The following is a 54,591-nucleotide window of genomic DNA, read 5'->3' on the forward strand; positions in this document are numbered from 1 at the left end:
TTGAGCGCATCGATTGTCTGACGGGCCGTGGCGAGTTCCTGTTCCAGCAGCCCGACCTTATGGCGCTCCTCATCCAGTGCCCGCTTCGCGGCATCATCGGCCTGTTGCCGGTCCTTCACCGCTTTGGCCTGCTCCGCGGCGGCCAGATTTTCGCCTGCCTTGAGCGCATCGATGGTCTGACGGGCCGTGGCGAGTTCCTGTTCCAGCAGCCCGACCTTATGGCGCTCCTCATCCAGCGCCTGCGTCGCGGCAGCCCGGGAGGGATCCACGGAGGGCGGCGCTTCAGGCATCGCGCCTTTCTTGCTGTCCCAGAGACTGGCTTCCGCCCTGAAATTCTCGATGGCACGCTGCGCCGTCTCCAGATTGAGCGTGAGCGCTTCGTCCGTCTGCTGCTGCGCTTTCAGGGCCTGCGCTTGCCTGGCCAATTCAGCCCGTGCCGCGGCCAGTTCGCGGCGCAACGCCGCCTGCTCATCATCGCCTTTCGCGATATCGGTGCGCTCCGAAACCGCGACCGGCGAACGGCCATTGGCTGCGGCGGTCGCGGACGCATCGGGCGCCAGCTGGCTATTTGCCGGAGATATCAACAGCAGAATGAGGATTGACGAAACGGCCGGCAGCATGGCGCTGCACCCGCTGCCAAATATCCCGTGAAGTGAAATCGACGGCCGTCGTTTGGTGAAGGTGAAGTCAAAGCGCAGACATTTGGACCTGGTACCCTGCAAATGATTCATCACTTGACCTCACTTGGCGCGACCCTCACCGCGATCGTATTCTCCACTAATTCGAGCTACGGCTGGATGCCGCGTCACCTGGACGCTACCTCCTATTGCCTTGCTTGTTGTCATTCGAACGAACGAAACCTTTCCCTCGCTCCTTGCCGGAGACGGCTCCGTTCGAAGCGTCGAGCGTGCTCCGGCAGGCGCGCGGTCAGATTTCCGCGGGCAACGGTGCGGCCTGGACGGGGGTAGAGTGCCAAAACCTTGACTGATCGCGCGCGCCAGCCTCCTGTGCCCGCAGGTTCGGCCGGCAAGGGAGGTTGCCCATCGTGGAAAAGATCATCCTGGACTGCGACCCTGGGCATGACGACGCCATCGCCATTCTGCTGGCAGCCGGCAATCCCAAGATCGATCTCCTCGGCATCACCACCGTGTCGGGCAACCACAATGTCGACAACACCACGCGCAATGCGCTTTCCGTATGCACCGCCTATGGCATCAAGGTGCCAGTGGCTAAGGGCTCTCCAGGCCCGCTGATCATCGATCAGGTGCTGGCCGTCGAGATCCACGGGGAAACCGGGCTCGACGGCCCCGTGCTGCCGCCCGCCTCGTTCGAGCTCGACAGGCGCCATGCCGTCGACTTCATCATCGACACGGTCATGGCGCATGAGCCAAAGACGGTGACGCTGGTGCCGGTCGGTCCCTACACCAACATCGCGCTCGCCGTGCGCAAGGACCCGCGTATCGTCGAGCGGGTGAAGCGGGTCGTCGCGATGGGCGGAAGTTTTACACGGGGCAACATCACGCCGGCGGCGGAGTTCAACGTCTATGCCGACCCGGAAGCCGCCGACGTGGTGTTCCGCGCCAATTGGGACGTGACCATGGTCGGGCTCGACCTCACCCACCAGGCACTGGCCACCCCGGACCTGCAGGACAGGGTGCGCGCCATAGGCGGCCCGATGGCCAGGTTCATCCTCGATATCTGGGAGTTCATAGCGACCACGCATGGCGGCCTGCTGCAGATCGAGTATCCCGCCATCCATGACGCATGCTGCGTCGCGGCCATGATCGACGGAAGCGTCTTCACCACCGAGAAGGCCGACATCCGCGTCGAAATTGCCGGCCGCTGGACCAAGGGCATGACCGTCTGCAATTTCGAGAAGATGGGCGGCATGCGCCATTTCGGCGGCACGGCGAGCGAGCAGACCGGGTTCCGCCACACCGTGGCGATGAAGCTCGACCATGCGAAGTTTTGTGACCTGATCGTGGACGCGCTGGGGCGGCTGACCAGGCAGAAGGCGTGATTGAAGCGACGTCCGGCTCGTGGTCTCTATCTCACCAAACGCGCCCATCCCGCGCAGCGGGTTCGTTCCCCGACCCACAATCGGTCGTCGCACTTGTCAAAGCCGCATTCCGTTGGAGTGCCGACCTCATCGTTGGCGAGTAGCTCAGTGTCAGATCTTCACAAACCGATAGGCGAAGCGATCGGTCTCGCCCTTGATCGAGGGATCGAATACCTTGATCGAGTGCGCATCGTCCTTGTTCGCGAGTATGGTGCTTTCCGCGTCCAGTACGAAGCCGGCCGCCTCCACCTCCTCGCGGACGGATGCAGGCTCAATCCGATGCAGCGACTGGGCGTCGCTCGTGCCCGCTCCTGCGGCAGCGGCGTGGTCGATGATGACGTACGACCCACCGGGCTTCAGCCGCTCATAGACGGCTCGATTGAAGTCGGCCGCCGTCGCGCCCTTCTTCCGAATCAGCGCGGTGTGGAGATCGTGGTAGAACAGGTGCAGCCACAGGACATCTGCGGGTTGCGTAGCCAGCGGCATCGCAACGAGGTACGCCGAGACGGCTTCGACATTCTCTCGGCCCGGCTCCTTCGCAAGCGTCCGCATGCGGCCGACCGGATCGTTCTTGAAGTCGGCGACTTCGGCGGGCACGAAGCTGTAAACCCGTCCTTCGGGTCCCACGACGTCGGAGAACAAGCGCGTCCAGTCGCCGTCGCCTGGGTAAACATCAATGACAGTGGAGCCCACATCAACTCGTGCGAACCGGATCAATTCGGATAGCTTGGATTGGTCGTACATTGGAGTCTCCTTTAGGTTGAGCGTGCGGGGGCGATCCACGGCTGATCCACCGTCAACCCCGATGGCTGCAGCGGGCTTCTCAATGCTCATGGGAATTTCTCCATTCCGCACGGATCGTGCCCGATCCGTGCATCGCGGCCCTGCCGGTTGGCAGGTCCGTGTTCATCGGTCGAACTTGACCAGGTCCTTGAAGATCAGTTGACCCCAGCTAGTTCCGCGCGCCTGGACCAGCAGCCCACCTTCCGACAGCCTGCCAAGTTTGATCGGCGAGAAACCGAGATTTTCCGCAAGCGCACCAATCTCCGCTGCGGCGTCGTCATCGTCGCTTGCCAGGAACACGACCCTCCTGCCACCATGCACGGCCGGATCCTGATCAAGGACGGCAGCGGCCAGATGATTGAAGCCCTTGACCAGTTTTGCACCGGTGAAGGCCTGTGCGATGAACTTGGAAGAAGGCTGTCCCCCCAGTTTTTCAGGAGGCACGCCGTAGGCATTGGTCACATCGACGATGGTCTTCCCCTGCCAGGTGGCGAGCGCCTTCGCGACCTCTGAGTGCGACTCGAAACGGACAGCCAGAAAGATGATGTCTGCCTTGACCGCGTCGGCCAGCTTCTTGGGAATGATCGTGGGTCCGATCGCGGCCGCATCGGCTGCAAAGCTTTCCGGGTCGCGCGTGGTTGCAACGGACACGTCGATGCCCTTGCGGGCAAACGCCTTGGCCAATGCCTGGCCGATATTGCCGAAGCCTATAATTGAATAGCTCATAATGCTTCTCCGATCTTGTTTTAACGCGGGGTCAGACCTGCGCCATGCCTCCGTCGACGGCGAGATCCACGCCGGTGATGAAAGAACTTTCATCGGAGGCGAGGAACGTGACGGCAGCCGCGATTTCCTCTGGTTTGCCCCTGCGACCCATTGGTATCTGTGACGCAAACTGGGCGGCCGCTTGCTCGGCTTGCTCAGGGGTAAGGCCAGTCGTTGTCTCCAACGCGGGCGTCTCGATTGCTCCGGGGCTCATCGTATTCACTCGGATTTTGCGGTCTTTCAGCTCCAGTGTCCAAGCGCGCGCGAAGTTGCGCACTGCCGCCTTACTCGCGGCGTATGTGCTAAACCCCGGCAATCCCAACACGTTGGAAACCGAAGAATTCAGGATAATCGAACCGCCGTCTTTGAACAGGGGAAGGGCCTTCTGCACCGTGAAGAACAGCCCCTTCACGTTCACGTCGAAGGTCTGATCGAAGTGGGCCTCGGTGGCTACCGCGAGCGGTGCGATTGTCCCCGCGCCCGCGTTCGCGAAGAGTACGTCGATGTGACCATGTTTCTCTTTCACGAGGGCATAGAGCCGGTCCAGGTCTTCCAAGCGAGACACGTCGCCCGCGACCGTCGTAATATTACTCTTGATGAAGGCTGCGGCCTCCTTCAGCTCTTTCTCTCGTCGCCCGGTGATTACGACGTGTGCACCTTCTTCCACGAAGCGCTTGGCCGTCGCCAAGCCAATCCCGCTGCTTCCGCCTGTGACGACTGCGACCTTACCTTCGAGTTTTTTCATAATCTTCACCTTTGGTCGTGTGTTTGGTTTTTCGTAAAGTTTGAGAAACGTGGTCCCGCATCGGGTCAGAGTTGTGCCAGGCCGCCGTCGACGGCGACTTCGCTGGCAGTCATGAAGCTGCTGTCCGACGACGCGAGAAAGGCGGCCACGGCCCCGATCTCCGCCGGATCGGCCATGCGCTGGAGCGGAGTCATCGCGCCGTAAGCCTTCTGGCCTTCCTCGCCCAGCGCCTCCTTCGCGAGTTCGGTCGCCGTCGCTCCTGGCGACAGCACGTTGACCCGGATGCCGGTGCCCTTCAGGTCTTCCGCCCAGGTCCGCGCGAGGTTGCGCACCGCCGCCTTGCTCGCGCTGTAGGCGGTGAACCCCGGAGCGCCCGTGGTGCCGGCGCTCGATCCGGTCAGGATGATCGACCCGCCCCGGCCCATCAGCGGCAACGCCTTCTGGACCGTGAAGATCGTACCCTTCACATTGGTGTCGAAGGTTTCGTCGATGTGCTCGGCGGTGATCTGGCCGAGCGGGAGCGGGCCGCCGGCCCCGGCATTGGCGAAGACGATATCGAGGCTTCCGCGCTCGGCCTTCACCGCCGCGTAGAGCCGCTCGAGGTCGGCCTCATTCGAGACCGAGCCCTTCACCGCGCGAGCACTGGGCCCGAGGTCGGCCACGGCGGCATCGAGCGCTTCCCGCCGGCGGCCGAAGATGAAGACGTAGGCGCCCTCCTCGATGAAGCGCTTTGCCGCGGCGCGGCCGATGCCGGTGGCGCCGCCGGTGACGACGGCGGTCTTTCCATTCAGTCTGTTCATGTCATGCATCCTTTGTTTCGCCGTCTCGTGTCTTTGGCTGCACGGGGAAGTCCCGCGAGAGCCTTGAGATGGGTTCGCCGAGGTCGGGCGGTGAGTGTGCAATCGCGCACATCGGTGGTGCGAAAACGATCCAGCTAGATGATTGAACGCCGCGACGACCGCGCGAACCACGGCTGAGCGTGTTAAATGGGCTTTGCAAACCGCACTGCGCGGCGCAGGAATGCACCATGATCGACTGGGATGACGTTCGCTACTTTCTTGCCGCCGCGCGCGGAGGCTCGGTGCGGGCTGCCGCCGCGCACCTCGGGGTGAATCACTCAACCGTGCTGCGACGCATCGCCCAGCTCGAGGAACATCTCGGGGCGCAGATGTTCGAAAAGCTGCCTTCGGGCTACCGCCTGACGGCTGCGGGCGAGGAGGTCCTCGAGCTCGCGAACCAGATGGAAGCGTCGTCGCACCAGCTGGAGACGCGCGTCTTCGGTCGCGACCAGAGCGCGCGCGGGCTTTTGCGGGTGACGCTTCCACCGTTCCTCGCCACACACCTGCTCATGCCAGATCTCGCCGACTTCGCGCGTATGCATCGCGACATCGAGATGGAAATCTTGACCACTGGCGAGGTGGCGAATCTGACCAACCGAGAGGCCGACATCGCGATACGCATTGTCGCCGATCGCAAGACCCTGCCGCTCAATCTTCACGGCCTGAAGGGGCCGGAGTTGTTCAGCGGCGTCTACATGTCTCGCGATCGACTAGCCGCGCTGCGTGCGGGCCCGCCTGATCCCATCCGGTGGATCGTCATAGACAATCATGGAATTCCGGACTGGGCGCGCGAGGGAGAAGTTCACACCACGGGAGCTCCGTTCAGGACTCCGGATGCCGAGACGCAGATCATCGCGGCGCAGCAAGGAATCGGGATGACGAAACTGCCGTGCTTCGTCGGAGACACCGACCCCCTGCTGGTGAGGGTGCCGGGCATCAACCCGCCCATGCATGGGACACTCTGGCTTCTCACACAGGGCGAGACACGCAAGACGAAGCGCGTGCGGCTCTTCACCGAGTTCGTATCCCGCAGGCTCGCCGCGTACGCGCCGCTTCTCGCGGGACTGTCCGTATCGCGCGAGGCGACGGTGCAGCCGTCGCCGGCCAGATGACCAATGCCCCATGGCATCAAGGCAAGCTGCATCCGATGCGGGTTGGCAGAACACAGGACGGTGCGATTTCTTTCGATATGTTCCCGCTGGCCCGGCCTTCTTTTCTTAACTCTGGTCCAGCTTCGTCCGGATTGCGCTGATGGCATTCGCGATCGCCTCGGCGGCTTGGCGATCAATCGCGATCTCAACCATGCCCTCGGTCGTCTGGATCGAGAGGATACCGAGCGTACCCTTGTCATCCTCGACGGTGCTAACGTGGATTTCAGTTGGCACGAAAGGCCGTGCCTTGTCCTTACGCTTCATCGGATACCCACATCATCGAGCAACCGACAATCGTGCCATTTTTTGAAACATACAAGCTCGCTTAGGTTGAAATCCCGCCCGGGGTGAAGATCCCCCGTTTGACCCCTCGCGCGGCCGGTCGCTTCATGGCCTCAGTGCCGTCCACGCGTGGACCTGGACGTGTATCCAGAGCCGTTCGCGCAGTTCGCACATTACGGGGCGGTTGCGCCTGTCACAGCACGTTCATTGTTGACGGTTATTTTTGATGGGACGTCGTTTTCGGCTGCGATGCAGGAAGCGCCATGCTTGTTCATCCTCAGTATGATGGCGATTGCCCCAAAACCTCCGTGGAGTTGTCGGAGGGTTTTGGTGGTTGGTTTGCCCGCGTATGCGAGAACGACCAGGAAACTTTCTATCAATTCAGGCGTGAGCGCGATGCGATTGCCTTCGCGGACACCCAACGCATGCGCCTTGGGCTGCCCTGTCCGCCGTTGGAGCGGACAGCATCCAACGGCCTTAGGGCGACCGGAAAAATCAGCCGAGCAGCAGATATATTAAGAACCAGAGGGCTCGGTCGGTTCCTGCAGTTGTCGACGCTATCGTTGAGCGAGCCAATTAGGTCGCAATGGCTTCGGCGTCGCGTCTCCAGTGATGCAAGGCAGGCATTGTTCAAGCTCAAGGCGGCAAAGCGACATCGGGGATTGTTCATCGATTGCGGATCAAACATCGGCCAGGGGTATAAATTCTTTTCTCGGTACTACACGCCAGATTACTATGACTACGTTCTTGTAGAGCCCAACAAGAATTGTTTGGAGCACCTTCATAGTTTGCGCTCGGAAAACCTGGCTATTGAGGTTGTGGCCAAGGCTGCGAGCGTGAAAGATGGTTATGCCGAATTCCTTGGTCCCCCGGGGCGGTCGGACCCTACCTACGAAGGTTGCTCTATAGTTCCAGGCCACAACGGAGGCTTGTATCAGTCGCAGCGATTTACGCCGGAGCTTGTCGAAACGTTTTCGCTGTCACAGATGATCCAGGCCAAGCGTGGCCTGTATGACGTGGTTGTCCTCAAACTCGATGTCGAAGGGGCAGAGTACGAGATCCTGGACGACATAATCCGCTCGGGGCTCCATCGTGATCTCTATGCAATTTATGTCGAGTTCCATTCCCCCTACATGAAAAATTCAGAACAGCGAAAGACTGCTGTAGTGGAACGCAAGATTGTTCATGAGCTCCAGCAGGCTGGCACCCACGTAAGCAGATGGAAATAAAGTCTGTCATCGGAATGTAGTTGGTCTTCGGTGCTTCCGACGCCCGCCCGCCCGACGCAGAACAGGGCTCAGTGATCGATCAACGCATCATCGGCGCCGGAACTAAGCATGGGACGGAGCATGGACATCGGCGATGAGGTGGCACTGACAGCAACCATCTTGATGGTTCGTCGCAGTGGCCGGGCGTGTGTGAGCATTCCAAGCCACAGCTTCCCATTTGCCATTGAGCCCCCGCGGAAAGCGAAGCCCGGCGACAAGGTGGCGATAACGGGGCACGTAACGCGCGTCGATGATGAGGCCGGTAAGATAACTGTCAAGATTAGCGCTCGAGTCATCGTCGAGATCGACGCCCTAACGGCCCACCGAAAATTGCACCCATCCGAACGACAGAGGCCGCTTCGCGAGAGATGGTCATGAACTCCGCACAGGCCAGAAGCCGCAGGGATCTATTTTTAGCATTGGGTGTCACGAGACATCATTTTTCCGACGATCCTATTATCGCCGACGATATCGCTGAAAGGGTTTCAAAGGTGGCCTGGAGCCATACGATCCAGCAATTTCCTGGGAGGGATAGATCGCCACGGGTTGCTGAAAGAAGATGCCAAAGCGGGACGGTTCCCAGCTCAATCTATCAAAGCCGTGATCGACCTGGCCAGCGACGCACTTTCCGCCCTTCTGCTCCTTGGATTTCACGCGCTCGCCATGGAACGTCGAGCAGGCCTCCTATTCGGACCTTGGCAAGACACGCCATCCTCACGACGCTGATAGGGAGCGGCAGGCATCCGCAACTTGCCTTGGGATTTTCACACGTCCTGAAACAGCTTCTATCCCACATCCGGCGGGAGCCGACTTGATTAATCCCCCATTGGCGATACGGACGATCAGAGCTCGATCGAGGCCCGACTGACTGAGGTCAGTGCGCCACGCCATCAGACGCGTGCAGTAGCCTCCAGGTCGAGCCGAGACGGCCGTGGAACTGCGCGGCAAAATGTTCCGCGGCCCCATCCTCCAGGCCGTCATCGACCAGCGCCTCGATGCTTCGCAGCATCAGGGCGAGTTGCATCTGCCTGGCGTGTTCCTGGTCCGCCTCTCGCATGATTTCCGTCACGTGGTAGGCGACGACGGGTTGGCCGAGGCATGAGAGCAGCGCGTTGGCCTCGGCTGTTACAGCGGTCACTGCGTCTTCGATCTTCATTCTGGCGATCCTCATCAAGAATGATGCTGACGCCTCCCCGCAAGGCGACGGTAGTCCGCCGCTTCTTCTGTGATTTCAACCGGCCGCGCGAACGAAAGCGGCGCGCCAGGCTTGCAATTACTGTCTTGTCCGGCCCCTCGATCAGCCTCGTTTGGCCTGGAAACAGTATCCATCAAATTTGATTCAAAGGCGACCGGATAGTTAATCGATGGTTAATGGCAGCGCCTGGCATGCCTCCCCGATCAGGATGTTTCGCCTCGGCGCTTTCTGCCGCGCAATAGCCGCAAAGCTGCCCGATGGCTGCCTGGCCTGTTGATCCGCCACGAAGAAAGGTTCTGTCATGCGGTTGGTCTGGACGGTCATGTTTGCCCTGGCGAGCAGCGCTGCCTTCGCCGCCTCGCCCGAGGACGATTATATCGCCGCGCGCGACAAGGCGATTGCCGACATCGCCGCGATGGAGAGCACGAACGCACCGGTGGAGACGCTCGATGCGGCCAATGAAAAGGCCCGCGCCGATCTTGAAAAACGGCTTTCCGCCCTGCTCGGCCCTTTCACGGTCAAGGATTTTCCGGCGGCCGGCACGATCAACATCGAAAGCCTGAGTTCCTCCGATGTCGGCTTCGGCATGCTGGACGGGCTGCGCCACGGCACCGAGGACGGCCCCAGCATCGTGGCCTCGACACGCGGGCTGGTCGAGCGCTGGCTGCAGTCGCGCGCCGCCGAGACGGACGCCGATCTCAAACTGCCCACCAGCTTCGACGCGGCGCTCAAGCTCGATGCCTTCTACACCCAGGCCATCGGCAGCGACGCCGCCTTCACCAGCACGCTCGACTTCGCGCTGAAGAAGCCTGACGGCGCCGACATGACGATCGCCCGCCTCGGCGGCTGGGCACAGGATATCGGACCGAACGCCGACCAGGAGGTTGTCGTCACGGTCGTCAAGGGCAACAGCATCCTGATCGCCGAAGCGCCCGCGACACCGCCAGTCCCGAAGATCGCGGCCTGCGACGCCGCGTGGACCGCCGCCGACGCCGCCGCCCAGAAACTCGCCAAGCAGGCCACCGACGACAGCGACGAAAACACATCAGATGCCGCCAACGCCGCCTGGACGAAAGGCGACAACGACTTCCGCGCCTGCATGGGCAAGAGCCTGCCGGACACCCCGGCCTACCCCGCCCTGCTCGCCCAGGCGCAGGCGCTGGCGGATCACATGGCGGCGAATTAGGCGCGCAAGAGAGTGGCGCGATGCCGACGCTGCCAATCTCCCCACCTGTGGGGGAGATGGCCGGCAGGCCAGAGGGGGGCGCTGGCCCGCCGACGTCTGATAGCGTTGGATTACCCGTAACCTTGAGAAGAACGCGCCTCGCTGGGCCAATCGACAAGGCCGAGTTCCTTCACGCCCCCTCTGCCCTGCCGGGCATCTCCCCCACGAGGGGGGAGATTGGCAGTTTCGCCGCCGGCGCGCTCTTGTCGCCTTCGCACCCCACCACCATATCGTCGGCGCGCTGGCACACTGAACGCAGTTGCCAGCACCGCAAAAAATGGTTGAAAGGAAAGTCCCGAACGCGCCCGGCGCGGCGGGCCGATGAACAGCGTGGGGAAATCTGCATGACGACGGATACGAAAGCGACGGAAACCAGGGCATTCGAGGCGGATGTTTCGCGGCTGCTGCACATGATGGTGCACTCGGTCTATTCCGATAAGGACGTCTTCCTGCGCGAACTGATTTCCAACGCCGCCGATGCTTGCGAGAAGCTGCGCTTCGAGGCCGTCAGCCGCCCCGAATTGCTGGGCGACGACCCCAAGCCGCGCATCTCGATTTCGGCTGACGCCGACAACAAAGAGATCACCGTCGAGGACAATGGCATCGGCATGAGCCGCGACGACATGGCCGAGGCCCTGGGCACGATCGCCCGCTCGGGCACGCGCGCCTTCATCGAGCGCGTCGGCGCGGGCACGGAGGACACGCAGCTCATCGGCCAGTTCGGCGTCGGCTTCTACTCCGCCTTCATGGTCGCCGACCGCGTCGACGTCATCAGCCGCCTCGCCGGAAGCGAGGAGGCCTGGCGCTGGTCCTCCGACGGCAAGGGCTCCTACGAAATCGCCCCTGCCCCGCTGGAAGCCGCGCCGAAGCGCGGCACCCGCGTCGTGCTGCACCTGATGGATGACGCCGTCTCCTACACCGGCTCCTACCGGCTCGAACAGCTGGCCAAGTCGCAGTCCGGCCATGTGCCGGTGCCGATCACGCTCATCGAAAAGCCCGGCGCCGAGGCGCGCGACGTAGCCGATGGCACGGCACTCTGGGTGCGGCCGAAGAGCGAGATCAAGCCCGAGGAATACACCGACTTCTACCGCGGCGTCGCCGGCCAGTATGACGAGCCGGCCGCCACCATCCATTTCCGCGCCGAGGGCCGGCAGGAATACTCCGTGCTCGCCTTCGTGCCCGGCTCGCGGCCGTTCGACCTGTTCGACCAGGACCGCAAGGGCCGCATGAAGCTTTATGTGCGCCGCGTCTTCATCACCGACGATGCCGACCTTCTGCCGCGCTATCTGCGCTTCGTGCGCGGGCTGGTCGATTCCGCCGACCTGCCGCTCAACGTCTCGCGCGAAATGATCCAGGAAAGCCAGCTGCTGGCCTCGATCCGCAAGGGGCTGACCAACCGCGTGCTCGGCGACCTCGCCAAGCTGGCCGAGAACGAGGCCGACGCCTATGCCAGGATCTGGGAGAATTTCGGCGTTGTGCTGAAGGAAGGGCTCTACGAGGATTACGAGCGGCGCGAGCAGTTGCTGAAGCTCGCCCGCTTCCACTCGACCGCCTCCGGCGAAGGCTGGCGCGGCCTTGCCGACTATGCCGCGGCGATGAAGGAAGGCCAGAAAGCGATCTTCTTCATGGCCGGCGACGACCGCGCCCGGCTCGAAGCCTCGCCGCAGCTCGAAGGGTTCAAGGCGCGCGGCATCGAGGTGCTGCTCTTGACCGACCCGGTCGACAGTTTCTGGGTGACGATGGCGCCGGACTTCGACGGCAAGCCGTTCAAGTCGGTGACGCAAGGCGTGGCCGAACTGTCCGACATCCCGCTGCTCGACGATGCCAAGAAGCCGGACGCGGCGGCAACCCCGGAGGTCGACGGCTTCCTGGCCTTCGTCAAATCAGCGCTTGGCGATGCCGTCTCGGATGTAAAGGCCTCCGACCGCCTGACCGAGAGCGCCGTCTGCCTGGTCGCTCCGGAGCATGGTCCCGACCGGCAGTTCGAGCGGCTGATGAACGCCGCCGGCCGTCTCGACAAGGCGGCCAAGCCTATCCTCGAAATCAACCCGCGCCACGAGCGCGTGCTGGCGCTCGCAGGACTCGGCGACGAGGACCAGGCCTTCAAGGACGACGCGGCCCACCTTCTCTACGACGAGGCGCGCGTGCTCGACGGCGACAAACCGGCGGACGCCAGGGCATTCTCGCAGCGCCTGGCGCGGCTGATCGCACGCGGCATTTCGAAGGGCTGAGGCAGCCCTTCGGAGCTTCTAACCGGATAACCGCCCGGAGGGTATGCCTTCTCAGTTCTTGCCGACGCTCGTGGCCGCCTGTTCGATGAGCTTGGCGACCGCAGCCGGATCGGAAACGTAGACAGCGTGGCTGCCGGGCACTTCCACCGTCGTCGCGCCAGCCCGGCTCGCCATCTGGCGCTGTGCCGGCGGCGGTATCATATGATCGTCGGTGGCGACGAGATACCAGCTCGGCTTCACCCTCCAGGCCGGCTTGGTGACCTTGCCTTCGAGTGCGGCCACGCCCCACGGCACCTGCGAGTCCGCCATGAAGGAGGCAAGCGAGGGGCGCACATCGGCGGCGAACGAGGCGGCGAACTTGGCCTTGTCGAGCATCAGGAAGCCGTCGACCGGCGGCAGGATCGGCGGAACCGGGGCGCCGGGAGGCGGGTTGGCAATGATAGTCGAGACCGACTCGCCGGCATCCGCCGCGAACGCCGCGACATAGACGACACCAGCCACCTTGGGATCGGTGCCGGCTTCCGACACCACGACGCCGCCATAGGAATGGCCGACCAGGATGACATTGCCCGGAGCGGCTGCGATGGCGCGCCTGGTGACAGCGACATCGTCGACGAGCGAGGTGGTCGGGTTCTGAACGATGGTGACGTCGTAGCCATCCTTCTTGAGCTGGTGGTAGACGCCTTCCCAGCCGGAGCCATCGACGAAGCCGCCATGAACGAGGACGACGGAATTTGCTGCATTCTTGGACATTTGAGTTCTCCTTTTCAAAGTGTTGTTTGCCTTGGTTGCAGGAGAACTATGCGACGCAGCCGCCGCGCTCGCTTTGAGGCGGCCTTCAGGACCTCTTGATTTTCCCTTGAGATGGCTTTGATTTTGCGGTCACCACGCGGCTACAGTGTCCAGAATCGCTACTAGCCGGGTTCCGGAGCCAGCAATTTGCCGTATCTTTTCGAGGATTTCGCCCTGGACGGCGACCGGCGCGAACTGCGTCGCGGCAACAGCGTGATCGCCATCGAGCCACAGGTGTTCGATTTGCTTCAATATCTTATCCGCAATCGCGAACGGGTGGTGAGCAAGGACGATCTGGTCGATGCGGTCTGGCAGGGACGCATCGTTTCCGACGCCACGCTGGCCAGCCGCGTCAACGCCGCGCGCAACGCGCTGCACGACAATGGCGAGCAACAGCGCCTTGTCCGCACCTTTCCACGCCGGGGATTTCGGTTCGTCGGCACCGTGCGCGAGGAGGCCGGCGCCGAGGCGGCAGCACCGGTGGAGCAGCTGAAGCCCGGTCCCGGCATTCCCGCCCGTCCTTCCATTGCCGTGCTGCCTTTCGTGAACCTGAGCGGCGATCCGGATCAGGACTATTTCGCCGACGGCATGGTCGAGGACATCATCACCGGCCTGTCGCGGATCCGCTGGCTGTTCGTCATCGCGCGGAACTCCTCCTTCATCTACAAGGGCCGGGCGGTGGATATGAAGCAGGTCGGACAAGAGCTTGGCGTGCGCTATGTTCTGGAAGGCAGCGTGCGCAAGGTGGGAAGCCGCGTGCGCATCACCGGCCAGTTGATCGACACCGAGGATGGCGGCCATCTCTGGGCCGAACGCTACGACCGCGAGCTGACCGACATCTTCGCGCTGCAGGACGAGATCACCATCAGCGTGGTCGCGGCCATCGAGCCCAATCTGCGCCGGGCCGAGATCGAGCGCGTCAAGCGCCAGCGGCCTGACAGTCTCGACGCCTACGATCTTTTCCTGCGCGCGCTGCCCGACGTCTACACCTTCATGCCTCAGGGCGCCGCCAAGGGCCTGCCGCTGCTCGACCAGGCGCTGGCCATCGAGCCGAGCTATGCTCTCGTCCATGGCTTTGCCGCCTGGGCGCATCAAACCCTTTTCATCCGTGGCGGCATGCAGGCCGAGCATAGCGGGAAAGCGTCCCGCCATGCCCATGCGGCGATCGAGCACGGCTCGGGCGACGCCATGGCGCTGGCGCTGGCCGGCTTCACCATCGGCCTGGTCGAGCATGACCGCAAGCTCGCCGACGAGGCGTTTTCGCAGGCGCTTTCGCTCAGCGCATCCTGTGCCTTTGTCTATGCCTTCGGCTGCGTGCCGGTGGCCTATGGCGGCGATGCGACACGCGCCATCGACTGGGGCGAGCAGGCGTTGCGGCTGAACCCGCTGGACGCCATGAACTGCGTGCCGCAAGGCATGATCGGCTTCGGCAACTTTCTCGCCGGTAGGCACGAACAGGCCATTGCCGCCGGACGGCGGGCGGTGGAGATGAACCCCGGCTTCAGCATCCTGCACGGGTGGCTGGCCGCACCCCTTGCCCGGCTGGGACGGATCGAGGAAGCAAAGGCTGCGGGATCACGGTTGATGGCGCTCGACCCGCATTTCACCATTGGCCGCTGGTCCGCCGCCGTCGGGCTTGCGCCTGCTATCATCGATGACGTCACCGAAGCCATGCGGCTGGCAGGCCTGCCGGCATAGTAGGTGCCGGCAAAACCGGACCAACCCGATCGAACGGCCATGCCGGAGCCGCCGCGATGCCGTCCGCCGATACGATTTCGGCGTCCATCGCGGCCGGCGACACGCCCGATGTCCGCTGGCTCAATCGCCTGGTGTAGACATCGGGCTTCCAATCACCCAATCTTGGCCCGGGAACAAAACAGGCGCTTCAAAGAAAAGCGCACCGGGTGCTCATGAAACGACGATGGACATTGTATGATCCACGGCTGGCATGGCTGCTGGTCGCGCCGGTGCTCCTGCTGCTGATCTTCTTCCTGGTGTTGCCGATCGCCGTGATGGCCGCCTACACCTTCTTCACCTTCGTCACCGCCGGCGTGGAAACCAGCGCGCTGACGACGGCGAACTGGCACGAATTCCTGACCGACAGCTATTATGCCGGCTTCCTTTTGAAGACGCTGCGGGTCGGCGCCATCACCGCGCTGCTTTGCGGGGTGCTGGGTTATTTCCCGGCCTATTTCATCTGGGCGACGACCTTCAAGCACAAATGGCTGCTGCTTCTCCTGCTGATCGTGCCGTTCTGGATCAGCTTCACCATCCGCACCTTTTCCTGGATCAACATCCTGGGCGAACAGGGCGTGATCAATGTCGCGCTGCTGAAGATGGGCATCATCAGCGAGCCGCTGCCGATGCTCTACAATGAGGGTGCGGTCATCCTGGGCATGCTGCACTTCCTGCTGCCCTACATGATCCTCAACGTCTACGTCAGCCTCGAGGGCATCGACCGCACGCTGATTTCGGCCGCGCGCTCGATGGGCTGCACCAGCGCGCAGGCGTTCCGCGAGGTCACGCTTCCGCTTTCGCTGCCCGGGCTGGCGGCAGGCCTGCTGCTCTGCTTCGTGCTCGCCGCCGGCAGCTATGTGACGCCGCAGCTGCTCGGCTCCGGCCGCGACGCGCTGTTCGGCAATCTGATCTACGACACCATCATGGGCGAGTTGAACTGGCCGATGGGCGCCACGCTTTCGATCGTGCTGTTCCTCGTGCTCGGCTCCTTCGCCGCCATCTACACACGCTTCATGGGCATGTCGCAGATCGTCAAGGGACTGGGCGGATGAAGGCGCGGCGCAAAGAGGAAGGCAGATGGGCCTGGCGGTTGACCGGCTTCGTCACGATCTGCGTCTACATCTTCATGTTCGCGCCGATCGTGGCGACGGTGATCCTGTCGTTCAACGCCTCGATGTTCGGCGGCTTCCCGATGACCGGCTTCAGCCTGCAATGGTACGTCAAGCTGATGGCCAACGAACAGGTGCTGGCCGCCTTCCGCACGTCGCTGTGGGTCGCGCTGGTCACCGCCGCGGTCACCACCGCCATAGGCGTCGTCACATCGTTTGCGCTGGTGCGCTTCGAGTTCCGCGGCAAGCACGCGCTGAGCACGCTGGTGATCCTGCCGGCGCTGGTGCCCGAGACCATCCTCGGCGTCGGCCTTCTGGTGCTGATCAAGGCGGTCGACCAGCCGCGCACCATGCTTCTGCTGGTGCTCGGCCACATCCTGCTCGCGGTGCCCTATGTGGTGCTGATCACCCAAGCGCGCATGGTCGGCATCCGCCGCGTCTATGAGGAGGCGGCGCTCTCGCTCGGCGCCTCGCGCTTTTCATCCTTCCGCGAGATCACGCTGCCGCTGCTCATCCCTGCCGTCGTCGGCGGCGCGCTGCTCGCCTTCACCATCTCGTTCGACAACACCTCGGCCAGCCTGTTCTGGCGGCCGGCGGGCGTCGAGACCATGCCCACCCAGATCCTTTCGATGCTCAAGATCTCGATCAGCCCGGAGATCAACGCGCTCGGCACCGTGATGATCCTGGTGACCGTCGGCATCCCGCTGCTCGGCGGCCTGATCCTGCAAAGCCTGACCAGATTGAAACGACGCGACGAACCAAAGGAGGAAGCACGATGAAACTGTCCAACGGCAAGCGGCTTGAACGGCTGCATGATAGATATCAAAACGGCGATCTCAGCCGCCGCACTTTCCTGACGCTGACCGCCGCCGCGGCGGCCGCGGTCGGCCTCGACATGCCCTGGATGCGGCAGGCGCTCGCCGCGGTCGAGGAGGTTCGCTTCGACGGCTGGGGCGGCACGGTGCAGGACGCGATCGACAAATACGCCTTCAAGCCCTACACGGCAAAGACCAAGATCAAGGTGGTCCAGGGCACGTTCGGCGACGAGGACGAGATCATCACCAAGATCAAGACCGCCAAGGCCGGCGACTACCAAGTCATCCATTCCTCCGGCGTCAACTACTACATCAAATACGTGAATGGCGGCCTGATCTCGGAGATCAACGAGGCCAACATCCCCAACATGGCCAATGTGCTGCAGCCGATGATCGATCCGTTCCGCAAGCTGACGCCGAAACTCTCGGCCGTGCCTTACGACTACGGCACGACCGGCATCGCCTACAACACCAAGGTGATCTCGCCCGAGGAAGCCAAGGAAAAGGGCGCGGCCCTCCTGCTCGACAAGAAATATGCCGGCAAGGTCGGCGGCTATTCCGACATGACCACGCGCGTCTGGTACGCCGCGCTCGCCACCGGACAGGATCCCAACAACCTCAAGGACATGGACGCGATCTGGGCCAAGGTGCGCGAAACGCGCGACCTCGCCAAGAAGTTCTGGAGCTCCGGCGCGGAGCTGATGGACCTGCTTTCCAAGGGCGAGATCGTGGTGACCGACGCCTGGTCGGGCCGCGTCGCCGCCTTGCAGGACCAGGGCCATCCGATCGGCTATCTCGATCCGGCCGGCTCCTATGCCTGGATGGAGGACATGCTGATCCTGAAAGGCTCGCCGATGGCCGAGTGCGAGGAACTCGTCAACTTCATGCTCGATCCGGCGACCGCCATCGCGGTGGCCGAGGGCCAGAGTTATCCGCCGTCGCTCGACCCGACAAAGGTCAAGCTCACCGAGAAGATCGAGAAGCTGCCTGCCTTCGACAAGACCGGCACGATGAAGTCGCTGACCTTCGCCGACCCGGTCTACTGGGCGACCAACGAGGATGCCTGGACCAAGCAGTGGAACAGGATCTCGAAAGGTGCCTGACAGAAACGACCTTTCGGAAGTGCCCCGGCCGGAAGCGGCCGGGGCGGCAAATAGCGCAGCCGCTCCGGGCGGCGGCATCGGGGCCGGCCAGCCGGCGGTCGAGTTCCGCGACATCGACATCGCCTATGGCAAGTTCGTCGCCGTGCGCGATTTCTCGCTGTCCATCGCCAAGGGCAGCTTCGTCACGCTGCTCGGCCCTTCGGGCTGCGGCAAGACGACGATCCTGCGCTCCATCGCCGGCCTCGTAGACATTTCGGGCGGCCAGATCATGATCGACGGACGCCGGGTCGACGACGTGCCGATCTACAGGCGCAATATAGGGCTGGTCTTCCAGAGCTATGCATTGTTCCCGCACAAGAACGTCTTCGACAATGTCGCCTTCGGCCTGAAGTACCGCAACGTGCCGAAACCCGAGATCGCCCGCAGGGTCGGCCAGGCGCTCGAAATGGTGCGGCTGCCGGGCAGCGAGAAGAAGCTGCCGTCGCAGCTGTCGGGCGGCCAGCAGCAGCGCATCGCGCTCGCCCGCGCCATCGTCTTCGAGCCGCAGGTGCTGCTGCTCGACGAGCCGCTGTCGGCGCTGGACGCCAACATGCGCGAGGAGATGCGCGTCGAGATCAAGAAGATCCAGAAGGAGACCGGCATCACCGCCATCTTCGTCACCCACGACCAGGAGGAAGCGCTCTCCATGTCGGATCGCATCGTGGTGATGAACGCCGGCGCGGTCGAGCAGATCGGAACCCCGCAGGAGGTCTATGAGACGCCCGCCACGGCCTTCGTCGCCGACTTCCTCGGCAAGGCCAACATGCTGGCAGGCACCGTGAGCCGGTCCGGCCAGGCAATAGCGGTGACGCTTGCCACCGGCCAGACGGTCGAGGTGGCCTGTCCAAGGCCGCTTGCGCAGGGCAGCAAGGTCACTGTCGTGCTGCGGCCGCAGAAACTGTCGGTCGGCACGGCGGCAAGCACCAACAGGCTGTCCGGCCGTGTCGTCTCGGCCTCGTATCTGGGCGGCAGCGCGATCTACGAGATCGACATTGGCGGCAAGACCAGCATCCGCGCCAACGCGCCGATCACCGGCCGCGTCCTTCGCGAAGGCGAGGCGATCGACATCGGATTCGACCCCGAAGGCTGCGTTCTGCTCGACGAGGATGGTCAGCGGATTTCGTGATGCATGTCGCCGGGGAGCCGGCCCGGCTTGGGGGCCGGTCAGCGACCGGCTTCATTGCCCCGCCGCGACGCTCGCCAGGCGGTTGGGATGCCTCAGATGGGTCGGCGTGATGCCGGTCTGCTGGCGGAACACGCGGCTGAAATGGCCGGCATTGGTGAAGCCGCAGCGGTAAGCGATGTCGCCGATCTGCAGGTCGCTGCCTTCGAGCAGCGACTTCGCATGATGGACTCTCAGCGCCAGATAGGCCGCCATCGGGCCGATGCCCAGCTCCGTCCCGAAAAGCCGTTCGAGCTGGCGCCGCGAGCAGTTCAGCCGGGTTGCGATCTCGCCGACCGACAGCGTCTCCTGCAGGTTGCTCTCCATCAACAGCAAAGCGCGCTTGACCGCCCGGCTCGACGCCGCCGGAAACAGGTCGCCGACGGGCTGCACGTCCCGGCTGCTCCTGATGCGGTCGAGCACCAGGATCTTGGCGGCCTTTTCCGCCGCCTTCTGGCCGATGAACTGGGACACGAAATAGCCGGCGAGGTCGGCCGCGCCCGTGCCGCCGGCGCAGGTCGAGCGGCCACGGTCGACGGAATACAGGCTGTCGGCATGGGCGTTGACATCGGGGAACTGGCTGCGGAAATCCTTGATGTGGAACCAGCTGACGGCGGCGGCGTAGCCGTCGAGCAGCCCGTAGCGCGCCAGCACGAAGCTTCCCGTGCAGAGCGCCGTCAGCGGCACGCCCTTCTCGGCGGCCCGCAACAGGAAGGCCTCCTTGTCGGAACTCAGGCTGCGGTTGGTGTCGAGCAGGCCGCCGACCACCACGATATTGTCGAAATCCTCCGGATTGCCGATCCCCTTGGTGGGCAGCAATTCGACGCCGCAGCTGGCCCGGATCGGCAGGCCGCGTTCGCCGACGATCTCCCAGTCGAACTCGATCCTGCGGCTGCGGTCGCCCTCATCGCCCGCCAGCCGCAGCGTGTCGATGAACAGCGACAGCGGCGAGAGCGTGAAGTCGCGAACCAAAAGAAACGCAAAACGCCTTGCCATTGTGTTTCCGGAACCGTCCCTCGCCCGTGCTGGAACCTGTTATCGCCGATACGCATGGTTTGGCACAGGTGCCAAGCCCCGTGCTCTTCAGGAGCGGCCGCTGGATGTCGGAAATGAGATCGAAGACCTCGGGAAAGGTCCTGCTCGTGTGAGCCAACGCTCTAGACTTGGGGTTGCGCTTGCGATCCCGGGCTGCTTTGCCCAAGGCGCGGCTCCGTCCCGGCCACCAGCCGGTAGGGCAGAGGCTCCAGGGCACGACAGTCAAGTTGATGCGCACGCTCTAAAGTCAGTGATGATGCGCGAGAAGTGGATCTTCGAACATTGCGTCGCATGCCGCCCGCCCCGTTGCGGATAAGTCGCCACATCGCTATATAGCCGCCGTCGGAAAAGGCAGGGTTGGTCTGGTGAGCCCAACTCCTTTCACTGCGAAATCCTTTCGCAGGCGGAAGCTCTGGTCTTTGGCTTCGTGCACGAGATCCCCACGACGAACATCGGACGCTGATCCAGCGCCCTGTCGTTCGTCCGTGTGGTTCTTATTTCGAGGAACGCTCCGGTCGAACATCGACCAAGGAGTAGTTTCATGCACAGCCACCACCCAATTTCCTATGACGTCATCATCTCGGGCGCCGGCCCGGTCGGCTTGTTTCTCGCCTGCGAGCTGCGTTTGGCCGGCCTCTCGGTCCTGGTACTGGAAAAGACCGACAACCCCAGCTCGCCGCTGAAGCGGCTTCCCTTCGGCATGCGGGGCCTGTCAGCGCCGACCATCGAGGGCTTCCATCGGCGCGGCCTGCTGGACGCCATTGCGCCGCCGCCCGCGAAGGATGGCCCGGGCGACAACACATTGGCCGCCGCGCACTGGATGCCGCAGCCGCGCCGCCCGGGCGGCCATTTCGCCGGCATCCAGTTCCATCTCGACTGCTAACGGAACTGTTTGAGCCTGATTTCGGTTGTCTGCTGTGCGAAGTGCCGTTCCACGAAGGCACCTGATGAGCGAACATGAAACATGGCGGACAAGAAGCGCGATTCCCTGCGAAAGGTCCTGAGCGGCATCGTCGCGGCAATTGCCGGCGCGCCTGATCGCACATCCGAGCAAGGCGTGAGCACCGCCAAAGCGTCAGTAGTCGCCGAATGGCCGCTGCCGCCATCGGCAACGCTTGGCTCCGCCTTGCGCCTGAAGGGGATCGAACGCGAAATTCGAGCCCGCCTGCCGTGGGCTGTAAGGAAATTTGCCAAGGCTGAGACCGGCCGCATCGTCTTGCGCATGTTGAAAACCGACGCGGATGCCTTCCAGGCGGCCTCGGCAACCATCTCCAGGACACTGGAGGGGATCGAAACCCTGGCCGTGCTTCCGCGCGAGGCAGAAGACATTCTCACCATCTCCGCCCGCGAGCGCCACAAATGGCTGAAGGACGGCCGCCTGAAGAGCATCGGCACCCGCACCGTCAAGATGCGCGGGCGATCCAAGGCCGTGACCTTCCATGTCTTCGATCCACGCCACATCGAGGATGTTCTCGATCGCGACCTGGCGAGCGCATGGCGGGAGGAAGATGCGCACGAAGCGTCCGAAAACAGACGGCGCGGCGCCGGCAAGGCCGCCCTGACGCGCGCAGGAAAAAGAGAGCGAAAGGCGCGCAGCGCCAGGACTTCGGGAAAGGATGACGCTCCACCGCCGAAGCTGGAGGGCTGGGACACATTCGAGGCGGAAGGCCTGCTGCGCTAGAGCCGAGGACGCGTTCAACCAGCCCGAACCGTTAAATCCCGCGGTCCGGAAAAACCAGGCGGTTGTCGGGAACAGCCCCGGGCGTTCGTCCTTTGGGTGCAACCAAGAACCGAACCAACCAGCCGGAGCCTGCCGTGATCCCCACCATCACCGCCTTCGAACGATCGCCCGACGGCGGCAAGGGACTGGCGCGCGATACGCGCGTTCGCTGGGCGCTCGAAGAAGTGGGGCAACCCTATGAGGTTCGTCTCGTTTCCTTCGCCGGGATGAAGGCGCCTGGCCATATGGCCATCCATCCGTTCGGCCAAATCCCCACCTATGAGGAAGGATCTCTGTGCCTGTTCGAGACCGGCTCGATCGTCTTTCATCTTGCCGAGCGGCATGCGGGCCTGCTGCCCAGGGATGGTGATGCCCGCGCGCGTGCCGTCACCTGGATGTTTGCCGCCCTCAACACCGTCGAGCCGCCCATCCTCGAGTTGACGACGGCGAGAATATTCGAAGCCGACAGGTCCTGGAGCGAGGAGCGCCTGCCATTGGTCAAGGACCGGGTTCGCGCCCGGCTGGACCAGCTCTCGGCCTACCTGGGCGCCGCCGAGTGGCTCGATGGTGCGTTCAGCGCCGGCGACCTTTTGATGGTATCGGTGCTGCTGAGGCTACGCATGTCGGGCATTCTGGACGAATATCAAAACCTGGCTGCCTATGTGGCGCGCGGCGAAGCTCGCCCCGCTTACGCCAGGGCCTTCGCCGCGCAATTCGCGGTCAACGCCGCATCATAAAGCCGACACACCAAAGCGCGGCGCTTCCGGCTTGACCGCCTGCTCAGGCGGGAACGGCTACGGATATTTCGCCTTTGCGCCCGGGTTTAGATCGCCCTGCAACTCCTTCGGCAAAGGCAGGCTTGAGCATTGCAGGTGCACGCCGCGGGCGTAACGCTTTCGCTGCTTCTGCTCGGCCTCCTTGGTGGCCGCGATGATGCCTAGGCCGTACGGGCCAAGGGCCGCGAATTCCCAGCCCGGATGCTGTTTTTCGCGCGCCGCGTAGTCCAAAGCCGCCGCACGCGCCTGCAGGCATTCCGGCGACGCCCATTTCGGATCCTGCGACGAAAGCGACGCGCCATAGTCGACCGGAGAGGTCGCGCATCCTGCCGCTGTCGCGGCCAGTGCGACGGACACTGCAATTCGCATCGCAACCCTCATCCGAAGCCCTTCTCGCTGTCCACAAACCTCGCAGGCGCCCCGTTCGCGCCAATCACGTGTATGCGATGTCTCGCCGGAGCGCTTGCCATAGGCATCGCTTCATGTCGATCTTCCCGCGGCCAGATTCAGGCCGCGTGCCTGGAACCAAATGACGGGCGAGACTGTTCCGTTGTAACTTTAACGCAGCGCTGGTGCGCCCTGTCGGGTGGGCAAGCGGCGACTTTGAGGAGCTCTCATCATGAATATTTCGTCCGGATTTCGTAGAATCGCGGTTGCCGCCATCGCCACTGCGGGCATCGGCTTTGCCAGCGCCGCGCATGCCGACAGCGGCACGATCCGCTTTGCCGTCTACAAGGCGGCCTTCTTCGTCGGCGGCTCCGGCGGCGAAGGCACGTTCACCTTCCACGGCAAAACCTATCCCATCTCGATCGGCGGCGTCTCGGGCGGCCTCGCCTTCGGCGTTTCAAAGACCTATTTCCGAGGCACCGTGCGCCACATCAGGCGCGTCCGCGATGTGACGGGGGTCTACGGTGCGGCGGGCGGCGGCGGCACGCTCGGCAAAGGCGCCCAGATGATCGTCATGACGAATGACAGGGGTGCCCAACTCGAGCTCACCGGCAAGCAGGTCGGGCTGCAGGTCAACGCCGATCTCAGCGGCATGGCCATCTCGCTGAGGTAAGGGACCCGTTCCTTCGACGGTAAGAGGTCTGACGGAAAGTCCAGAAGGCGGCGTCGGCTCGACAGCCGCCTTTTCCCTGGCCGAAGACCGACAGGCTGTTGATCCAGACACGAGGTTGGACGCATGGCGCTCAAACGGATGGACAATGTCGGCATCGTCGTCGATGACCTCGAAGAGACGATCGATTTCTTTCGCGAGCTCGGCCTTGAACTCGAAGGGCGGGCCACGATCGAAGGCGAATGGGCGGGACGTGTCACCGGACTGGGCGATCAGCACGTCGAGATTGCCATGATGCGCACGCCGGACGGTCACAGCCGGCTCGAACTATCCCGCTTCCTCACGCCGCCGGTCGTCGCGGATCACCGCAACGCCCCGGTCAACGCCCTGGGCTACCTGCGCGTCATGTTCACCGTGGACGACATCGACGATACGCTTGAACGGCTTCGCAAGCGCGGTGCGCGGCTCGCGGGCGAGGTCGTTCGGTACAAGGACGTGTATCGGCTCTGCTACGTCCGCGGACCCGGAGACCTTCTCATCGGCCTCGCCCAGGAACTCGGCTGAGCGCAATGCGATGACAATGGGCCAAGAGCGACCAATGTCGGCGGGCGCGTCTCACAAGGTCCCTGGTAGCCTAGCTCCGCAGCCCCGGCGCCTCCTGGCCCGTCCTCTCGACATACTCGGTATAGCCGCCGCCATAGGTATGGATGCCTTCGGGCGTCAGTTCCAGCACGCGGTTCGACAGTGCTGCCAGAAAATGCCGGTCGTGCGAGACGAACAGCATGGTGCCCTCATATTGCGACAGCGCCTCGATCAGCATCTGCTTGGTGGCGATGTCGAGGTGGTTGGTCGGCTCGTCCAGCACAAGCAGATTGGGCGGGTCGAACAGCATCAGCGCCATCACCAGCCGCGCCTTCTCGCCGCCTGACAGCACCCGGCACTTCTTGTCGATCTCGTCGCCGGAAAAGCCGAAGCAGCCGGCAAGTGCGCGAAGCGGCGCCTGGCCGGCCTGCGGGAAATTGTCTTCCAGCGTCTGGAACACGGTGCGCTCGCCTTCGAGCAGCTCCATGGCGTGCTGGGCGAAATAGCCCATCTTCACGCTCGGCCCCCGCGCCACCGTGCCGGTGTCGGGGTCGGAAGCGCCGGCCACCAGCTTCAGCAGCGTCGACTTGCCTGCGCCATTGACGCCCATGATGCACCAGCGCTCGCGGCGGCGGACCTGGAAGTCGAGCCCCTCATAGATGGCGCGGCTGCCATAGGCCTTGTGGACGTTCTTCAAGGTGACGACATCCTCGCCGCAGCGCGGCGCCGGCTGGAACTCGAAATTGACGATCTGGCGGCGCTTGGGCGGCTCGACGCGGTCGATCTTGTCGAGCTTCTTCACCCGGCTCTGCACCTGGGCGGCATGCGACGCGCGCGCCTTGAAGCGCTCGATGAAGGCGATCTCCTTGGCCAGCATCGCCTGCTGGCGCTCGAACTGCGCCTGCTGCTGCTTGTCGGCGATCGCCCGCTGCTGCTGGTAGAATTCGTAATTGCCCGAGTAGGCGGTGAGCGAGCCGGCATCGATCTCGACGACCTTGTTGACGATGCGGTTCATGAACTCGCGGTCATGCGAGGTCATCAGCAGCGCACCGTCGTAGCCTTTCAGGAATTGCTCCAGCCAGATCAGGCTCTCGAGATCCAGATGGTTGGACGGTTCGTCGAGCAGCATGACATCGGGCCGCATAAGCAGAATACGCGCCAGTGCCACGCGCATCTTCCAGCCGCCAGAGAGTTTTCCGACATCGCCGTCCATCATCTCCTGCGAGAAGCCCAGCCCATCCAGCACCTCGCGGGCCCGGCCGTCCAGCGCATAGCCGTCGAGCTCCTCGAAGCGATGCTGCGCCTCGCCATATTTCTCGATGATCTCATCCATACGGTCGGCCTGGTCGGGGTCGGCCATCGCCGCTTCCAGTTCCGCCATCTCGGCCGCCACATCGCTTACCGGCCCGGCGCCGTTCATCACTTCGGCGACGGCGCTATGGCCTTCCATGTCGCCGACATCCTGGCTGAAATAGCCGATTGTGACGCCGCGATCGACCTGCACCTGACCCTCGTCGGGCTGCTCCTGGCCGGTGATCATGCGGAACAAGGTCGTCTTGCCGGCGCCGTTCGGCCCGACAAGGCCAATCTTCTCGCCCTTCTGCAACGAAGCCGACGCCTCGATGAAGACAAGCTGACGGCCGTTCTGCTTGCTGATGCTTTCAAGTCTGATCATGCGGTTTCCGGACTATGCCTGCGCTGAAAGGATTTGCCCGGCGCCTTACGCGAAGGATGGCGGCAAAGGAAGAGGCACAAGCGCCGCAGCGGGCGCGACGCTCTTCCTTCTCCCACAAGGGGAGAAGAAAAAAGGCCCCAGACACACTTCAGAAACAAGATTCAACATGCGGGAAAAACTGAAGAAAACATCGTCTGCGATAACCACCCTCGTAGCGACCGGACAGCGGTCGCCACACAACGCAAAGGGATGGTCCCGACAATGCAACGACGTTCGACCGGATGGATGGGTGCCCTCGCAGGCATTTCGCTCGCCATGCTTGCGGTCGTGCAATCGGGTGCGCAGGCGGCGGTTACCCGGAGCGAATATTGCAGCCGGCTCGGTTCTCAACTCGACGGAGCCATCCGGACCAAAGCCGAACCTGGTGCCAGCGCCAGCCAGATCGCCACGGCAGAGGCACTCCAGGACAAGGCCAACCGGTTTTGTGCCGAGCGCAAGGAGGCGCAAGGCATCCGGACCTACGCCAACGCCCTGAAACTTCTTGGAGTGACACCGGTCGACCTCGACCAGTGACAGCAACCATCGATCCGAAGGAAAGCCTATCATGAACAAGCCCCTCCTCTCCGCCCTGGGTCTCGCCATTGCACTCGGTCTGGCCATGCCGGTTATCGGCACCGCTAATGCGGCGGCCACCACCACAACCACGACGACGACCGCTCCGGCGACGACTGCGCGCGCGACTGCACCGACGGCTCCCGCTGCCGTCGACGCAGCTAAGACGCCGGTCAAGGCGGCGCACAAGCACCACAAGAAGCATCGCAAGCATGTGCGCAAGCACGGCCACAGACACGTGGGCAAGAAGCACACCCACAAGCACGCCAAGGCGGCTTGATCGCCAGCTTTTTTCTGACTTCCTCCCGGGAAAAGGCCGCCATTCGCTAAAGCGAGGCGGCTTTTTCTTGTGCGACAAGGCAAGCCAGATCCGCCTGAATTCAGCAAAAACAGGCACTTACGGCAATTCCACGATTCAGATCGTGAACCGCCTCAAGCTACGCCGAACGCGCGATTGCCAACCTGACGCAAGCACGCCGAAGCTTACTTCATGTCCGGCCTCGGCCCACAGCCGTCCGACCGTGCCGCCGATCATGCCGGCGTCCAGAATTCCAATTCTCATCTTCGTCTCCTGTTCGCTCACCACGGCAGTCTTTTGCCGTCGCGGAAGAAGCCGCCGGTCGGGCCGTCGTCCGGCAAGGTCGCGGCCCAGACGATGCCGGCCGCCCCTTGCGCCACCGGGCGTCCGCCCGGCCCGCCCATGTCGGTGGCGACCCAGCCCGGGCAGATGGCATTGACCAGCACGCCGGAGCCGCGCAATTCCGCCGCCAGCACGCAGGTCAGCGCATTGAGAGTCGCCTTCGATGTCGAATAGGCCGGCGCGCCCGCCCCCATCGAGGCCAGCGAACCGCCCTCGGACGACACATTGACCAGCCTTCCGTGGCCGCCGGCCATGAGCAGCGGCGCGAAGGCGGCCGCCACCCGCCAGGCGCCGAAGACATTGGTCTCGAAGGCTTCGCGGATGACGGTCCAGTCCGGCCGTAAGGCGCGCGAGCCGGTTTCGTAGTGGATGGCGGCATTGTTGATCAGCACGTCGAGCCGGCCGAACCGGCGTTCGACCTCATCGCTGCCCTTGCAGCGTCGGATGCTGCGACATCGAGCGCGATGGCCTCGACATGGCCGGCGAGCGCTTTCGCTGCCGCCTCGCCCTTGGCCAGATCGCGCACGCCGAGCAGCGCGGTGAAACCGAGTTTCGCCAGTTGGCGGCCGGTTTCAAGTCCGATGCCGCGATTGGCACCGGTGATGAGGGCGACTTTGTCGGGATGCGTGGTCATGGGGAATGCCTCTGTCTATCGTCTCGGGGAAAGATGGCACAGGCGGAATTGATTTATTAGGCGGCGGCGATCGCAATCATTGTGCGGCCGAGTGCATGAATTGACCGAGCAAGAATCGGGTGTCGTCTGATGTCGTGCCATGCGATCGTTCGCCGATCACGAGGATCGGCCATGCTCACGCTTCACGATTATCTGCCCTCGCAAAATGGCTGGAAAGTCCGGGTCCTGCTCGGCCTGCTGAAGATCCCTTTCGAGACCCGCCTCGTCTCGATCTTCGAGGGCGAGAGCCACAGCGATGCCTTCCTTGCCATCAACCCGGCCGGCGCGGTTCCCGTGCTCCAGCTCGAAGACGGTAGCGCCGTCGCCGAATCCAACGCGATCCTCACCTATCTCGCCGAAGGCACGCCCCTGCTGCCGGCGGACCGCTATCGGCGCGCCAAGGTGATGCAGTGGCTGTTCTTCGAACAGTACAATGTCGAGCCTGTCATCGGCTCGCTGCGTTTCTGGACCTTGACCGGACGGCTCGAGCGCAACCAGGCCATGGTTGCCGGCAAGCGCGAGGCCGGCGCCCGCGCGCTGGCCGCCCTGGACCGCAGCCTTGCCGAGACGCCGTTCCTCACCGGAAACGACCTCACCATCGCCGACATCGCCATCTACGCCTACAGCCACCGCGCCGGGGACTGCGGCTTCTCTCCAGCCGACTACCCGGCATTCCTCGCCTGGACCGGCCGCATGGGCGACGCCATCGGCCAAGGCTATTCGGTTCACCCCTACGGCATCGACCCGCATTCGGGCGGCTGAAGCTACTTCTTGCCCTGCGGATAGATCGTCTCGCCACGCTTCAGCATCGCGACAAAGGTCTCGATCTTCTTCTTGCGGCCAGCCTCGGTCTTCATGTTGTGGGTGCGGAAGGCGAGCGAGAAGCGGTTCTGCGCGCTGAGTTTTTCCAGCATCGCCTTCGCCGCCGGCTCGGCATCGATGGCCGCCTGCAAATCGTCGGGGATTTTCATCTCCTTGCTGCCGCCATAGGCGCGCGCCCAGCGCCCGTCGGCCTTGGCGGCTTCGACCTGTTTCAGCCCATGCCCGGTCATGCGGCCCTCCTCCACCAGCCGCGCGACATTGTCGATGTTGATCTTGCTCCAGATGCTCTTCTTGCCGCGCGGCGTGTAGCGCTGGAGAAAACTGCTCTCGTCCAGCCCCTTGCGCACCGCGTCGATCCAGCCGAAGCACAGCACGACGTCGATGGCCTCCTTCGGCGTGATCGACTTCAGTCCCGACCCGACCTTGTGCACCTTGATCCACACTTCGCTTTCGGTGGCGTGGTGCTGGCCGAGCCAGGCATAAAAACTCGCCGTGTCGGGGAATTCCCGCACCTTGTCGGGATCGACCTTGACCGGCGCCATCAGCGCGCCCGCGAATTCAGAATCGTTGTCGCTGGCATCCCTGTCATCTTGCCTCCGTCATCTCGCGATCCCGGCACCATAGCATCGCCCACTGTCAATTCCCGTCAGCAGTGGGATAGGCTGCCGCGAAGCGGACAACACACCATGCATCGCCGTGTTGCGGCTGGAGCACAACAGACCAGACGGAGGGACTGGCATTTTCGGAAAAGATCAAATGCCCTCGTCCGACCACGCAGAATTCACTATATGTGGCACATGGCCAAGACAAGCGCATCATCGATCCTGACAGTCCGGAATGCGAAGACGGGAAAGTCCGTGACCGTCCGGGGCGCCGGGTCGTTGAAGGGCAGCAAGTTCGCGATCAAGAAGGGTGTGGACCTGACGAAGCCTATTGCTGAACAAGCTCTCAAGGGCAGCACCCAGACTCCAAAACATGCGGCCAAAGGCTGATCCTTGCCGGGCATCCTGCCCGACACACATGTTTGCCATGTCTATCTTCTCCAAGCCTTATTTTCACGACGAAACAGCCGCTTTCGAGCACCTTGAAGAGGCGCTCTGGAATGGCGAACCGGTATGTCCGCACTGCGGCACGATCAACAACGCTACCAAATTGCAAGGTCAGGCTACCCGCGTTGGCGTTTGGAAGTGGAAGGATCGTCATTGCCGAAAGCAGTTCACGGTAAAGGTCCGCACCGTTTTCGAGCACGGACGCATTCCTTTGAACAAGATGTTGCAGGCGGTGCACCTGATGGTTTCCTCCAAGAAGGGGATCAGCGCACATCAACTGCACCGCATCCTTGAGATCCAGTACAAGAGCGCATGGTTTCTGGCGCACCGCATCCGTAAGGCAATGCGTGACGGCTCACTGGCGCCGATTGGCGGCGGTGGCGGCATTGTCGACGCTGACGAAAGTTTCATCGGTCGCGAGCCCGGAAAGGCAAAGAAGCGCGCATACCATCACAAGATGAAAGTGCTTTCGCTGCTCGACCGCGACACCGTTGACGATGTTGCCCAGGCTGAAAAGCTCGCCAAAGGGCTCGTCGGAAAGCGCCTGACCTATCGCAGGCCTGACGTCACCACAGCCTAAGAGCCGGCTCACACCGCGCGAACTTCGGGCGGCGATGAAGCGGAAGCATCGCTAGGCGGCGCTTCGATATTGAGGTTTGTGAACCAGTGCGTCTCGAAGCTCTTCGGGCACCTTAAGGCCCTTGGACACTACGAGGAGTTCCGACCCAACGCGTTTCACCTGAGCCGAGTAGTTGAGAGAAATCTCATACTGCCTGCGCGTCTTGTAGAGAGCGCTTATTTCGTCGCAGCGGTCATACGTGATGATCCAAGGCCTATCTAGGCCCAGGATTTTCGTTGCGACCGCTGCATGATCCTCGGGCTCGTAGAAGCTCGTATAGAGGGTCGAGCCTTTGTTGAAGTACGGCGGATCGATGCAAAGGAATGTGCTTTCGGGGAGATTTCGTTCGACGTGCTTTAGGAAGTCTAGCGCGTCCTTTCTGTGCAGGTGGATGCGGTCCCGGTATCTTTGCACTCGCCTTATTCGTCGCTCCAATTCGCTCTTGGTGAAGCGGCAATCAATCTTGTAATCGCCCGCCTGACCGAGGCCACCGATAACCCCTGCGTTCTTGATGATTCCGGAGCGATTTGTGCGATTTAGGAAGAATGTGGTGAAGGCGATTTCCAGCGGCGCTAGGCCACGCTGATTTCGTTGCATGTCACGTCTTCGACGCCATTCGTCGAGCGTGACAGGCGTTCGATTCATCAGGTCGATAAAATCATCTGTTTGGTTGAGGACGACATTCCAAAATGTCCAGATTCCGCGGTCGATGTCATTGATGTGGATGTCGCTGACGTAACCGCCGTAAAGCAAACCGAGCGCCAGCCCGCATCCCCCGGCATAGGGTTCGGCATAGTGCCCGTACTGCAACTTGTTCAGGCGGATGATTTGGGACACCAGCCCCGTAAGTGGAGCTTTTCCGCCCGGATAGCGTAGTGGTGAGGTTGCCAAAGGCATATCGCGAACGATCCTTCACTTTGAAATGATGAGGGATTCTAGCGAGTTCGTTTCGCCACGGCCATAGCTTATTTTCTTGGCGCTACGGATTCGGCCGTTTTGGTCAACAGTGGCGTAATCGTCGCCAGATCGTTCGCGAGTTGCAACCTATCGAAGTTTGCCGATACCTGGTGGTGCTTGGTCGCATTTCCGTCGCGGGATATCCGCCCCAAGGCATCACGGACCGCATTGAGCGCCTTCCCGGTTCCAACACCCAAGGCGGACATCTTCTGGTTACTGAAGAATGCGTTGAAATCAGTGTCCGCATTCTTCCCGGCAAGGGCCGCCAGCGATTCGACAAATGCCCATACGCCAATCGTAAGGAGCAATGTGTGCTCGACATGCACCGCGCAAATCGAATAGTAGAGTCCCTCAAGCTTGGAATTAGTGTGATCCTCAAGAGCTTTTGCAAGGCCCTTGTCGTACTCCAGATGCGTTGCGGGGCGCGGCTTTTGGGGCTGGGTTTTCCGGCGGCTTTTCACCACCGTCGGCGTAATTGTTTTCAGCGAAATGGGTTCGATGCGCTCGCCGGTGATATCCGAACTACCTGCCAGTTTGCGGCCGTAGGTATCGATCTGGGCGCGGTTCCGACGTGAATTTACCTTCTCTCCTTCCTTGAGGTCGTCAACGAAGCGAGCGAGCTGCTTCTTTATGTCGTCAGATGGGCGAGTGTACGTGACATCGTCAGGGCTGCTAGAGTCGATGCCGAGCGCTTCCCGCACGATGCTGCTATTCAGGAAACGTTGGGCCGTCGTCAGCTTGCCTTGGCGTTCTTCCTTTGAGATGAAACCTAGGCTTTCAGCGGCGTCCAATACCGCAAGAGCCACCCTGTTGCGACTTGACCCGAAGTGACGCGCCTTCTGCGCAGCGTCCCAATCTAAGAGCCCGACGCCACCCTGAGAGCCATTGTGGATGATCCCCATCCAATATTTCAAGTCGTCATGGTCGCCGAAGATGACGGCACTAAGCTTCTTGATTGGAACATGACCCGAGGTTGATGATAAACGCGCAAAGTCCTTCCGAAGGTGCGGCGGCGCAAGGTCTGGATCATTCAGCAGCTTGATCGCGCAAACGCGACGATTGCCCTCCCACACTTGGTAGGTCTTCTTTGTGGCCGCTGATCCGGAGCCGGGAATTTGAACAAGGCCAACCAATTGCAACGGGTTCGGCCCAGCTTCCGCGATGCTACGGGCGAGATTGAAAACCTGTTCGTCCTTGCACAGATACTCTATAATCTCGTCTTGGGATTCCATAGGCTCGTGGCGAGGGTTTTCCTCGTACAGGTAGATTCGATCCACCTCAATAGAATCCGGCTGTCGAGTTGTTGCCACCGCGCTTCCCCCCAAGCATTGTCCGTGATCGGAACAGGACATTTTTAGTATGACGGATGAGAAACACCTAACGCAAGCTCAGAAGTTTGAACAGGCTGCACGTGAATTGGGTTGCAATGATTCAGAGGAAGTGTTTGACGCTAAGCTGCGGGCGATAGCCAAGCAGAAGCCGAAAGACGAGCACTCGGGCCGCCGATCGCGAGCGCAGCCCCATATCTAGCGGTTGGTTCGCAAAGTATATAATCGCCTTGCGTTTCACCGATCACCGCATGGGAACTGGCAATCGCAGCGCGAAAGTCGGCCTATAAGAATCCGCCCGACCTTGGTGCCAATTCCCCTGCTCGCTGGTTTTCAGCTGCTGTCGAAGCTACGGCGGCGAAGATCATTCCAATCAGACAGCGCATAGCAATAGAGGCCGCGGCCGTGGTCACGGCAACGGGGCACAAAGATCCTGGCGACTGCTACCTGATCGCCACCGCCCGGATACGCAGGATTCCTATCATGACGCGGGATGGCGTGATACGCGGGCTCGCAACACCGGACTACCTGCAGATTACGGACTGCTGATTCCTTCGGACGACACGCCGCCGGCCCCTGACACTTCCTCTCACCGTGCTATACCACGGCAAGCTGTCAGGCTTGGGGGACACGCCACAATGAAATCTCTGCTCTTCGGCCTTGCCTTGTTGCTGCCGGGCGTGGCGCTGGCCGAACCGATCGAAACCCGCAAGATCATCACCGCGCTGACCGGCGACTTCAACGGCGACGGCGCTCCCGACCTTGCCATGGTGGTCGAGACCGGGCCGACCGACCCGATGGACATCCACTTCTTCCTTGGGGACAAGGAGCACAATTACCTCAAGCCTGTCGAAATCGTGCGCGAACAGATCGGTGGCGAGTGGAACGGTTACGACCGGCCGGGCTACGAGAACTCCGACACCGAGCCGGAGCTGACGATGCTGCCCAACGGCTCGATCAAATTCTATCTGCCGGCGCCGGAGATCGGCAGCGAGCGCACCAACCAGACGCTGACGATCGCCTACCGCGACGGCGCCTTCATCGTTGCCGGCTTCGCCTACGATTCCGATGATTACCTGCAGGAGAATGCCGCCAGCGCCTGCGACTACAATGTGCTGACCGGCAAGGGCACCAGCTCGAAGCAGCAGCCGGACGGCAGCACCAAGCACAAGACCGTGTCGGCTGAGGGCAAGACCATCGCATTCCGGGACTGGAACTCGGGCGACGCCTTCGCTGCTTGCCAGGAATAGGTGGCGCGCTGGGCCTTCGGCCGGCATCAGGCCGGTGGCGGCATCGCCGGCGTCAGGCCGTGGCGGCGCATGATCTCCATCATCGCAGCCTTGTCAGGCGGTCCACCGGCAGCGGCGTTGAGCAGACCGAATGCCTCGCGGAAATAATCCGGACCAATCGCCGCCGGCGTGATGACGCACAGCGTCTTGGCATCCCGGGTGCCATTATTGTCGAAGCGGTGGACGGCGCCGCGTGGAATGCACAGCGCCTCCCCCGGCCCAAGCTCGATCGGCTTGCCGTTCACGGTCCAGGTCAAAACCCCGTCAATGCCGTAGATCGTTTCCTCGTAATGATCGTGGCTGTGCGCCGGCGCTGGCAGGCGCTGATCGCCCGGCACCATCAGTTCGAAAGCGGCGACACTGCCGTTCGAATTTTCGCCCGACACCAGGAAACGGACCGACAGCCCCTTGGTGCCGATGGTCTCATTGGCTGGGCTGACCTGAATATCCATGGCTGACATTGCGTGAACCCTCCGGTAAATTACATTTACTAGCAATCAGTAAACTCAATTTACCGGATCGTCAATGGCCATCTCCACCGAAGTCCTGCAGACCAAGACCACGGACCTTTTGATCGGCGCCCTTCTGCGCGTGCCGGCGCAGGCCATCCAGCGCCGGCTGATCAAGGAGCTCAACGCCGCCGGTTTCGACGAATTGCGCCTGCCGCATATGGCCGTGCTGCAGTTTCCCGGCCCGGACGGCGCGCGCCCCGGCACCATCGCCGAACGTGCCGGCATGAGCAAACAGGCGATCAACCAGCTGCTCAGCAGCCTCGAAGGCTACGGCTATATCGTCCGCTCCGACGGCGAAGGCAGCGCGCGCGTGGTGCATGCCACCGAACGCGGCCACGCCGCCTTCTGGAAGATGGTCGACATATTGCGCGACATCGAGGAGGAGTGGCGCACCGAGCTCGGGCCGGAGCGCTTCGACCAGCTCAAAGCGCTGTTGTTCGCCGTCTGGGACAGCCCGCTGGTGCGCTGACCGAAACCGCATTCGTGCGGGCACTATCGGCATTTCCGATGGCGCTATCGGTTTCTTCCGTTTCCCCTCGGCACACCGACCTGCCAATCCCTGCCCTTGTCCCATCAAAGCAAAGGCAGAGCGACATGAACCTCTCGAACCAGAAGATCCTGATCGTCGGCGGCGGCTCCGGCATGGGCCTGGCGCTGGCCAGGCGCTGCGTCGAGGCCGGCGCCACGGTCATCATCGCCGGGCGCAGCGGAGACAGGCTGCAAGAGGCGCGCGAGACGCTTGGCAATCCCGCCGGCCTGGACGTTGCCGTCGTCGACATCGCTCGGGAAGACCAGGTTGCGGCGTTGTTCGCCGAGATCGGAGGGCTCGACCACATCGTCAGCACGGCGGCCGACATAGAAGGCGCCTACAGGCTGCTGCCGGAGCTTGACCTGAAGGCGGCGCAGCGCATGGTCGACAGCAAGCTCTTCGGCCCGCTGCTGCTTGCCAAGCACGGCGCGTCACGGCTTGCCGCGAACGGCTCGATGACCTTCATCTCCGGCATCGCCGCCTACCGGCCGGCCGCGCGCGGCTCGGTCGTCGCCGCCGTCAACGCGGCGCTCGAAGGGCTGGTGCGGGCGCTGGCCGTCGAACTCGCGCCGATCCGCGTCAACGCCGTTTCGCCCGGCTGGGTCGACACCACGATCTGGGCGCAGGTCGCCGGCGACCGCAAGGCCGAGATGCTTGCGGCGATGGCCGAGCGGCTGCCGGTCGGCAGGATCGGCCAGCCCGAAGACATCGCCGACGCCATTTTCTTCCTCATCGGCAACGGATTTGCCACCGGCACGACGCTGCATGTCGAAGGCGGGCACCGGCTGGTTTAGCCGGCGGCGGTCTTCGCCAGGGAGTTGTTTGGAAACAATGCCTTGGAGCCATCTGCCGATTCAAGTCCTGAGCCCGTCTCAAGACGTTCCAGCACCAGCGTGTCGCGCGCGGCGGCGAGCAATTGCCTGAGCGCCGGCGGCTGCATGCGCCGGCGTCGCCAGACCATCGTCAGCGGTGCCGTCCGCATTCGACCGGGCCACGGTAATTCCATGAACTCGCCGCGTGCCAGCGCATCGCTGACGGCAAGGCGGGGAATGAGTCCGAGCCCGGCACCCGTCGCCACCAGCCGGGCAATGGCGCCGATGCTGCCGACCTCGGCCGCGGGCTTGGGCGGAGCGATATCCGCCTCGGCAAAAACGGTGTCGAACAAGTGCCGGTAGACGCATCCGGGCTCCGTCGCCACGAAGCGCAGTGCGGCAAGGTCTGCCAGGCCACGCGGCGCGATGGCTTGCCCGGGAGCCGCGACCAGCACCAGCGGTTCGGCCCCTATCGTGCGCCTGGCCAGGCGTCCGTCGGCCGCGCCCTTCGCACCGTCCTGACGCTCGAAGCAGAAGGCGACGTCGATGTCGCCGTCCTCCAGCAAGTGCCGCAGCGTGCCGCTGTCGGCCACCTTCATCCGCACGGTGATGTCGGGATAGCCTGCCTGGAACCCCGGAAGCCAGGGCGCCAGCCGGGCCGAGGCGATCGTCTCCAGCGCGCCGATGGTCAGTGCCCCGCTGCTGCGCCCGGCAGCCGCCAGCACCGCGGCGCGCGCCTCGCCGTCGAGCCGCAGCAGCTCTTCGGCGATCGGCTCCAGCGCCAGCCCAGCCGGCGTCAGATCAAGGCCGGACTTCGAACGCGTGAACAGGGCAGCACCCAGCTCGGCCTCGAGAGACTGGATCTGGTCGCTGACGCTCGATTGCGCGAGGTGAACCGCCTCCGCGGCGCGCGTGATGTTGCGGCTGCGCGCCACCGCGAGAAAGGTCTTGAGCAGCCTCGGATGCATCGCCCGGCCGACACCAGGCCTATTGCAGCTGCGGCTTCTTCAAGAAGCTGCCGCGGTCGGCGGATTTGACGCGCAGCCAGGTCTCGCGGCCGTCGCGCACCACCAGCATCGGGATCTCGGCGCCGGCGGAGCCGCTGTCCCAGAGCTTGCGATAGAAATCGGCGAGCCCGTCGACCGCGCCGTCGCGGACCTCGGAGATGACGTCACCCTGGCGCAGGCCGGCCTTGGCTGCCGGGCCGCCCTCGGTCACGCTCATCACCACCACCTTGCCGTCGCTTTCGGCCGACAGGGCGCCGAGCCACGGGCGCGGCGGCTTGGCCACCTGGCCGCGCGTCAGCAGATCGTCGAGGATCGGCGGCAACAGGTCGATCGGCACCACCATGTTGATATCGGCGACCTCGCCGGCGCGGCTCATCTGCAGGCGCAGCGAACCGATGCCGAGCAGCGCCCCGTCGGCGCCGAACAGCGGCGCCCCGCCCCAGGACGGATGCGCTGGCGCGATGAAGATCGCCTCGTCGAGCAGATACTCCCAATAGCCGGCGAATTCCTGCTTGGTGACGATCTTGGCCTCGACCGCCCGGCCGACGCCGTCGGCAAGCACCACCGCGTCGCCGATCCTGGCCTTGCCGGCATCGCCCAGCGCCACGGCCGGCAGGCCGGTCGGCGCCAACGCCTGGACAAGGCCGAAACCCGTTTCCTGGTCATAGGCCAGCGCGTGCGCCGGGATGACCCGGCCGTCATGCGCGGTCAGCCAGACCTCTTCGGCCTCGGTGATGAGATAGCCGATGGTCAGCACCAGCCCGTCATTGCGGATGACGACGCCGCTGCCTTCCCTGAGCGTGCCCAGCGCGCCGGCCGTGAAGGCATCCTCGGGAACAGTGGCGCGCACGGCAACGACGGAGCGCGGATTGGGATTGATGGCCATGATTTTGTCCTGCGATGCAAATGCTTGGCGGCTTCTCCTATAGGTATGGCTCGGAGGGGATGCTGCAAGGGGTGAGAAACGGTGGCCGCAGGCCACGAAAAGCCAATTGCTTGGCTTTTCGTGTTTCGACCGGTGAAGGCCCGGTCCGCCTTCCGGCGGATCAAAAGGTCCCGTGGAGGTTTTGAAGGGGCTGAACGCCCGAAGGGCTGGGGCGCGGCGCCCGCATAGACAATAGTTCAACGCAAGTTGAACTTTCGCCTCCGCAGCCCTAGCTGTAGATGCATCCGCTCAATTCCATCCTTCCCATCCCCACCCGAGGCCCGACATGACAGACTACACCCCGCCGAAAGTATGGACCTGGAACAAGGCAAATGGCGGCGCCTTTGCCAGCATTAACCGGCCGATCGCCGGGCCGACGCACCACAAGGAATTGCCCGTCGGCAAGCATCCGCTGCAGCTCTATTCGCTGGCGACGCCGAACGGCGTCAAGGTCGCCGTCATGCTGGAGGAGCTTCTGGCGCGCGGCCACAAGGGCGCCGAATACGATGCCTGGCTCATTAGGATCAACGATGGCGACCAGTTCGGCAGCGGCTTCGTCGAGGTCAACCCCAACTCCAAGATTCCGGCCCTGATGGATCGCAGCGGCGCCACGCCGGTGCGCATCTTCGAATCCGGCTCGATCCTGGTCTATCTCGCCGAAAAGTTCGGCGAATTCCTGCCCACCGAGCAGCCGGCGCGCGCGGAAGTCCTGTCCTGGCTGTTCTGGCAGATGGGTTCGGCGCCCTATCTGGGCGGCGGCTTCGGCCATTTCTATGCCTACGCGCCGCAGAAATTCGAATATGCCATCGACCGTTTCGCCATGGAAACCAAGCGGCAGCTGGATGTGCTCGACCGCCGGCTGGCGGAGACAGAATATCTCGGCGGCAAGGACTACACGATCGCCGACATGGCAGTGTGGCCCTGGTATGGCGGGCTGGCGCTCGGGCGCATGTACAATGATTCCGGCGAGTTCCTGTCGGTGCAGGAATACAAGCACGTCCAGCGCTGGGCCAAGGCCATCGACGCCCGGCTGGCGGTCAAGCGCGGCCGCATGGTCAACCGCGCCTTCGGCGAGCCGGCCCTGCAACTGCATGAGCGCCACGACGCCAGCGACTTCGACACCAAGACGCAGGACAAGCTGGCCGCCGAATAGGCGGCGGCAGGGCTGACAAGAAAAACCCGCCACCAGATTGGCAGCGGGTTTTTTCAAATGCCTGATGCTGAACCAGTTAGTGCAGCACTTCTACGATCTGACGGGTCTCCGGGTCGACCAGGACAGTCTGGTCGTTGATCACGGCGACGCGGTACCTGACGTTGGGCACTTCGCGCAGTTCGACCCTGTCGGGCACCGGCGAGCCGAGCTTGAGCTCAAGGCCCAGCAGATTGACCGATGCCAGCGGCTGCTTCTTGACATATTCGCGAACCACCGTTTCGTCCTGCGGCTGAACGACGATGGTGTCCGCCAAGGCCGCACCGATACCGCCCATCAGGACGATCGCGGCTGCCGCACTCGAAAGATAATGTTTCATAACAACCTCCATATCCGGGCTTCCGGCCCTGTAGGAGAACTCGGCCATCATCACGATGGTTCCATCGCGATTTGTGGAATGAATGCGACATGCCCAACAAATGCCCATTTTCTATTATTTTCGAAATCGAGCGACAGCACGCAATCTATGCTTTTGACAATCCACGATTAATTACCGGATTTGAGGGATACCGTGGAATGCACTTGACTCGGAGGATACATCCGAGGAGCTCTTTTCCAAATAGAACGCTAACCGTTGATTGCCTCAGCGACAGCTAACGTAGAGCGCACGGCGTCGTGCCGGCGGAGGTGGCAGCCTCATCACCGGTCACATCGGAAAAACGCCAGCGCTGGCATCCAGTTCCAGCGCTCACAGCGAAACACCGTCGTGATGCAGCGGCGGAACACCATCGACATCACCCTCGCTCACCGCCTTGCGTGCGCGCCTGTAGATCAGCCGCATGACGAGCACGAAATAGCCGACTTGGAGGACCACCAGCACGGCTATCGTCCAGCCCAGCGCCTTCCAGAAAGAACCGGTGGCCATGTAAGCCCAGACCGCGACGATGATGGTCGTGGCTGACATCCCCACGAGAAATTGTCCAAAATACATCGATTCCAAATCGCCGAAACCACCCGGTTTCGCACGACTCCCTGCCCGAATTCCCAATGCCCGCGGACAAAGTTCCATTATTTTAGCAACTACGCAACTATATGATCGTCCGACCTTAGCCCAGCCTCGAAATTTGTTGCGCGTTGACCTGGTCGGGAGCAATTTGATGCTCACGGACCCGCGGGTAGCGCAGAAAATAAGTCCGGGGGATGGGGAAATGACGCTCAAACTGATCGGAGCCGGTTTCGGCCGCACCGGCACGTGGTCGACTTTTGCCGCGCTGAACAGGCTCGGTCTGCCCTGCTATCACATGCAGGAAGTGATCATGAACAAGGCCAACAAGGGCCATCTCGATTTCTGGCGCAAGGTGGCCAACAGCCCATCCGGCAGCCAGCACGACTGGAACCGCGTCTTCGCCAACTATACGGCGACAGTCGACAATCCCGGCTGCTGTGTGTGGAAGGAATTGCTGGCCGCCTACCCGGACGCCAAGGTGCTTTTGACCTTGCATCCGCGCGGCGCCGAGGCGTGGTACGAAAGCACGATCGACACGATCTACTTCACCGAGAATGTCTGGCAGTTCAAGATCCTGGAATGGCTGACGCCCTTCGGCTGGAAATTCGGCGACATGTCGCGCAAGCTGATATGGGGCCGCACGCTGGATGGCGTGATGAACGACCGCGCCAAGGCGGTTGCGCGCTACAACACCTATGTCGAAGAGGTGAAGGCCGCGGTCCCGCCGCACAGGCTGCTGGTCTACAAAGTGACCGAAGGCTGGGCGCCGCTCTGCGATTTCCTCGGCGTGGCGCTGCCCAACGAACCCTTCCCCAACCTCAACGACCGCGAGACGATCAAGAAGATCATCCGCGACATCATCAAGGGCTCCTACATCATGCTGGGTCTGGCGCTTGCCGCCGTTGCGGTGGTGGTTGCGGCGCTGCGGTGGTGGCTGGGGTAGTTGCACCCAAGCTCAAGTCCGAAGGGCGTCCGAACCCCTTGCCGCGGGGACCGGGAACCAACCACCGCACCCCGAGTTTCGTCTTCAGTCTTTTCAAGGATTGGAGGCCAGCATGGCACCGCGCAGCAAACCACGCACCGGCGATGACGAAAGTCCTCAGGTCGAGGGTCCGACCATCGAGCAGCAGGACTGGGACGCGATCAAGGGTGCCCAGATCCTGCCCGACACCGTGCCGGAAAACGGCGACATGCGCTACGGCGTCGAAAAGGACGGCGACCTGCCGGAGGAGGACGATGACAACGCTCTCCAGCGCAGCGACGACGCCTTGCCCGACGACGAGGAAGAGGCCGCGATCAAGCGGCACCCGACACGCGAGGGGCGGTTCGACGAGACATGAGGGCCAACGCCCTTTCAGAGCTGCAAGCGCTCCCTCCACGCAATGTCCGCGTAGTCCTCCGGGCCTGCGCAATCCAGGGTTTCCTCGCCCGCTTCGCCTGCGAGCCGCTGAGCTTCTTCAAAAGGTTCCGCTTCTCGGCAACGGCCTGTTTGCCGCGCCATCCGGACTGAACGAAGTCCACTTCACCTGCCTTCTGGGGGCATTTTCTCCAATGAATGTGGAAGTTGGCACACTTCTATCAGAGGCCGGTCGGCCGATATCTGCCCTTCCCGACGCCCGAATTGGCCCCCGACAAGGTAAAGGAATTATATCTCAATTGTCTAAAGTAGCGGAACATCCAACGGACATTGCCGGAACCGAACAGGACCTGTCGGACCTTTGCATACACCACCCAAGACCTTGGTCCCAAAAGAAAACGCAAAGGGCCGATGTCGCCCGTCACCGGGAACATCCTGCTTCCGCCGTCGTTTGCCGCAAGATCTGCTGACCGGACTGGATTTCGGAGGAAGAGCGATGCACCATCGGTCCATCATCACCAGAACAGGCCACGGCCCGGGCACGGCGGTCGCCGTGTTGATGGTCGGACTTGTGGCGGTTGGGATCGTTTTCCTCATCCTGGGCGGCTTGCTCTATTTCGGCCAGCAGCCGCCTGATCAACGCGCGCTGTCCTCCGTGCCAGCCCGATCGGCCCAGGCGGTCGATTGATATGTGCGCAATCCGCGACGCCGCCCTCTGCCGGCGGCGCGTGTCAGCGCGCCAGCACCTTGCCATCCCTGGCGACGGCCTTGCCCCGCCGATAGACCGTGCGGTCCTTCGGCACCGCCACCACAGCCTCGGGCACGTGCTGCGCCGGCATGGCGACGAAGTCGGCGCTGGCGCCAACCGCGATGCCGTAGTCCGCCAGCCCCAGCGCTGGCGCCGGCACGGGTCACCACATCGAATGCCGCCTCGAACTCGCGGTCCTCGTAGAAGCCGGAACGATAGCCGATCATGTTGGCCCGGTTCAGCATGTCGCCATCGCCGTAGGGCCACCAGGAATCGCTGATGTTGTCGGAACCGCTGAACACGGTGACGCCGGCCTGCCGCAGAGCCGCCACCGGCGGGAAGGCATGGTTGCCGGGCGCATTGGTCATGATCGCCACGCCGGCCGACGCCAGCGCCGTCCTTCGCCAGGGCGTCGCCATGCCGAGCGCCTTTGTCCGCGTGGCGATCTCCTCGACCTGGAAACAGGCCGAGCGCGCCGCCGTCATGCAGGCGGATGTCGACGCCGGCGCCGTGCTTCCCCGCGCCGCGGCTCTTGCCTATTCCGCTTTCGCGGAAGTTTCGGCGGCCCCGCAATGTGCCATTGTGTTATCGCGGCGGTACGAGCCGCCCTGGTTGACGCGGGCGCCCAGCCATCCCAACAATGCGCCCCCCGCCCGCGTCGACCATGGCAGGGGCAGGTGTTGTGATCCGGTCCGGCAGGCCGGGCTGTCATGACCGTCGTTGCCGCTTCAACCGCCAACCAGCGCCCCAACCAGCGCCTTTGTCGTCACCAGATTGACGCCGGCCTTGGCGAATTCGTCATTGTGCCTGGCGATGATCTGCTCAGCGCTCTCGCTGGCACTGTCCAGCGTGCTGTGGGCGTCGGAAACCACGGTGACGCCGAGCCCTCTGGCGATTGCGGCCTTGACGGTTGCCGCGACACAAAAACCAGTCTGCGCACCGACGATCACAACCCCACCGGCCCCCTGCCCAACCACCCAGTCGCCGAAGGCTGAATTGCTGAAAGCATCGCGCACGGATTTGGCGAAGGTCGGTTCATCATCGGCTTGCTGAAGGGCGGGCCATACCGGCCAACCCGGCTCACCTGGCGCCAGCGGATCGCCCTCAGGTCCATCATGCCTGACGAAAGCGACCTTGCGTCCACCCCGCCTTGCCCAGTCGATCACCGCCCGGGCGCGCTCCGCAATGGCGGGCGCGTCGTGGATCGGCGGCTCGTGCAGGCCATCGAACATGCCGGTCTGGAGGTCGATGATGACGAGCGGCGCGTTGGCCATGAGGCTGGGGGCTGACATGATTTTTACATAGCATGGCGGCCAAGGCGATCAAGGATTTCGGAGCGCCCAACAAAAAGACGCAGCCTCACCAGGCTCTCACTCCGGCGCGCCGGCAAACAGCACTACGCCATCCCCTCCAGCCGCCGGCCAATCCCTGATGGTGCGGTCGTAGCCACCGGTCAGCACCGTGCCGTCGGGAGCGAAGGCCACCGCGTAGATCGGCCCGGTCTGGCTGTCGAACAGGGCGATCTGGTTGCCGGTTTCCATGTCCCACAGCCGCGCCGTGCCGTCGAGCGAGCCCGACAGCAGGCGCTTGCCGTCGGCCGACAGCGCCAGCGCATAGACCGTGCCTTCATGGCCCTCGAAGCGCTTCACCTCGCGGCCGCTGTCGACATCCCAGACCTTGATCGTCAGGTCGCCGCTGCCGGTGATCAGATGATGTCCGTCGGCGGCGAAGACGGCGCCATAGGTGCCCTGCTCGTGGCCGCGCCAGCTGCGCAATTGCCTGCCGCTTTCGATGTCCCAGAGTTTCAGCGTGCCATCGATGCTGCCGCTGAGCGCCTGCTTGCCGTCGGGCGAGACGGCGACCGCGCTGATCGCCCAGTCGTGCCCGGTCAGCACATGCAGCACGGAATTGTCGACCAGGTCCCAGACGATGACGTTGCCGGTGTCATGCCCGCTGACGGCGCGCTTGCCGTCCGGGCTGATGGCCAGCTTGTTGACGCCGCCATTCTGGCCGGCCTGGAAGACATGCAGCACGGCGCCATCGGCAAGTTTGCGCAGCACGATCTCGCCATCGTCGCCGCCCGTCAGCGCGCTGACGCCGTCGGGCATATAGAGCGCGGTGCGCGCCATGTCCTTGTGGACGCCGAGATTGCGGATGAGATGCTTGCCGCCAATGTCCCACAGCTTGATCACACGATCGGTGCTGGCGCTCATGATCGATCGGCCGTCCGGCGCCACCGCAAGCCAGACGACGGCGTCGCGATGGCCGTCGGGCTGCGTCGGCGACGCCGGTGGCGATGGCGGCAACGGCGCCACGGTCGGCGGTGGAATGACCGCCACCTCCGGCGGAGCGGCCGGCGCCTGCGGCGCGGGCACCGGCGGCGGGTTGGCGGCTATCGGTTGCGGAGGTGGCTGCGCGGCCGGCGCAGGAGCCGGCTCCGGGGCTGGTGGTGCGCTGGCGACATCCTGGCCCTTCGGCTCGGCGGGTTTGGGCTCGGCCACCTTCGGTTCATTCGGCTGGGCGGCCACCGCGCCGCCGCCCCACGGGCCGAACCGGTCGATGGCCAGTGCCGCGAGCACGATCAACGGCAAGGCGAAGAAGATCTTGCGCAGGCCGGGCCTGCCGGTCTCCTGCACCTCGGCCGCGCGGCCGAACAGCGGTGTCCCGGCCGGATGCGCCGGCCGCCCCGGCAACAGCCCGGCCCAGAACAGCACCGCGCCGACAAGGCAGGCGAGCGCCAGCAGCGAGAAGGCCACCAGCTGCGTTGCCCAGGGCTCATGCATGGCTGCCGGACCGAAACCCTTGCCGCCCGGCAAGAGATAGAGATGGACAAGGCACACCGCGGCCAGCGCCATCAGCAGCACCGCCAGCAACCTGTCGGCAAGCCTGGTCATGGCGCAAGGCTCATGCGGGTAACGCCGCCGATGGCGGCATCGGCGTCGATATTGGCAGGCTGTGATCGCATCGAATTCCTCGCCACGGCCGATCTTACGCAAGGCCGCGGCGGAGTCGAGTGGCCGCCGGTGCGAATGCCGCGCGGGCGCGAACGCCCGGAAATGGCTGGACATTCCTGCCTCAATCGAAACAAGGCTCGGCCAATCGAGGGAGCGAAAAGCTCGGCTTCCGGCTCGAAGGCACGCGGCGCGAGGCCTTGATCTGGGATGGCGAAGCTGTCGACGCCCACATTATGAGCCTGCTGAAGCGCGAATACTCCGGGGCATCGCCGACGGTCGGATGAACCTGCGGGCATCGCCGCCTGCCGGGAGATGACCCGGGCGCGACCTATCTCAACTCCACCCAGACCGGCGCATGGTCGCTGGCGCCGTCCTCGCCGCGCACGTCGCGGTCGATGCCCGCCCCCTTCAGCCGGCGGGCGAGCGTCTTCGACAGCAGGATGTGGTCGAGCCGCAGACCCGCATCGCGCGGCCAGCGGTTTCGGCGGTAATCCCAGAACGTGTAAAGCGTCTCTTTCGGATAGACCTTGCGCAGCGCGTCGAGCCAGCCCTGCTCGATGAGGGCGGCGAAGGCGGCGCGGCTTTCCGGCTGCACCAGCGCGTTGTCGTCATAGGAGCGCGTGGCATAGATGTCGCGCGGCTCGGGCACGATGTTGTAGTCGCCGGCCAGCACGACCGGCAGGCCGGTGTCGAGCAACTGCCCGGCATGCGCCTCCAGCCGCTTGTGCCAGGCCAGCTTGTACTGAAATTTCGGCCCCGGCTGCGGATTGCCGTTGGGCGCATAGAGGCAGGCGATGACGATGCCGTCGACCGCCGCCTCGATGTAGCGGCTCTGCCGGTCGGCGTCGTCGCCGGGCAAGGCATCGCGGGTCAGCACCGGCTCCGCGCCACGCGCCAGTATGGCGACGCCGTTCCAGGTCGGCTCGCCCTTCCACACCGCGCCGTAACCGGCAGCGGCAAGCGCGGTGCGCGGAAACTGCATGTCGCGCGCCTTGAGTTCCTGCAGGCAGACGACATCGGGCTTCGCGACCGCCAGCCACGCCAGCAGGTTTTCCAGGCGGCTGTTGATGTTGTTGATGTTGAAAGTGGCGAGTTTCATGGGCGGCTCAGGACGCGAACCGCCCCGCCCAATCCTTCACCGTCTCCGCCAGCGTCTTCAGATGATCCGCCGTCGAGAATCCCGACACACTCTTGCGCGGCTTCAAATCATGGTCGCCATCTTCCAGCCAGATCACCTCGATCGCATCAGACAGCCCATAACCCGCCACTTCGTCGCGCGCGCCGAACTCGTCGCGCGTGCCCTGAAAAATCAGCGTCGGCGTCTTCAGCCCGGTCAGATGTTTTGTCCGCAGCTGGTCAGGCTTTCCAGGCGGATGGAAGGGATAGCCGAGGCAGACCAGCCCGGCGATCTCGCCCTTGGCGAACATCTCGTCCGCGACCATCGAAGCGACACGCCCGCCCATCGACTTGCCACCGATGATGAGCTTGCCTGTCACGCCTCTGGCCCTGAGATCAGCGATCGCCTTGATATATTCCGGATTGACCGTCTCGGCGCGCGGCGGCGGCTTGCGGTGGCCGTAGCGGCGCGCCGCCATATAGTGGAATTCGAAGCGGGCGACCTGGAAGCCGGCCGCGGCCAAAGCCTTGGCGGTGGCGGTCATCGAAGGGGAATCCATCGACGCGCCGGCGCCATGGGCGAGCAGGATGGTGACTGGAGCGGTGTCGAAGCCGTCGAACAGGAAAGTGGTCATGGGGCGTCTCGCGCCGCAGTGACGCTGCCAATCTCCCCCCTCGTGGGGGAGATGCCCGGCAGGGCAGAGGGGGGCGCCAAGGAATGCCGGCCTTCAGTCAAATCTCTCCCGGGCAAGACGGTCTCAAATGAGCCGATCCGTTGGCGGGACTGCGCTCCCCTCTGTCCTGCCGGAGATCTGCTGTCATCGCGACCTTCGCCAATCATGGTCACCCCGCCGTCCGTGCCAGCTGCATATCCACGAACTGCACGCCCCTGGCAGCCACCCCGGCCCATTCGGACTCCGCGTCGAGCTCCAGGTAGCGCGCCCAGAGCCGCCGCGCCTCGGGCAGATTGCCGGCGTCGAATTCCAGCCTGGCCAGGTTGAACACCGGATCGGCATAGCTCTTGTCGAGCGCGATCGCCTTCTGCAAATGCCGCCGCGCGGAGGCGTCGCGACCCTGCTCGCTCATCAGCCCGGCGAGGTTGAACCAGGCTTCGACGAAGGCCGGGTCGAGCTTGATCGCCCTGGCATAATCATGCGCGGCATCCGCCGCGTGGCCGCCGGCGCGCAGGCAGTTGGCGCGGTTAAAGGCGGCGATGGCATCGCTGGGGTCTATGGCGAGGCAGCGCTGGTAGAGCGCGGCGGCACCATCATGGTCGCCGCCCTCCTCCGCCGCTTCGGCCTCGGCGAACAAATCCTCCAGCGTGTCGTCGCCTTGTGCCGCGGCGCCCAGGTCGAACAGCAATTGCCCGTCGAGCTCGCTCTGGCCGCCTTCGAGATAGATCGCGTCGGGCCGGCCATGCTGCGAGCCGACATTGAGCGATTTGGCGGTGAGCGAGGCGACTGGGCCGGAACGGTGCACGGAGCGGGCGATCGCGCCCCAGGTGGCGCCGCCGGCCACCAGCCCGGCATATTTGCGCGCCAGGATCAGATCGCGGAAGGAATAGGGTTCGCAGTCATGCTCGAAGGCGTCGAACAGGCTGAGCAGGTCGAGGTCCGCGCCCGACAGCCTGGATTGCTCGATCAACGATTGCCGCGACAATGACGACGCCTCCGGCGCCTTCATCAGGCCGAGCAGGCGCAAAAAGCCGTTCTCGCTGATCAGCGTGCGCCCGGCCGCGCGCTCGGCGGCGACGTGGCGCTCGATCCCGGCATCGCCGCTTTTCGTCAATCCCGCCTTGGCGAGCAGCTTGCGGCCAAACACGACATGCGTGGTGCGCCTGGTGATGCCGCGCCGGAGCTGGCCGTGCTGGCGCTCGACCTCACGCGCGGCGAGCCGCAAGGGAAACGCCATCAGCGCGCCGATGGTCCCGAAAACGGCGCCCGAAACCGAAACGGCCGGTGCCGTCATTTCTTGCTCTTGCCGACCGCCTTGAGCAGACTGGCCTTCAGCGGATTTTCAGGCGCGCCACCCGCTGCCGCCTTCTTGGCGGCGGGCTTGGCCGCCACTTCATCGGCCTTGCTCTTCGACTTGGCCGGCGGCTTCGACTGCGACAGGCTGGCCTTCAGCGCATCCATCAGGTTGATGACATTGCCGCGCTCGGGCGCGGCCGCGATGATCGGCTTGTGGCCCTTGAGCTTCTCGCGGATCATCGCCATCAGCGCGATCTCGTAACGGTCCTCGTAATCCTTCGGATCGAAGGTGGTTTCCTTCTGCTTGATCAGCGCTTCGGCGAGCTCGAGCATTTCCGGGTCGGGTTTGCCGGCCGGGATGTTGCCGAAATATTCAGCAGTACCGCGCACTTCGTTCGGGTTCCTCAACGTGCACACGAACATGCCGTTCTCGCGCGCGCCGATCGTCACCACCCGCTCGCGGCTGGACAGCACCAGCCGGGCGATCGCCAGCTTGCCGGATTTGCGCATGGCCTCGCGCAGCACGGCGAAGGTTTCCTCCGCCATTGCCCCATCCGGCGCCAGGTAATAGGGCGCATCCTGGTAGATGACATCGACCTCGCCCTCGTCGACGAAGGCCTCAATGTTCATCGTGTGGTTGGATTCGATACGCACCGCGTCGAGGTCGGCTTCATCGATGATGATGTACTGCTTGTCCTCGTACTCGTAGCCCTTGACCAGGTCCGAGCGCTCGACGAGCCCGAGTTCGGGATCGACCGGCTTCATGTTGATGCGGTTATGGGTTTTCTTGTGCAGCTGATTGAACGAGATGCGCTCGCTGGTCGTCGTCGCCGGATAGAGCCGGACCGGACAGCTGACGAGGCTGAGCTTGAGATAACCCTTCCAACTTGCCCTGGGCGCCATGATACTCTCCTACGCGGCCATGCACTGTCACACTGGTGCAGCGCTTTTCGTCCGCAGGACGAACGAGGCTGCGCAAATCCTACACCGACCCCGCACAATACCGGCAAATCCCTGACGAAATCTTCCGCTGCGTCCTTGAGGTCGTTGGGGAGAGAATAATTCAAATTGTCGGAAGCGTCGATGGTGGGCGAGGCGCTGGTGATCAGCCGAATGCCTCTAAGCTTCGTCATCCTAGGGCGAAGCAAGGCGCGAAGCGACGCGCGCAGACCCTAGGATGACGAAAGATGGGTAGGCAAATCGCTGGCAAAATCCTCGATATCCGCCCAGGGATCACCCGACGTCTCCAGCAGCCCCGGCAGCGACGAATAATTCAGGTCCTGCGGCGCGTCGATCGCCTCCAGGTCGCTCCAGCTCACCGGCGTCGAGGCCGGCAAATTGGTGCGGGCGCGCAGTGAATAAGGCGCCGCGGAAGTGTGGCCGCGCGCGTTGCGGTGATAGTCGATGAAGATGCGCTTCTTGCGGTTTTCCTTGCCCATGGTGGTGGTGAATGTGTCGGGCGCGGTCGCCGCCAGATGCGTGGAGATGGCGCTGGTCGCCTGGTGCAGCTTCTTCCAGTTCTGCTTGGGTGTCACCGGCACGGTGATGTGGATGCCGCTGCCGCCGGACGTCTTGGCGAACGGCACCAGCCCCAGCCCCTCGAGCTCGCCCTTGATGTGGACGGCGGCTTCCACCACTTCGCGCCAGGAAATCCCCTCGCCCGGGTCGAGGTCGAAGACGATCTGGTCGGGCTTGTCGAGGCTCAAGCGGTGCGTGCCCCAGGTGTGGAACTCGACGACGCCGAACTGCGCCAGCGCCAGATAGCCTTTTGCCCCTTCGACCGAGAGGTAGGATTTGGTCTCGCCCTCGGAATTGGTCGCCTGGAACGTCACCACCGAGGGCGGCATACCGGTGAAGGCGTGGCGCTGGAAGAAACAGTCCTTTGGCAGCCCGGTCGGGCAGCGCACCAGCGACACCGGGCGGCCGAGGATGTGCGGCAGCATGAAGTCGCCGACCAGCGCGTAATAGACGGCGATGTCGAGCTTGGTCGGCCCGGTCTTGCCGAACAGCCGCCGCTCCGGATTGGTCACCCAGATGGTGGCGAGATCCGCCTCCGAGATCAGCCGCTTGCGCTTGGCCGAGACCGGCGTCGACAGGCCGACATCCCTGAGACCGCGAAACACGCCATGGCGCAACGCATTGTCCGCCGTGCGGTTGGCATAATGGATGCGCGCCGAAAACAGCGGCTTCACCCAGTGCATCTCGCGCATGATCTCGCGCGGCACGCCTTCCGGCGCCGTGGCGCCGGAAGTCAGCGGCTCCAGCCGGGCGAGCAGGTCGGCTGCCGTCTCGGCATCGAAGCCGGTGCCGACCTTGCCGCGATAGTGCAGCTCGCCTTTCTCCCATTCGGCCATGCCGAGTGCCGCCAGCCCTTCCGCGGCGTCCGAAATCGTGTAACCCGCGATGACGAAATCGTCCTTCTGCAGCGCCTTGCACTTGGTCCAGCTCTTGGTGCGGCCGCTCTGGTAGATCGCGGAGGCGCGCTTGGAGACGACGCCTTCGAGTCCGAGCTCCGTCGCCTGGTCATAGAGCCCCTGCCCCGAGCCCTCGACATGGTCGGAAAACTGGATGGCGGAATTCGCCCCGAGCCCGCCAAGCAGCTCGGCCAGCAGCGCCTTGCGCCGGATGAGCGGTGCCTTCAGCAAGTCCCAGCCGTCGAGATGCAGGAGGTCGAAGGCATAGAAATGCAGCTTGCTGCCGGCGCCCTCGGCCAGCGCGTCCTGCAGCAGCGCGAAGCGGCTGATGCCCTTGGCGTCGAGCACGACGATCTCGCCGTCGATGATCGCCTCGCGGCATGGCAGTCTGGCGAAGGCATGCGGCAGGTCGCCATAGCGCTTCGTCCAGTCGATGCCGCCGCGGGTGATCAGCCGCACCTGCCGGTCGGACAGATGCGCCATGGTGCGGTAGCCGTCGAATTTGATCTCGTGCAGCCAGAGTTCGTTGGTGTTCTCGCCAGGGCCTTCGCCGCCCGGCGGCCTCGGCGCCTGCGTCGCCAGCTGCGGCTCGATGCGGCTGAGCGCCGGCGCCTTCACCGCGCCGGGCAGTTCGCCGGGCTTCAGGGAACCCGGCTTTGGCGCGGACTTCGCCGCCGGTTTCGCGGCGGCCGCCAGTTCCTCGATGCGCAGGCCGGATTTCACGCTTTCCGGCCGCGCCTCCAGAACATTCAGCGCCGTGTCGGCGGCCAGGTCGCGCTCCTTGAACAGCAGCCAGTTCTTCTTGTTCTCGTCCTCGCCGGGCTTGGGCTTCAGGCGGGTCAGCATCCAGCCGCCATTGAGCTTTTCGCCGGCCAGCCGGAACTTGAAAGCGCCGGTGCGCAGGCTCTTCTCGACATCGTCCATCGGCGCCCAGGTGCCGGTGTCCCAGACGATCATCGGCCCGCCGCCATATTCACCCTCGGGAATGACGCCCTCGAAATCGATATATTCGAGCGGATGGTCCTCGGTCTCGACCGCCAGCCGCTTGTCGGCCGGGTTGAGCGAAGGTCCGCGCGGCACCGCCCAGCTCTTCAGCACGTCGCCGACCTGCAGGCGCAGATCATAATGGTCCGCGGTGGCGTGATGCTTGTGGACGACGAAGCCGTTGCCGTCGCCGGTGATCGGCCCGCCGGCCGGTTCCGGCGTTTTGGAAAATTCGCGCTTGGCGCGATAGGTTTTGAGTTTGGCGGAAGCGGGCATGATCAAGGACCGAAGCGCATGGCAAGCAGGAGCAACCGCCGCGTTCCGGAACGGATGGAAGTCACGCTCTCAATCGTCGGCAGCCGGGGTCAGCTCGAGCTCGGCCGGCGACAGGCCCTGCTGCAGCTGGGCGAGCCGGAACTCATCCACCCAATAGGCCTCGCCGTCGACCAGCACGCGTGCGCGGTAGGCCCCGTCCGAAAAGCTTTGCGCGGTGATGTAGACCTTGTGGGCGTCGAGCGCCTTGCGCACCGCGGCGCGCTTGGCATTCTGGCCGGTTACGGGACTGAACATGACGCTGCCCTCGGTCGCCCTGACACGTCGGGCGACTGGGCTCAAGGATGACGGAGACACGCCCTCCTGTCAATTTCGGGCATGAACACGGCGCGGACCGGCAAAAGCTTGCAAGCAGTCCGGACCGGAGCTGTTTTCAGCTTGCCGGCCCGGAACCACCACCGCCTTGTGTCCTTCCCAAGACAGTGGACCAGATAAAAGCGTCGACGACGATCCGCTTTGACATGGATCAACTGCGCCGTGCAGTCGGCGGCCGAGATGGCGATGCGCGGAATATCTTCTGGCGCCGGCCCATGCCGTTAGTCTCGCGAAAACCCCGCATGCCTGTCGAAATGCGCTCCCGGCGAACGACATTGGTGCGGCGCCGACGCGGCGCGGTCACCTCAAACAGGGAGCACCACCATGGCCAAGATGCTTGTCATCTACAAAAACCCCGCCGATCCGGCGGCCTTCGAGCGCCATTACCACGACATTCACGTGCCGCTGGCCAAGCAATTGCCCGGACTGCGGCGCTACGAGATCAGCCGGTCGCCGATCATGAATGTCCTGCCGGGCGAGACGCCCTACAGGGTCGCGATCCTCTATTTCGACAGTCTGGAGGCCATTCGCACGGCCTTTGACAGCGAGATCGGCCGGGCCTGCGCGGTGGATCGGCGCAAACTCGCCGGGGATGACGATCTGGTGACGATGCTGCTTTTCGACACCGAGCCGCTGTGAGCGGTCACCTCGTCGCGCGCAGCCGTCAATCGCTGCTCCCGAAGCCACTTCGGGAGCAGCGATTTCTTCAATTCTTCAGTCGCCGAAACCGCTGCATCACGCCCTGCACGGCCTTGTACAGCCCGGGCTTGGAGCGCACGAAAAGCTCGATCTTCCCGCGCAGCTGGATATAGGCGGTCGAGCCCCGGCCGCGCAGCGTCACCGCCTCGCACAATTCTGCCAGCACCGCGCTCGAAGCGCCGATGTGCTGCTTGTAGCCCTGGCTGCCGACCGACAGGTCGAAACAGTCGAGCCCCTGCGTCACCCCCCACATCATCAGCTTGCCAATCGTCGTCAGGCCTGGCGCGGCGTTGGCCACCGCGTCCTGATCGATCCCGAGCAGAAGCGCGTGCAAGGTGCCCTTCATGACAAGCACGTACATGACCGCGAGATAGGCGTCACCGACACGCAGCCCAAACAGCCGTACAGAGCCGTCGGACAGGCCTTGCAGCGCGGCGTTGCGGTAGAAATCGACGACCGGCGCCTGCGTCAGGAGGTCGAAGCGCCCGAGCTCGCGGAAGCGGTTGAGCCTGAGCTCGAGCAGGGTCGCGAAATGCGCCTCCACCATGTCGGGCGTCTCGGCTTCGACCAGGTCGAGCTTGCCCATCTGTTCGAAGCGGCGGCAGTGCTTGTGGAAATTCTTGGCGAAGGACGATTTGCAGATGCGCTTGATCAGCGTCTGCGGATCGCCATTCAGGGCCAGGCTCGAAGCGATCTGGATGGAATCGCGCGCCTGTGAAAGCAGCGCCAGCGGATTGGCGACGCCGTGAATCTCCCGCGGAATCCCCGCTATGTGGAAGCGGTCCGTCGGCGGCAGCACGGCGCGCACCGCCGCCCAGGCGGCGTCGGCGCTCTGCGTGGTCCAGGGTCTCGCATCGGCCAGCAGCGGCGCGGAATAATCGCATACGCCGCAGCTCAGCCATTCGATTACATAATGGCCCATGGCCCGGCGGCGCATCAGCGGCAACAGCATGACCGGCGCGCCCGTATCGCCGTTGACCTCGACGACCAGCAGTTCCGCGCTTTTGGGCATCAGACGGTTTGCGATCCCTTCCACCCAGGCAAGGCCCTGATGGCCCGTGCACACGCCGGTCGCCTCGAGGCGCAGCCACAGCGGCCTTACGGAATCGAAGCTGGTGTGCAGCCGCGCGGCAAAGCGCGCGGCGCCCCAACCGGCGATAATTGGGGAAAGAGGTTGGTCCGGTGCATCCCCCACCGCGACTATTCGTACTGCCTGGCCTGCCACGTACTTCTCCCGTCCGTTCAGGCCTGCTCTCGACGTCCTCCACGCGAACGCCGCAAACCTCGCATCAGTCTCTGGGCCACGTTGAGCAGCCGTGGGTTGGATCGCACGAAGGCCTCGGTCCGGTTGCGCAGATCGATGGCGTTGCTCGCCGCCCTGCCCCGCATCGTGTACCCATGGCAGAGTTCCACAAGAACCGAACCCTTGGCGCCCATGTGTTCCTTGTAGCTCTGGTTGCCGACCGACAGGTCGAAATAACCAAGGTCTTGCTCGCGTGCCCACCTCATCAACCTGCCAATGATCGCCATTCCAGGTGAGACGTTGGGCACGACGCTCTGGTCCATAGCTATCAGGAGAGCATGAACAGTCCCTTGATGGACAAGCAGATATTGAACCGCGATCAG

General features: G+C 63.5%; 58 protein-coding genes and 3 pseudogenes (1 of these 61 only partly in view). 29 read left to right on the forward strand and 32 right to left on the reverse strand.

From position 1 onward, the window contains the following. Positions 1-731, reverse strand: a pseudogene (locus FJ546_RS12255) (hypothetical protein); the annotation flags it as partial. A gap of 314 nt (positions 732-1,045) precedes the next feature. Between FJ546_RS12255 and FJ546_RS12260 the strand changes: the two are divergent. After that, positions 1,046-2,020, forward strand: a complete 975-nt coding sequence (locus FJ546_RS12260; protein WP_140889574.1) for a nucleoside hydrolase — start codon at positions 1,046-1,048, stop codon at positions 2,018-2,020. A 150-nt stretch (positions 2,021-2,170) separates the two neighbouring features. Here the strand turns inward: FJ546_RS12260 and FJ546_RS12265 are convergent, their stop codons facing one another. The 4 genes from FJ546_RS12265 to FJ546_RS12280 all read right to left on the reverse strand — a co-directional run bounded on the left by FJ546_RS12265 (position 2,171) and on the right by FJ546_RS12280 (position 5,152). Continuing rightward, positions 2,171-2,803 carry a class I SAM-dependent methyltransferase gene (locus tag FJ546_RS12265; protein ID WP_140889834.1) on the reverse strand — a complete coding sequence of 211 codons (633 nt, stop codon included), beginning with the start codon at positions 2,801-2,803 and terminating at the stop codon, positions 2,171-2,173. A 162-nt stretch (positions 2,804-2,965) separates the two neighbouring features. Beyond that, positions 2,966-3,568, reverse strand: a complete 603-nt coding sequence (locus tag FJ546_RS12270) for an NADPH-dependent F420 reductase (protein WP_140889835.1) — start codon at positions 3,566-3,568, stop codon at positions 2,966-2,968. 31 nt (positions 3,569-3,599) lie between these two features. Next, positions 3,600-4,352, reverse strand: a complete 753-nt coding sequence (locus tag FJ546_RS12275) for a glucose 1-dehydrogenase (protein ID WP_140889575.1) — start codon at positions 4,350-4,352, stop codon at positions 3,600-3,602. A 65-nt stretch (positions 4,353-4,417) separates the two neighbouring features. Then, on the reverse strand, positions 4,418-5,152 hold the full coding sequence (locus tag FJ546_RS12280; protein ID WP_140889576.1) for an SDR family oxidoreductase: 735 nt from the start codon (positions 5,150-5,152) through the stop codon (positions 4,418-4,420). A 227-nt stretch (positions 5,153-5,379) separates the two neighbouring features. Here FJ546_RS12280 and FJ546_RS12285 point away from each other — a divergent pair, with 227 nt between their 5' ends. Continuing rightward, positions 5,380-6,303 carry a LysR family transcriptional regulator gene (locus FJ546_RS12285; protein WP_140889577.1) on the forward strand — a complete coding sequence of 308 codons (924 nt, stop codon included), beginning with the start codon at positions 5,380-5,382 and terminating at the stop codon, positions 6,301-6,303. 105 nt (positions 6,304-6,408) lie between these two features. On the opposite strand, the gene FJ546_RS12290 is transcribed toward FJ546_RS12285, so the two are convergent. After that, positions 6,409-6,606 carry a hypothetical protein gene (locus FJ546_RS12290; protein WP_140889578.1) on the reverse strand — a complete coding sequence of 66 codons (198 nt, stop codon included), beginning with the start codon at positions 6,604-6,606 and terminating at the stop codon, positions 6,409-6,411. Positions 6,607-6,887: 281 nt separating this feature from the next. On the opposite strand from FJ546_RS12290, the gene FJ546_RS12295 reads away from it, so the two are divergent. Continuing rightward, complete coding sequence (locus FJ546_RS12295) at positions 6,888-7,853, forward strand: FkbM family methyltransferase (protein ID WP_140889579.1); 966 nt, start codon at positions 6,888-6,890, stop codon at positions 7,851-7,853. 913 nt (positions 7,854-8,766) lie between these two features. Here the strand turns inward: FJ546_RS12295 and FJ546_RS12305 are convergent. Further along, positions 8,767-9,048, reverse strand: a complete 282-nt coding sequence (locus FJ546_RS12305; RefSeq protein ID WP_246686820.1) for a hypothetical protein — start codon at positions 9,046-9,048, stop codon at positions 8,767-8,769. A gap of 340 nt (positions 9,049-9,388) precedes the next feature. On the opposite strand from FJ546_RS12305, the gene FJ546_RS12310 reads away from it, so the two are divergent. Next, a complete protein-coding gene (locus FJ546_RS12310) occupies positions 9,389-10,273 on the forward strand; it encodes a hypothetical protein (protein WP_140889581.1) in 885 nt (294 codons plus the stop codon). A 383-nt stretch (positions 10,274-10,656) separates the two neighbouring features. After that, entirely contained in the window at positions 10,657-12,543 is a 1,887-nt protein-coding gene (htpG, locus tag FJ546_RS12315) for a molecular chaperone HtpG (RefSeq protein WP_140889582.1), read from the forward strand. 51 nt (positions 12,544-12,594) lie between these two features. Here the strand turns inward: htpG and FJ546_RS12320 are convergent, their stop codons facing one another. Further along, the gene (locus FJ546_RS12320; protein WP_140889583.1) at positions 12,595-13,296 is read right to left on the reverse strand and encodes an alpha/beta hydrolase; all 702 of its coding nucleotides are present in this window, start codon (positions 13,294-13,296) and stop codon (positions 12,595-12,597) included. A 186-nt stretch (positions 13,297-13,482) separates the two neighbouring features. On the opposite strand from FJ546_RS12320, the gene FJ546_RS12325 reads away from it, so the two are divergent. The 5 genes from FJ546_RS12325 (at position 13,483) to FJ546_RS12345 (ending at position 19,264) form a co-directional block, all read left to right on the forward strand. Beyond that, the gene (locus FJ546_RS12325; RefSeq protein ID WP_140889584.1) at positions 13,483-15,033 is read left to right on the forward strand and encodes a winged helix-turn-helix domain-containing tetratricopeptide repeat protein; all 1,551 of its coding nucleotides are present in this window, start codon (positions 13,483-13,485) and stop codon (positions 15,031-15,033) included. A 212-nt stretch (positions 15,034-15,245) separates the two neighbouring features. Then, entirely contained in the window at positions 15,246-16,124 is an 879-nt protein-coding gene (locus FJ546_RS12330) for an ABC transporter permease (protein ID WP_032931056.1), read from the forward strand. After that, positions 16,121-16,960 (forward strand): ABC transporter permease, encoded by an 840-nt coding sequence (locus FJ546_RS12335; protein ID WP_140889585.1) that lies wholly within the window; start codon positions 16,121-16,123, stop codon positions 16,958-16,960. The genes FJ546_RS12330 and FJ546_RS12335 overlap by 4 nt, the downstream gene beginning before the upstream one ends. Further along, positions 16,957-18,099: an ABC transporter substrate-binding protein gene (locus tag FJ546_RS12340; protein ID WP_140889586.1), complete on the forward strand. Its 1,143-nt coding sequence runs from the start codon at positions 16,957-16,959 to the stop codon at positions 18,097-18,099. The genes FJ546_RS12335 and FJ546_RS12340 overlap by 4 nt, the downstream gene beginning before the upstream one ends. Beyond that, a complete protein-coding gene (locus tag FJ546_RS12345; RefSeq protein WP_140889587.1) occupies positions 18,092-19,264 on the forward strand; it encodes an ABC transporter ATP-binding protein in 1,173 nt (390 codons plus the stop codon). The genes FJ546_RS12340 and FJ546_RS12345 overlap by 8 nt, the downstream gene beginning before the upstream one ends. 51 nt (positions 19,265-19,315) lie before the next feature. Here the strand turns inward: FJ546_RS12345 and FJ546_RS12350 are convergent, their stop codons facing one another. Further along, complete coding sequence (locus tag FJ546_RS12350) at positions 19,316-20,296, reverse strand: GlxA family transcriptional regulator (RefSeq protein WP_140889588.1); 981 nt, start codon at positions 20,294-20,296, stop codon at positions 19,316-19,318. A gap of 580 nt (positions 20,297-20,876) precedes the next feature. Between FJ546_RS12350 and FJ546_RS12355 the strand changes: the two are divergent. The 3 genes and pseudogenes from FJ546_RS12355 to FJ546_RS12365 all read left to right on the forward strand — a co-directional run. Further along, a pseudogene (locus tag FJ546_RS12355) lies at positions 20,877-21,203 on the forward strand (FAD-dependent monooxygenase); the annotation flags it as partial. A 96-nt stretch (positions 21,204-21,299) separates the two neighbouring features. After that, a complete protein-coding gene (locus FJ546_RS12360) occupies positions 21,300-22,016 on the forward strand; it encodes a hypothetical protein (RefSeq protein ID WP_140889589.1) in 717 nt (238 codons plus the stop codon). Positions 22,017-22,150: 134 nt separating this feature from the next. After that, a complete protein-coding gene (locus tag FJ546_RS12365; RefSeq protein WP_140889590.1) occupies positions 22,151-22,792 on the forward strand; it encodes a glutathione S-transferase family protein in 642 nt (213 codons plus the stop codon). Between the two features lie 57 nt (positions 22,793-22,849). Here the strand turns inward: FJ546_RS12365 and FJ546_RS12370 are convergent, their stop codons facing one another. Then, on the reverse strand, positions 22,850-23,200 hold the full coding sequence (locus FJ546_RS12370; RefSeq protein WP_140889591.1) for a hypothetical protein: 351 nt from the start codon (positions 23,198-23,200) through the stop codon (positions 22,850-22,852). A gap of 250 nt (positions 23,201-23,450) precedes the next feature. On the opposite strand from FJ546_RS12370, the gene FJ546_RS12375 reads away from it, so the two are divergent. Both FJ546_RS12375 and FJ546_RS12380 read left to right on the forward strand, forming a co-directional pair. Further along, the gene (locus tag FJ546_RS12375) at positions 23,451-23,891 is read left to right on the forward strand and encodes a hypothetical protein (RefSeq protein WP_095775100.1); all 441 of its coding nucleotides are present in this window, start codon (positions 23,451-23,453) and stop codon (positions 23,889-23,891) included. Between the two features lie 123 nt (positions 23,892-24,014). Continuing rightward, entirely contained in the window at positions 24,015-24,452 is a 438-nt protein-coding gene (locus tag FJ546_RS12380; protein ID WP_140889592.1) for a VOC family protein, read from the forward strand. 70 nt (positions 24,453-24,522) lie between these two features. On the opposite strand, the gene FJ546_RS12385 is transcribed toward FJ546_RS12380, so the two are convergent. Beyond that, entirely contained in the window at positions 24,523-26,145 is a 1,623-nt protein-coding gene (locus FJ546_RS12385) for an ABC-F family ATP-binding cassette domain-containing protein (protein ID WP_140889593.1), read from the reverse strand. Positions 26,146-26,430: 285 nt separating this feature from the next. Between FJ546_RS12385 and FJ546_RS12390 the strand changes: the two genes are divergently transcribed. Together FJ546_RS12390 and FJ546_RS12395 are read left to right on the forward strand one after the other, a co-directional pair. Then, positions 26,431-26,718: a hypothetical protein gene (locus FJ546_RS12390; RefSeq protein ID WP_140889594.1), complete on the forward strand. Its 288-nt coding sequence runs from the start codon at positions 26,431-26,433 to the stop codon at positions 26,716-26,718. Positions 26,719-26,749: 31 nt separating this feature from the next. Further along, positions 26,750-27,037, forward strand: a complete 288-nt coding sequence (locus tag FJ546_RS12395; RefSeq protein ID WP_140889595.1) for a hypothetical protein — start codon at positions 26,750-26,752, stop codon at positions 27,035-27,037. Between the two features lie 299 nt (positions 27,038-27,336). Here FJ546_RS12395 and FJ546_RS12400 read toward each other — a convergent pair whose 3' ends face one another. Beyond that, positions 27,337-27,789 carry an SDR family NAD(P)-dependent oxidoreductase gene (locus FJ546_RS12400; RefSeq protein WP_246686821.1) on the reverse strand — a complete coding sequence of 151 codons (453 nt, stop codon included), beginning with the start codon at positions 27,787-27,789 and terminating at the stop codon, positions 27,337-27,339. Then, positions 27,783-28,031, reverse strand: coding sequence for an SDR family NAD(P)-dependent oxidoreductase (locus FJ546_RS31575; RefSeq protein WP_246686822.1), 249 nt, complete (start codon positions 28,029-28,031; stop codon positions 27,783-27,785). Before FJ546_RS31575 ends, FJ546_RS12400 begins: the two co-directional genes overlap by 7 nt. Before the next feature lie 171 nt (positions 28,032-28,202). On the opposite strand from FJ546_RS31575, the gene FJ546_RS12405 reads away from it, so the two are divergent. After that, entirely contained in the window at positions 28,203-28,832 is a 630-nt protein-coding gene (locus tag FJ546_RS12405; protein ID WP_140889596.1) for a glutathione S-transferase family protein, read from the forward strand. 2 nt (positions 28,833-28,834) lie between these two features. On the opposite strand, the gene FJ546_RS12410 is transcribed toward FJ546_RS12405, so the two are convergent. Continuing rightward, entirely contained in the window at positions 28,835-29,434 is a 600-nt protein-coding gene (locus FJ546_RS12410) for a YdeI family protein (RefSeq protein WP_140889597.1), read from the reverse strand. A 255-nt stretch (positions 29,435-29,689) separates the two neighbouring features. On the opposite strand from FJ546_RS12410, the gene FJ546_RS31200 reads away from it, so the two are divergent. Together FJ546_RS31200 and FJ546_RS12415 are read left to right on the forward strand one after the other, a co-directional pair. Then, a complete protein-coding gene (locus FJ546_RS31200) occupies positions 29,690-29,884 on the forward strand; it encodes a hypothetical protein (protein WP_181167912.1) in 195 nt (64 codons plus the stop codon). A 37-nt stretch (positions 29,885-29,921) separates the two neighbouring features. Next, positions 29,922-30,521, forward strand: coding sequence for an IS1595 family transposase (locus FJ546_RS12415; protein ID WP_181167913.1), 600 nt, complete (start codon positions 29,922-29,924; stop codon positions 30,519-30,521). A 51-nt stretch (positions 30,522-30,572) separates the two neighbouring features. Here FJ546_RS12415 and FJ546_RS12420 read toward each other — a convergent pair whose 3' ends face one another. Next, positions 30,573-31,457, reverse strand: a complete 885-nt coding sequence (locus tag FJ546_RS12420) for a DNA adenine methylase (RefSeq protein ID WP_140889599.1) — start codon at positions 31,455-31,457, stop codon at positions 30,573-30,575. A gap of 68 nt (positions 31,458-31,525) precedes the next feature. Then, on the reverse strand, positions 31,526-32,794 hold the full coding sequence (locus FJ546_RS12425) for a hypothetical protein (protein WP_140889600.1): 1,269 nt from the start codon (positions 32,792-32,794) through the stop codon (positions 31,526-31,528). A gap of 689 nt (positions 32,795-33,483) precedes the next feature. On the opposite strand from FJ546_RS12425, the gene FJ546_RS12435 reads away from it, so the two are divergent. Beyond that, positions 33,484-34,095 (forward strand): hypothetical protein, encoded by a 612-nt coding sequence (locus FJ546_RS12435; RefSeq protein ID WP_140889601.1) that lies wholly within the window; start codon positions 33,484-33,486, stop codon positions 34,093-34,095. 26 nt (positions 34,096-34,121) lie between these two features. Here FJ546_RS12435 and FJ546_RS12440 read toward each other — a convergent pair whose 3' ends face one another. Continuing rightward, positions 34,122-34,595 (reverse strand): cupin domain-containing protein, encoded by a 474-nt coding sequence (locus tag FJ546_RS12440; RefSeq protein WP_140889602.1) that lies wholly within the window; start codon positions 34,593-34,595, stop codon positions 34,122-34,124. Positions 34,596-34,659: 64 nt separating this feature from the next. On the opposite strand from FJ546_RS12440, the gene FJ546_RS12445 reads away from it, so the two are divergent. Further along, the gene (locus FJ546_RS12445; RefSeq protein WP_140889603.1) at positions 34,660-35,115 is read left to right on the forward strand and encodes a MarR family winged helix-turn-helix transcriptional regulator; all 456 of its coding nucleotides are present in this window, start codon (positions 34,660-34,662) and stop codon (positions 35,113-35,115) included. Positions 35,116-35,240: 125 nt separating this feature from the next. Continuing rightward, entirely contained in the window at positions 35,241-35,969 is a 729-nt protein-coding gene (locus FJ546_RS12450) for an SDR family oxidoreductase (RefSeq protein WP_140889604.1), read from the forward strand. Here FJ546_RS12450 and FJ546_RS12455 read toward each other — a convergent pair. Further along, positions 35,966-36,955, reverse strand: a complete 990-nt coding sequence (locus FJ546_RS12455; RefSeq protein ID WP_140889605.1) for a LysR family transcriptional regulator — start codon at positions 36,953-36,955, stop codon at positions 35,966-35,968. The genes FJ546_RS12450 and FJ546_RS12455 overlap by 4 nt on opposite strands. Positions 36,956-36,974: 19 nt before the next feature. Beyond that, positions 36,975-37,880 (reverse strand): S1C family serine protease, encoded by a 906-nt coding sequence (locus tag FJ546_RS12460; protein WP_140889606.1) that lies wholly within the window; start codon positions 37,878-37,880, stop codon positions 36,975-36,977. Between the two features lie 325 nt (positions 37,881-38,205). Between FJ546_RS12460 and yghU the strand changes: the two genes are divergently transcribed. Continuing rightward, complete coding sequence (gene yghU / locus FJ546_RS12465) at positions 38,206-39,072, forward strand: glutathione-dependent disulfide-bond oxidoreductase (protein WP_140889607.1); 867 nt, start codon at positions 38,206-38,208, stop codon at positions 39,070-39,072. A 76-nt stretch (positions 39,073-39,148) separates the two neighbouring features. Here yghU and FJ546_RS12470 read toward each other — a convergent pair whose 3' ends face one another. Then, positions 39,149-39,448, reverse strand: coding sequence for a DUF1236 domain-containing protein (locus tag FJ546_RS12470; protein WP_140889608.1), 300 nt, complete (start codon positions 39,446-39,448; stop codon positions 39,149-39,151). A 369-nt stretch (positions 39,449-39,817) separates the two neighbouring features. Next, on the reverse strand, positions 39,818-40,033 hold the full coding sequence (locus tag FJ546_RS12475) for an exopolysaccharide production repressor protein (RefSeq protein WP_348641973.1): 216 nt from the start codon (positions 40,031-40,033) through the stop codon (positions 39,818-39,820). A 244-nt stretch (positions 40,034-40,277) separates the two neighbouring features. On the opposite strand from FJ546_RS12475, the gene FJ546_RS12480 reads away from it, so the two are divergent. The 3 genes from FJ546_RS12480 (at position 40,278) to FJ546_RS12490 (ending at position 42,120) form a co-directional block, all read left to right on the forward strand. Next, a complete protein-coding gene (locus tag FJ546_RS12480; protein WP_140889610.1) occupies positions 40,278-41,018 on the forward strand; it encodes a sulfotransferase family protein in 741 nt (246 codons plus the stop codon). A 112-nt stretch (positions 41,019-41,130) separates the two neighbouring features. Next, positions 41,131-41,415, forward strand: a complete 285-nt coding sequence (locus tag FJ546_RS12485) for a hypothetical protein (RefSeq protein WP_140889611.1) — start codon at positions 41,131-41,133, stop codon at positions 41,413-41,415. A gap of 513 nt (positions 41,416-41,928) precedes the next feature. Further along, entirely contained in the window at positions 41,929-42,120 is a 192-nt protein-coding gene (locus FJ546_RS12490) for a hypothetical protein (RefSeq protein WP_140889612.1), read from the forward strand. Between the two features lie 43 nt (positions 42,121-42,163). Here the strand turns inward: FJ546_RS12490 and FJ546_RS12495 are convergent. The 3 genes and pseudogenes from FJ546_RS12495 to FJ546_RS12505 form a co-directional block, all read right to left on the reverse strand. Next, a pseudogene (locus tag FJ546_RS12495) lies at positions 42,164-42,702 on the reverse strand (amidohydrolase family protein); the annotation flags it as partial. 206 nt (positions 42,703-42,908) lie between these two features. Further along, on the reverse strand, positions 42,909-43,472 hold the full coding sequence (locus FJ546_RS12500) for an isochorismatase family protein (RefSeq protein WP_140889613.1): 564 nt from the start codon (positions 43,470-43,472) through the stop codon (positions 42,909-42,911). Positions 43,473-43,550: 78 nt separating this feature from the next. Then, the gene (locus FJ546_RS12505) at positions 43,551-45,074 is read right to left on the reverse strand and encodes a WD40 repeat domain-containing protein (protein ID WP_140889614.1); all 1,524 of its coding nucleotides are present in this window, start codon (positions 45,072-45,074) and stop codon (positions 43,551-43,553) included. A 119-nt stretch (positions 45,075-45,193) separates the two neighbouring features. Between FJ546_RS12505 and FJ546_RS12510 the strand changes: the two genes are divergently transcribed. After that, complete coding sequence (locus FJ546_RS12510; RefSeq protein ID WP_140889615.1) at positions 45,194-45,418, forward strand: GNAT family protein; 225 nt, start codon at positions 45,194-45,196, stop codon at positions 45,416-45,418. A gap of 44 nt (positions 45,419-45,462) precedes the next feature. Here FJ546_RS12510 and xth read toward each other — a convergent pair whose 3' ends face one another. The 6 genes from xth to FJ546_RS12540 all read right to left on the reverse strand — a co-directional run bounded on the left by xth (position 45,463) and on the right by FJ546_RS12540 (position 52,188). After that, positions 45,463-46,233 carry an exodeoxyribonuclease III gene (xth, locus tag FJ546_RS12515; RefSeq protein ID WP_140889616.1) on the reverse strand — a complete coding sequence of 257 codons (771 nt, stop codon included), beginning with the start codon at positions 46,231-46,233 and terminating at the stop codon, positions 45,463-45,465. A gap of 7 nt (positions 46,234-46,240) precedes the next feature. Then, positions 46,241-46,885 (reverse strand): alpha/beta fold hydrolase, encoded by a 645-nt coding sequence (locus tag FJ546_RS12520; protein ID WP_140889617.1) that lies wholly within the window; start codon positions 46,883-46,885, stop codon positions 46,241-46,243. Between the two features lie 208 nt (positions 46,886-47,093). After that, positions 47,094-48,218, reverse strand: coding sequence for a tetratricopeptide repeat protein (locus tag FJ546_RS12525; protein WP_140889618.1), 1,125 nt, complete (start codon positions 48,216-48,218; stop codon positions 47,094-47,096). After that, positions 48,215-49,123 (reverse strand): Ku protein, encoded by a 909-nt coding sequence (locus tag FJ546_RS12530; protein WP_140889619.1) that lies wholly within the window; start codon positions 49,121-49,123, stop codon positions 48,215-48,217. Before FJ546_RS12530 ends, FJ546_RS12525 begins: the two co-directional genes overlap by 4 nt. Before the next feature lie 269 nt (positions 49,124-49,392). Next, a complete protein-coding gene (ligD, locus tag FJ546_RS12535; protein ID WP_140889620.1) occupies positions 49,393-51,894 on the reverse strand; it encodes a DNA ligase D in 2,502 nt (833 codons plus the stop codon). Positions 51,895-51,963: 69 nt separating this feature from the next. Further along, positions 51,964-52,188 carry a hypothetical protein gene (locus FJ546_RS12540; protein WP_095775076.1) on the reverse strand — a complete coding sequence of 75 codons (225 nt, stop codon included), beginning with the start codon at positions 52,186-52,188 and terminating at the stop codon, positions 51,964-51,966. 402 nt (positions 52,189-52,590) lie between these two features. On the opposite strand from FJ546_RS12540, the gene FJ546_RS12545 reads away from it, so the two are divergent. Continuing rightward, positions 52,591-52,905, forward strand: a complete 315-nt coding sequence (locus FJ546_RS12545) for an EthD family reductase (protein ID WP_140889621.1) — start codon at positions 52,591-52,593, stop codon at positions 52,903-52,905. A gap of 67 nt (positions 52,906-52,972) precedes the next feature. On the opposite strand, the gene FJ546_RS12550 is transcribed toward FJ546_RS12545, so the two are convergent. Next, positions 52,973-54,190 (reverse strand): GNAT family N-acetyltransferase, encoded by a 1,218-nt coding sequence (locus tag FJ546_RS12550; RefSeq protein ID WP_140889622.1) that lies wholly within the window; start codon positions 54,188-54,190, stop codon positions 52,973-52,975. 17 nt (positions 54,191-54,207) lie between these two features. Next, positions 54,208-54,591: the 3' portion of a GNAT family N-acetyltransferase gene (locus tag FJ546_RS12555; RefSeq protein WP_181167914.1), read on the reverse strand. Its footprint extends 864 nt past the window's final position; 384 of the gene's 1,248 nt are visible here — the last part of the coding sequence; the start codon falls outside the window, past its right edge — the gene reads right to left on this strand; its stop codon occupies positions 54,208-54,210.

This window comes from Mesorhizobium sp. B2-4-19 (assembly GCF_006441315.1).
In the GTDB taxonomy this organism is placed as follows: Bacteria; Pseudomonadota; Alphaproteobacteria; order Rhizobiales; family Rhizobiaceae; genus Mesorhizobium.

Excerpts from the sequence above, each read along its gene's own strand:
- FJ546_RS12285 (WP_140889577.1), top strand. The coding sequence starts at position 5,380 with ATGATCGACTGGGATGACGTTCGCTACTTTCTTGCCGCCGCGCGCGGA.
- FJ546_RS12335 (WP_140889585.1), top strand. The coding sequence starts at position 16,121 with ATGAAGGCGCGGCGCAAAGAGGAAGGCAGATGGGCCTGGCGGTTGACC.
- FJ546_RS12280 (WP_140889576.1), bottom strand. The coding sequence starts at position 5,152 with ATGAACAGACTGAATGGAAAGACCGCCGTCGTCACCGGCGGCGCCACC.
- FJ546_RS12340 (WP_140889586.1), top strand. The coding sequence starts at position 16,957 with ATGAAACTGTCCAACGGCAAGCGGCTTGAACGGCTGCATGATAGATAT.
- FJ546_RS12390 (WP_140889594.1), top strand. The coding sequence starts at position 26,431 with ATGGGTGCCCTCGCAGGCATTTCGCTCGCCATGCTTGCGGTCGTGCAA.
- FJ546_RS12490 (WP_140889612.1), top strand. The coding sequence starts at position 41,929 with ATGCACCATCGGTCCATCATCACCAGAACAGGCCACGGCCCGGGCACG.
- FJ546_RS12305 (WP_246686820.1), bottom strand. The coding sequence starts at position 9,048 with ATGAAGATCGAAGACGCAGTGACCGCTGTAACAGCCGAGGCCAACGCG.
- FJ546_RS12375 (WP_095775100.1), top strand. The coding sequence starts at position 23,451 with ATGAATATTTCGTCCGGATTTCGTAGAATCGCGGTTGCCGCCATCGCC.
- xth (WP_140889616.1), bottom strand. The coding sequence starts at position 46,233 with ATGAAACTCGCCACTTTCAACATCAACAACATCAACAGCCGCCTGGAA.
- FJ546_RS12330 (WP_032931056.1), top strand. The coding sequence starts at position 15,246 with ATGAAACGACGATGGACATTGTATGATCCACGGCTGGCATGGCTGCTG.
- FJ546_RS12450 (WP_140889604.1), top strand. The coding sequence starts at position 35,241 with ATGAACCTCTCGAACCAGAAGATCCTGATCGTCGGCGGCGGCTCCGGC.
- FJ546_RS12380 (WP_140889592.1), top strand. The coding sequence starts at position 24,015 with ATGGCGCTCAAACGGATGGACAATGTCGGCATCGTCGTCGATGACCTC.
- ligD (WP_140889620.1), bottom strand. The coding sequence starts at position 51,894 with ATGCCCGCTTCCGCCAAACTCAAAACCTATCGCGCCAAGCGCGAATTT.
- FJ546_RS12385 (WP_140889593.1), bottom strand. The coding sequence starts at position 26,145 with ATGATCAGACTTGAAAGCATCAGCAAGCAGAACGGCCGTCAGCTTGTC.
- FJ546_RS12420 (WP_140889599.1), bottom strand. The coding sequence starts at position 31,457 with ATGCCTTTGGCAACCTCACCACTACGCTATCCGGGCGGAAAAGCTCCA.
- FJ546_RS12440 (WP_140889602.1), bottom strand. The coding sequence starts at position 34,595 with ATGTCAGCCATGGATATTCAGGTCAGCCCAGCCAATGAGACCATCGGC.
- FJ546_RS12520 (WP_140889617.1), bottom strand. The coding sequence starts at position 46,885 with ATGACCACTTTCCTGTTCGACGGCTTCGACACCGCTCCAGTCACCATC.
- FJ546_RS12370 (WP_140889591.1), bottom strand. The coding sequence starts at position 23,200 with ATGCGAATTGCAGTGTCCGTCGCACTGGCCGCGACAGCGGCAGGATGC.
- FJ546_RS12290 (WP_140889578.1), bottom strand. The coding sequence starts at position 6,606 with ATGAAGCGTAAGGACAAGGCACGGCCTTTCGTGCCAACTGAAATCCAC.
- FJ546_RS12320 (WP_140889583.1), bottom strand. The coding sequence starts at position 13,296 with ATGTCCAAGAATGCAGCAAATTCCGTCGTCCTCGTTCATGGCGGCTTC.
- FJ546_RS31200 (WP_181167912.1), top strand. The coding sequence starts at position 29,690 with ATGGCCAAGACAAGCGCATCATCGATCCTGACAGTCCGGAATGCGAAG.
- FJ546_RS12310 (WP_140889581.1), top strand. The coding sequence starts at position 9,389 with ATGCGGTTGGTCTGGACGGTCATGTTTGCCCTGGCGAGCAGCGCTGCC.
- FJ546_RS12395 (WP_140889595.1), top strand. The coding sequence starts at position 26,750 with ATGAACAAGCCCCTCCTCTCCGCCCTGGGTCTCGCCATTGCACTCGGT.
- FJ546_RS12275 (WP_140889575.1), bottom strand. The coding sequence starts at position 4,352 with ATGAAAAAACTCGAAGGTAAGGTCGCAGTCGTCACAGGCGGAAGCAGC.
- FJ546_RS12455 (WP_140889605.1), bottom strand. The coding sequence starts at position 36,955 with ATGCATCCGAGGCTGCTCAAGACCTTTCTCGCGGTGGCGCGCAGCCGC.
- FJ546_RS12480 (WP_140889610.1), top strand. The coding sequence starts at position 40,278 with ATGACGCTCAAACTGATCGGAGCCGGTTTCGGCCGCACCGGCACGTGG.
- FJ546_RS12270 (WP_140889835.1), bottom strand. The coding sequence starts at position 3,568 with ATGAGCTATTCAATTATAGGCTTCGGCAATATCGGCCAGGCATTGGCC.
- htpG (WP_140889582.1), top strand. The coding sequence starts at position 10,657 with ATGACGACGGATACGAAAGCGACGGAAACCAGGGCATTCGAGGCGGAT.
- FJ546_RS12475 (WP_348641973.1), bottom strand. The coding sequence starts at position 40,033 with ATGTCAGCCACGACCATCATCGTCGCGGTCTGGGCTTACATGGCCACC.
- FJ546_RS12545 (WP_140889621.1), top strand. The coding sequence starts at position 52,591 with ATGGCCAAGATGCTTGTCATCTACAAAAACCCCGCCGATCCGGCGGCC.
- FJ546_RS12350 (WP_140889588.1), bottom strand. The coding sequence starts at position 20,296 with ATGGCAAGGCGTTTTGCGTTTCTTTTGGTTCGCGACTTCACGCTCTCG.
- FJ546_RS12295 (WP_140889579.1), top strand. The coding sequence starts at position 6,888 with ATGCTTGTTCATCCTCAGTATGATGGCGATTGCCCCAAAACCTCCGTG.
- FJ546_RS12445 (WP_140889603.1), top strand. The coding sequence starts at position 34,660 with ATGGCCATCTCCACCGAAGTCCTGCAGACCAAGACCACGGACCTTTTG.
- FJ546_RS12410 (WP_140889597.1), bottom strand. The coding sequence starts at position 29,434 with ATGGCGCCGGTCAAGGTCGATCCCGACAAGGTGCGGGAATTCCCCGAC.
- FJ546_RS12460 (WP_140889606.1), bottom strand. The coding sequence starts at position 37,880 with ATGGCCATCAATCCCAATCCGCGCTCCGTCGTTGCCGTGCGCGCCACT.
- FJ546_RS12500 (WP_140889613.1), bottom strand. The coding sequence starts at position 43,472 with ATGTCAGCCCCCAGCCTCATGGCCAACGCGCCGCTCGTCATCATCGAC.
- FJ546_RS12540 (WP_095775076.1), bottom strand. The coding sequence starts at position 52,188 with ATGTTCAGTCCCGTAACCGGCCAGAATGCCAAGCGCGCCGCGGTGCGC.
- FJ546_RS31575 (WP_246686822.1), bottom strand. The coding sequence starts at position 28,031 with ATGACCACGCATCCCGACAAAGTCGCCCTCATCACCGGTGCCAATCGC.
- yghU (WP_140889607.1), top strand. The coding sequence starts at position 38,206 with ATGACAGACTACACCCCGCCGAAAGTATGGACCTGGAACAAGGCAAAT.
- FJ546_RS12530 (WP_140889619.1), bottom strand. The coding sequence starts at position 49,123 with ATGGCGCCCAGGGCAAGTTGGAAGGGTTATCTCAAGCTCAGCCTCGTC.
- FJ546_RS12435 (WP_140889601.1), top strand. The coding sequence starts at position 33,484 with ATGAAATCTCTGCTCTTCGGCCTTGCCTTGTTGCTGCCGGGCGTGGCG.
- FJ546_RS12265 (WP_140889834.1), bottom strand. The coding sequence starts at position 2,803 with ATGTACGACCAATCCAAGCTATCCGAATTGATCCGGTTCGCACGAGTT.
- FJ546_RS12415 (WP_181167913.1), top strand. The coding sequence starts at position 29,922 with ATGTCTATCTTCTCCAAGCCTTATTTTCACGACGAAACAGCCGCTTTC.
- FJ546_RS12485 (WP_140889611.1), top strand. The coding sequence starts at position 41,131 with ATGGCACCGCGCAGCAAACCACGCACCGGCGATGACGAAAGTCCTCAG.
- FJ546_RS12505 (WP_140889614.1), bottom strand. The coding sequence starts at position 45,074 with ATGACCAGGCTTGCCGACAGGTTGCTGGCGGTGCTGCTGATGGCGCTG.
- FJ546_RS12405 (WP_140889596.1), top strand. The coding sequence starts at position 28,203 with ATGCTCACGCTTCACGATTATCTGCCCTCGCAAAATGGCTGGAAAGTC.
- FJ546_RS12470 (WP_140889608.1), bottom strand. The coding sequence starts at position 39,448 with ATGAAACATTATCTTTCGAGTGCGGCAGCCGCGATCGTCCTGATGGGC.
- FJ546_RS12360 (WP_140889589.1), top strand. The coding sequence starts at position 21,300 with ATGGCGGACAAGAAGCGCGATTCCCTGCGAAAGGTCCTGAGCGGCATC.
- FJ546_RS12525 (WP_140889618.1), bottom strand. The coding sequence starts at position 48,218 with ATGACGGCACCGGCCGTTTCGGTTTCGGGCGCCGTTTTCGGGACCATC.